The 55,983-nt window shown below is 63.9% G+C and carries 54 protein-coding genes and 1 tRNA gene (2 of these 55 running past the window's edge); 41 read left to right on the top strand and 14 right to left on the bottom strand.

Annotation, left to right across the window (positions count from 1 at the left end; translation table 11 throughout):
• The 4 genes in view from CDE01S_RS04890 to CDE01S_RS04875 are tightly spaced (at most 48 nt apart) and all read left to right on the top strand, a layout consistent with a single transcriptional unit that may run on beyond the window.
• A protein-coding gene (locus CDE01S_RS04890) for a malonyl-CoA decarboxylase (RefSeq protein WP_066704535.1) crosses the window boundary here: on the top strand, nt 1–1,187 show its 3' portion. 211 nt of this gene lie to the left of the window's left edge; the window shows 1,187 of its 1,398 coding nt (coding positions 212–1,398); its start codon lies beyond the left edge, outside the window; its stop codon occupies nt 1,185–1,187.
• A 48-nt stretch (nt 1,188–1,235) separates the two neighbouring features.
• Nucleotides 1,236–2,231, top strand: coding sequence for a Bug family tripartite tricarboxylate transporter substrate binding protein (locus CDE01S_RS04885; protein ID WP_066704534.1), 996 nt, complete (start codon nt 1,236–1,238; stop codon nt 2,229–2,231).
• A 48-nt stretch (nt 2,232–2,279) separates the two neighbouring features.
• Nucleotides 2,280–3,095 (top strand): enoyl-CoA hydratase/isomerase family protein, encoded by an 816-nt coding sequence (locus CDE01S_RS04880; RefSeq protein ID WP_066704533.1) that lies wholly within the window; start codon nt 2,280–2,282, stop codon nt 3,093–3,095.
• Between the two features lie 8 nt (nt 3,096–3,103).
• Entirely contained in the window at nt 3,104–4,636 is a 1,533-nt protein-coding gene (locus CDE01S_RS04875) for a malonate--CoA ligase (protein ID WP_066704567.1), read from the top strand.
• An 82-nt stretch (nt 4,637–4,718) separates the two neighbouring features.
• On the opposite strand, the gene CDE01S_RS04870 is transcribed toward CDE01S_RS04875, so the two are convergent.
• On the bottom strand, nt 4,719–5,162 hold the full coding sequence (locus tag CDE01S_RS04870; protein WP_066704528.1) for a universal stress protein: 444 nt from the start codon (nt 5,160–5,162) through the stop codon (nt 4,719–4,721).
• 112 nt (nt 5,163–5,274) lie between these two features.
• On the opposite strand from CDE01S_RS04870, the gene CDE01S_RS04865 reads away from it, so the two are divergent.
• The 9 genes from CDE01S_RS04865 (at nt 5,275) to CDE01S_RS04825 (ending at nt 13,096) form a co-directional block, all read left to right on the top strand.
• Nucleotides 5,275–7,611 carry a heavy metal translocating P-type ATPase gene (locus tag CDE01S_RS04865; RefSeq protein ID WP_066704526.1) on the top strand — a complete coding sequence of 779 codons (2,337 nt, stop codon included), beginning with the start codon at nt 5,275–5,277 and terminating at the stop codon, nt 7,609–7,611.
• Nucleotides 7,611–7,748, top strand: a complete 138-nt coding sequence (ccoS, locus tag CDE01S_RS04860; protein WP_066704523.1) for a cbb3-type cytochrome oxidase assembly protein CcoS — start codon at nt 7,611–7,613, stop codon at nt 7,746–7,748. Before CDE01S_RS04865 ends, ccoS begins: the two co-directional genes overlap by 1 nt.
• A gap of 79 nt (nt 7,749–7,827) precedes the next feature.
• On the top strand, nt 7,828–9,264 hold the full coding sequence (gene ccoN, locus CDE01S_RS04855) for a cytochrome-c oxidase, cbb3-type subunit I (RefSeq protein ID WP_066704521.1): 1,437 nt from the start codon (nt 7,828–7,830) through the stop codon (nt 9,262–9,264).
• A 16-nt stretch (nt 9,265–9,280) separates the two neighbouring features.
• Nucleotides 9,281–9,907: a cytochrome-c oxidase, cbb3-type subunit II gene (gene ccoO, locus CDE01S_RS04850; protein WP_066704520.1), complete on the top strand. Its 627-nt coding sequence runs from the start codon at nt 9,281–9,283 to the stop codon at nt 9,905–9,907.
• A gap of 16 nt (nt 9,908–9,923) precedes the next feature.
• Nucleotides 9,924–10,061, top strand: coding sequence for a CcoQ/FixQ family Cbb3-type cytochrome c oxidase assembly chaperone (locus CDE01S_RS04845; protein ID WP_066704518.1), 138 nt, complete (start codon nt 9,924–9,926; stop codon nt 10,059–10,061).
• 21 nt (nt 10,062–10,082) lie between these two features.
• On the top strand, nt 10,083–11,000 hold the full coding sequence (gene ccoP / locus CDE01S_RS04840; RefSeq protein ID WP_066704516.1) for a cytochrome-c oxidase, cbb3-type subunit III: 918 nt from the start codon (nt 10,083–10,085) through the stop codon (nt 10,998–11,000).
• Between the two features lie 23 nt (nt 11,001–11,023).
• Nucleotides 11,024–12,484, top strand: a complete 1,461-nt coding sequence (ccoG, locus tag CDE01S_RS04835) for a cytochrome c oxidase accessory protein CcoG (RefSeq protein WP_066704515.1) — start codon at nt 11,024–11,026, stop codon at nt 12,482–12,484.
• Nucleotides 12,485–12,493: 9 nt separating this feature from the next.
• On the top strand, nt 12,494–12,775 hold the full coding sequence (locus CDE01S_RS04830) for a FixH family protein (RefSeq protein WP_066704513.1): 282 nt from the start codon (nt 12,494–12,496) through the stop codon (nt 12,773–12,775).
• Between the two features lie 27 nt (nt 12,776–12,802).
• Entirely contained in the window at nt 12,803–13,096 is a 294-nt protein-coding gene (locus CDE01S_RS04825; protein WP_066704511.1) for a hypothetical protein, read from the top strand.
• A gap of 13 nt (nt 13,097–13,109) precedes the next feature.
• On the opposite strand, the gene fnr is transcribed toward CDE01S_RS04825, so the two are convergent.
• Nucleotides 13,110–13,829 (bottom strand): fumarate/nitrate reduction transcriptional regulator Fnr, encoded by a 720-nt coding sequence (gene fnr / locus CDE01S_RS04820; RefSeq protein ID WP_066704508.1) that lies wholly within the window; start codon nt 13,827–13,829, stop codon nt 13,110–13,112.
• 137 nt (nt 13,830–13,966) lie between these two features.
• Between fnr and hemN the strand changes: the two genes are divergently transcribed.
• Genes hemN through dusA form a run of 4 tightly spaced genes read left to right on the top strand, consistent with a single transcriptional unit; the run spans nt 13,967 to nt 18,247 of the window.
• Nucleotides 13,967–15,364 carry an oxygen-independent coproporphyrinogen III oxidase gene (gene hemN, locus CDE01S_RS04815; RefSeq protein ID WP_066704506.1) on the top strand — a complete coding sequence of 466 codons (1,398 nt, stop codon included), beginning with the start codon at nt 13,967–13,969 and terminating at the stop codon, nt 15,362–15,364.
• 33 nt (nt 15,365–15,397) lie between these two features.
• Nucleotides 15,398–16,084 carry a sulfite exporter TauE/SafE family protein gene (locus CDE01S_RS04810; protein WP_066704504.1) on the top strand — a complete coding sequence of 229 codons (687 nt, stop codon included), beginning with the start codon at nt 15,398–15,400 and terminating at the stop codon, nt 16,082–16,084.
• Between the two features lie 32 nt (nt 16,085–16,116).
• Complete coding sequence (locus tag CDE01S_RS04805; protein ID WP_066704502.1) at nt 16,117–17,217, top strand: GGDEF domain-containing protein; 1,101 nt, start codon at nt 16,117–16,119, stop codon at nt 17,215–17,217.
• 31 nt (nt 17,218–17,248) lie between these two features.
• Nucleotides 17,249–18,247, top strand: a complete 999-nt coding sequence (dusA, locus tag CDE01S_RS04800; RefSeq protein ID WP_066704501.1) for a tRNA dihydrouridine(20/20a) synthase DusA — start codon at nt 17,249–17,251, stop codon at nt 18,245–18,247.
• 133 nt (nt 18,248–18,380) lie between these two features.
• On the opposite strand, the gene CDE01S_RS04795 is transcribed toward dusA, so the two are convergent.
• Nucleotides 18,381–20,222 (bottom strand): AMP-dependent synthetase/ligase, encoded by a 1,842-nt coding sequence (locus CDE01S_RS04795; RefSeq protein ID WP_066704500.1) that lies wholly within the window; start codon nt 20,220–20,222, stop codon nt 18,381–18,383.
• Nucleotides 20,223–20,391: 169 nt separating this feature from the next.
• Nucleotides 20,392–21,039 carry a GntR family transcriptional regulator gene (locus CDE01S_RS04790; protein WP_066704499.1) on the bottom strand — a complete coding sequence of 216 codons (648 nt, stop codon included), beginning with the start codon at nt 21,037–21,039 and terminating at the stop codon, nt 20,392–20,394.
• Nucleotides 21,040–21,145: 106 nt separating this feature from the next.
• Here CDE01S_RS04790 and scpA point away from each other — a divergent pair, with 106 nt between their 5' ends.
• The 7 genes from scpA to CDE01S_RS04755 all read left to right on the top strand — a co-directional run bounded on the left by scpA (nt 21,146) and on the right by CDE01S_RS04755 (nt 30,514).
• Nucleotides 21,146–23,305 carry a methylmalonyl-CoA mutase gene (scpA, locus tag CDE01S_RS04785; protein WP_066704497.1) on the top strand — a complete coding sequence of 720 codons (2,160 nt, stop codon included), beginning with the start codon at nt 21,146–21,148 and terminating at the stop codon, nt 23,303–23,305.
• Nucleotide 23,306: 1 nt separating this feature from the next.
• A complete protein-coding gene (gene meaB / locus CDE01S_RS04780; protein ID WP_084382732.1) occupies nt 23,307–24,320 on the top strand; it encodes a methylmalonyl Co-A mutase-associated GTPase MeaB in 1,014 nt (337 codons plus the stop codon).
• Between the two features lie 58 nt (nt 24,321–24,378).
• Nucleotides 24,379–25,911, top strand: a complete 1,533-nt coding sequence (locus CDE01S_RS04775; protein ID WP_066704495.1) for an acyl-CoA carboxylase subunit beta — start codon at nt 24,379–24,381, stop codon at nt 25,909–25,911.
• A gap of 21 nt (nt 25,912–25,932) precedes the next feature.
• On the top strand, nt 25,933–26,223 hold the full coding sequence (locus tag CDE01S_RS04770) for a helix-hairpin-helix domain-containing protein (RefSeq protein WP_066704493.1): 291 nt from the start codon (nt 25,933–25,935) through the stop codon (nt 26,221–26,223).
• A 19-nt stretch (nt 26,224–26,242) separates the two neighbouring features.
• Nucleotides 26,243–28,291, top strand: coding sequence for an acetyl-CoA carboxylase biotin carboxylase subunit (locus CDE01S_RS04765; protein WP_066704492.1), 2,049 nt, complete (start codon nt 26,243–26,245; stop codon nt 28,289–28,291).
• Nucleotides 28,291–28,764 carry a VOC family protein gene (locus CDE01S_RS04760; protein ID WP_066704564.1) on the top strand — a complete coding sequence of 158 codons (474 nt, stop codon included), beginning with the start codon at nt 28,291–28,293 and terminating at the stop codon, nt 28,762–28,764. The genes CDE01S_RS04765 and CDE01S_RS04760 overlap by 1 nt, the downstream gene beginning before the upstream one ends.
• Before the next feature lie 262 nt (nt 28,765–29,026).
• Nucleotides 29,027–30,514, top strand: a complete 1,488-nt coding sequence (locus CDE01S_RS04755) for a methyl-accepting chemotaxis protein (RefSeq protein WP_066704491.1) — start codon at nt 29,027–29,029, stop codon at nt 30,512–30,514.
• Nucleotides 30,515–30,541: 27 nt separating this feature from the next.
• Here the strand turns inward: CDE01S_RS04755 and rsxB are convergent, their stop codons facing one another.
• Nucleotides 30,542–31,201 (bottom strand): electron transport complex subunit RsxB, encoded by a 660-nt coding sequence (gene rsxB, locus CDE01S_RS04750; RefSeq protein ID WP_066704490.1) that lies wholly within the window; start codon nt 31,199–31,201, stop codon nt 30,542–30,544.
• Nucleotides 31,202–31,224: 23 nt separating this feature from the next.
• Nucleotides 31,225–32,568, bottom strand: a complete 1,344-nt coding sequence (locus tag CDE01S_RS04745) for a polyhydroxyalkanoate depolymerase (protein WP_066704488.1) — start codon at nt 32,566–32,568, stop codon at nt 31,225–31,227.
• Nucleotides 32,569–32,794: 226 nt separating this feature from the next.
• Between CDE01S_RS04745 and ygiD the strand changes: the two genes are divergently transcribed.
• On the top strand, nt 32,795–33,652 hold the full coding sequence (gene ygiD, locus CDE01S_RS04740) for a 4,5-DOPA-extradiol-dioxygenase (protein WP_500778409.1): 858 nt from the start codon (nt 32,795–32,797) through the stop codon (nt 33,650–33,652).
• Here the strand turns inward: ygiD and CDE01S_RS04735 are convergent.
• Nucleotides 33,649–34,386: a sulfite exporter TauE/SafE family protein gene (locus CDE01S_RS04735; protein ID WP_066704484.1), complete on the bottom strand. Its 738-nt coding sequence runs from the start codon at nt 34,384–34,386 to the stop codon at nt 33,649–33,651. The genes ygiD and CDE01S_RS04735 overlap by 4 nt on opposite strands.
• 18 nt (nt 34,387–34,404) lie before the next feature.
• A complete protein-coding gene (locus CDE01S_RS04730; protein WP_066704482.1) occupies nt 34,405–35,640 on the bottom strand; it encodes a DEAD/DEAH box helicase in 1,236 nt (411 codons plus the stop codon).
• Between the two features lie 100 nt (nt 35,641–35,740).
• On the opposite strand from CDE01S_RS04730, the gene CDE01S_RS04725 reads away from it, so the two are divergent.
• The 4 genes from CDE01S_RS04725 (at nt 35,741) to CDE01S_RS04710 (ending at nt 38,049) form a co-directional block, all read left to right on the top strand.
• Nucleotides 35,741–36,061 carry a DUF6172 family protein gene (locus CDE01S_RS04725; RefSeq protein WP_066704480.1) on the top strand — a complete coding sequence of 107 codons (321 nt, stop codon included), beginning with the start codon at nt 35,741–35,743 and terminating at the stop codon, nt 36,059–36,061.
• A gap of 25 nt (nt 36,062–36,086) precedes the next feature.
• Nucleotides 36,087–36,455, top strand: a complete 369-nt coding sequence (locus CDE01S_RS04720) for a hypothetical protein (protein WP_066704478.1) — start codon at nt 36,087–36,089, stop codon at nt 36,453–36,455.
• A 112-nt stretch (nt 36,456–36,567) separates the two neighbouring features.
• On the top strand, nt 36,568–37,566 hold the full coding sequence (locus CDE01S_RS04715; RefSeq protein WP_066704476.1) for a CsgG/HfaB family protein: 999 nt from the start codon (nt 36,568–36,570) through the stop codon (nt 37,564–37,566).
• 129 nt (nt 37,567–37,695) lie between these two features.
• On the top strand, nt 37,696–38,049 hold the full coding sequence (locus CDE01S_RS04710) for a TM2 domain-containing protein (RefSeq protein ID WP_084382730.1): 354 nt from the start codon (nt 37,696–37,698) through the stop codon (nt 38,047–38,049).
• A gap of 77 nt (nt 38,050–38,126) precedes the next feature.
• Here CDE01S_RS04710 and ccoG (CDE01S_RS04705) read toward each other — a convergent pair whose 3' ends face one another.
• Nucleotides 38,127–39,581 (bottom strand): cytochrome c oxidase accessory protein CcoG, encoded by a 1,455-nt coding sequence (gene ccoG / locus CDE01S_RS04705; protein WP_066704561.1) that lies wholly within the window; start codon nt 39,579–39,581, stop codon nt 38,127–38,129.
• Nucleotides 39,582–39,850: 269 nt separating this feature from the next.
• Nucleotides 39,851–41,047, bottom strand: coding sequence for an amino acid aminotransferase (locus CDE01S_RS04700; protein WP_066704471.1), 1,197 nt, complete (start codon nt 41,045–41,047; stop codon nt 39,851–39,853).
• Nucleotides 41,048–41,177: 130 nt separating this feature from the next.
• On the opposite strand from CDE01S_RS04700, the gene uvrB reads away from it, so the two are divergent.
• From uvrB to CDE01S_RS04645, 11 genes are all read left to right on the top strand, one after another.
• Nucleotides 41,178–43,295 carry an excinuclease ABC subunit UvrB gene (gene uvrB / locus CDE01S_RS04695; protein WP_066704469.1) on the top strand — a complete coding sequence of 706 codons (2,118 nt, stop codon included), beginning with the start codon at nt 41,178–41,180 and terminating at the stop codon, nt 43,293–43,295.
• A gap of 224 nt (nt 43,296–43,519) precedes the next feature.
• The gene (iscR, locus tag CDE01S_RS04690) at nt 43,520–44,056 is read left to right on the top strand and encodes a Fe-S cluster assembly transcriptional regulator IscR (RefSeq protein ID WP_066704467.1); all 537 of its coding nucleotides are present in this window, start codon (nt 43,520–43,522) and stop codon (nt 44,054–44,056) included.
• Nucleotides 44,057–44,096: 40 nt separating this feature from the next.
• Nucleotides 44,097–45,317 (top strand): IscS subfamily cysteine desulfurase, encoded by a 1,221-nt coding sequence (locus tag CDE01S_RS04685; protein ID WP_066704465.1) that lies wholly within the window; start codon nt 44,097–44,099, stop codon nt 45,315–45,317.
• A gap of 23 nt (nt 45,318–45,340) precedes the next feature.
• Nucleotides 45,341–45,727 carry a Fe-S cluster assembly scaffold IscU gene (gene iscU / locus CDE01S_RS04680; protein ID WP_066704463.1) on the top strand — a complete coding sequence of 129 codons (387 nt, stop codon included), beginning with the start codon at nt 45,341–45,343 and terminating at the stop codon, nt 45,725–45,727.
• Between the two features lie 121 nt (nt 45,728–45,848).
• Nucleotides 45,849–46,172, top strand: coding sequence for an iron-sulfur cluster assembly protein IscA (gene iscA, locus CDE01S_RS04675; RefSeq protein ID WP_066704461.1), 324 nt, complete (start codon nt 45,849–45,851; stop codon nt 46,170–46,172).
• On the top strand, nt 46,169–46,702 hold the full coding sequence (gene hscB, locus CDE01S_RS04670) for a Fe-S protein assembly co-chaperone HscB (protein ID WP_066704458.1): 534 nt from the start codon (nt 46,169–46,171) through the stop codon (nt 46,700–46,702). The genes iscA and hscB overlap by 4 nt, the downstream gene beginning before the upstream one ends.
• Before the next feature lie 36 nt (nt 46,703–46,738).
• The gene (hscA, locus tag CDE01S_RS04665) at nt 46,739–48,598 is read left to right on the top strand and encodes a Fe-S protein assembly chaperone HscA (protein ID WP_066704456.1); all 1,860 of its coding nucleotides are present in this window, start codon (nt 46,739–46,741) and stop codon (nt 48,596–48,598) included.
• A gap of 22 nt (nt 48,599–48,620) precedes the next feature.
• Nucleotides 48,621–48,959, top strand: coding sequence for an ISC system 2Fe-2S type ferredoxin (gene fdx / locus CDE01S_RS04660; RefSeq protein ID WP_066704454.1), 339 nt, complete (start codon nt 48,621–48,623; stop codon nt 48,957–48,959).
• Nucleotides 48,960–49,059: 100 nt separating this feature from the next.
• A complete protein-coding gene (gene dnaQ, locus CDE01S_RS04655; RefSeq protein WP_066704560.1) occupies nt 49,060–49,761 on the top strand; it encodes a DNA polymerase III subunit epsilon in 702 nt (233 codons plus the stop codon).
• A 76-nt stretch (nt 49,762–49,837) separates the two neighbouring features.
• Nucleotides 49,838–49,912 (top strand) — tRNA-Val (locus CDE01S_RS04650).
• 63 nt (nt 49,913–49,975) lie between these two features.
• Nucleotides 49,976–51,091, top strand: coding sequence for an NAD(P)/FAD-dependent oxidoreductase (locus CDE01S_RS04645; protein WP_066704449.1), 1,116 nt, complete (start codon nt 49,976–49,978; stop codon nt 51,089–51,091).
• A gap of 27 nt (nt 51,092–51,118) precedes the next feature.
• Here the strand turns inward: CDE01S_RS04645 and CDE01S_RS04640 are convergent, their stop codons facing one another.
• Nucleotides 51,119–52,168: a quinone-dependent dihydroorotate dehydrogenase gene (locus CDE01S_RS04640; protein WP_066704447.1), complete on the bottom strand. Its 1,050-nt coding sequence runs from the start codon at nt 52,166–52,168 to the stop codon at nt 51,119–51,121.
• A gap of 61 nt (nt 52,169–52,229) precedes the next feature.
• Here CDE01S_RS04640 and rpiA point away from each other — a divergent pair, with 61 nt between their 5' ends.
• Nucleotides 52,230–52,904 carry a ribose-5-phosphate isomerase RpiA gene (gene rpiA / locus CDE01S_RS04635; RefSeq protein ID WP_066704445.1) on the top strand — a complete coding sequence of 225 codons (675 nt, stop codon included), beginning with the start codon at nt 52,230–52,232 and terminating at the stop codon, nt 52,902–52,904.
• Nucleotides 52,905–52,936: 32 nt separating this feature from the next.
• Here the strand turns inward: rpiA and CDE01S_RS04630 are convergent, their stop codons facing one another.
• The 3 genes from CDE01S_RS04630 to folD all read right to left on the bottom strand — a co-directional run.
• On the bottom strand, nt 52,937–53,596 hold the full coding sequence (locus CDE01S_RS04630) for a DUF4124 domain-containing protein (RefSeq protein WP_066704441.1): 660 nt from the start codon (nt 53,594–53,596) through the stop codon (nt 52,937–52,939).
• A 24-nt stretch (nt 53,597–53,620) separates the two neighbouring features.
• Nucleotides 53,621–55,651, bottom strand: coding sequence for a M3 family metallopeptidase (locus CDE01S_RS04625; RefSeq protein WP_066704558.1), 2,031 nt, complete (start codon nt 55,649–55,651; stop codon nt 53,621–53,623).
• A 69-nt stretch (nt 55,652–55,720) separates the two neighbouring features.
• On the bottom strand, nt 55,721–55,983 hold the end of the coding sequence (gene folD / locus CDE01S_RS04620) for a bifunctional methylenetetrahydrofolate dehydrogenase/methenyltetrahydrofolate cyclohydrolase FolD (protein ID WP_066704440.1). 601 nt of this gene lie beyond the right edge of the window; only the last 263 of its 864 coding nucleotides appear in the window; its start codon lies off the right edge, out of view — the gene reads right to left on this strand; its stop codon occupies nt 55,721–55,723.

Raw genomic sequence — 55,983 nt, 5'->3', positions numbered from 1 at the left:
CGGCCTGGTACGCCGCGGCAACACCCGAGCAGCGGCGCGACACCTGGTTGTTGATGAGCGAGCAGTTTGCCCCCGACGCCAAGAAGGTGGCGGCGGCGCGCGACCAGTACGACAGCGCCATCGGGACGCCCGAGGAAGGGCAGGCCGAAATCCGCTTGCGCAAGGCCCTGGTGTCGCCGCGCACGCGGCTGCTGCAGCGTTTTTCCGCCTTCCCCGAGGGCATGCGCTTTCTGCTCGACCTGCGTGCCGAGCTGCTGCCGCAACTCAAGGGCGAGAAGCGCCTGCTGGCGTTGGATGCCGAGCTGGAGAACCTGTTTTCCACCTGGTTCGATGTCGGCTTCCTGGAACTGCGGCGCATGAGCTGGGATTCGCCGGCCTCGCTGATCGAGAAGCTCATCAAGTACGAGGCGGTGCACGACATCCGCAGCTGGGCCGACCTGAAGAACCGGCTGGACAGCGACCGCCGCTGTTATGGCTTCTTCCACCCGCGCCTGCCGGACGAGCCGCTGATCTTTGTGGAGGTGGCCTTGCTGGGCGAAATGCCAGGCAGCATTGCGCCGCTGCTGGACGAAACCGCCGCAGCCTCCGATCTGAGCAAGGCGACGACGGCCATTTTCTATTCCATCAGCAACACCCAGACCGGTCTGCGTGGCGTGAGCTTCGGCGATTCGCTGATCAAGCGCGTGGTCGAAACCCTGCGCGCCGAATTTCCCAAGCTCAAGACCTTTGTCACGCTGTCGCCCATTCCAGGTTTCCGCGGTTGGCTGGGACGGCATGCCGGTGCCATGCTGGAGCGGATGGAGCGTCGCGCACGCACGGAGCTGCAGCGCTCGCTCGGCGGCGAGGCGTTGACGGCCGAGCTGTTCCTGGCCGCGGCAGACAACGCGCGCGAGCTGGAGGCCGGTTCGCCCCTGGGCCATCTGCTGTTGCAGTGCGCGGCGCACTACCTGGGCCAGGAGCTGCAGGAAGGCAAGCCGGTCGACCCGGTGGCGCGCTTTCACCTGGGCAATGGGGCGCGTGTGGAGCGGCTCAACTGGGCGGGTGACGGCTCGCCCAAGGGGTGGAAGCAGTCTTACGGCATCATGGTCAACTACCTGTATGACCTCAAGCGCCTGGACAAGCACCGCGTGCAACTGGGGCAGGGCAAAATACCTGTGTCAGGCGAGATCGCCAAGCTGGCGTTCTGAGCGCTGCACCATTTTGTTAGTTGGTTCACTAAAAAAGAGGAGACAGACATGACTACGATCGACCGCGTCATTTCCAGCCGCCGTGATGTGCTGCGCCTGGCGGCAGCCGGCCTGGCCGGGACGGCCCTGAGCGGACAGGCCCAATCGACCTGGCCGACCAAGCCGGTTACCCTGATCGTGCCGTTTCCGGCCGGCGGTGGCACTGATGCCTTTGCCCGCCCACTGGCGGCCCAGTTTGCCCGGGTGACCGGCAAGCAGCTGATCATCGACAACCGCGGTGGCGCCGGCGGCACCCTGGGTGCCAGCATCGCGGCCAAGGCACAGCCCGATGGCTACACCCTGTTCATGGGGGGCGCTCACCATGCCATCGCGCCGTCGATGTACCCCAAGCTGGACTACGACCTGGAAAAGGACTTTGTGCCCCTGGTGCTGGTGGCCAACGTGCCGCAGGTGCTGGTGGTCAACCCGAAGAAGATCACTGTCGACTTCAAGGCCTTCCTGACCATGCTGCGGCAGAACCCCGGCAAGATGAACTACGGCTCGGCCGGCAGCGGCAGCAGCCATCATCTGGCGGGCGAGCTGTTCAAGCAGCAGACCAAGACCTTCATCACCCACATTCCCTACCGGGGTGCCGGCCCGGCGCTGCAGGACCTGATTGCCGGCAACATCGACATGATGTTCGACGGCCTGGGCTCCTCGGCCTCGCACATCAAGGGTGGCCGCATCAAGGCGCTGATGGTGTCAGGCGGCAAGCGCAACCCGGCGTTCCCCGACGTGCCGTGTGCGGCCGAGCTGGGCTTGCCGGACTACACCGTGACCACCTGGTACGGCATCTGGGCGCCGAAGGGCACACCGGCCGATGTACAGGCCCGTGCGGTGGAGGACATCCGCAAGGCCGGCCTGACGGACGAAGCCAAGGCCGTCTGGGCCAACCAGGGCGCCGAGTTCGGCAACCTGACGCCGCAGCAGTTCGGCCAGTTCGTCAGCGCGGAAGTCAAGCGCTGGGCCAATGTGGTCAAGCTCTCGGGCGCCAAGCTGGATTGAGGCACACAGGAGCCCTGACGCGTGAGACCGGATGAGAAACGTGAAGCAATGAGTGGCCACATTCGATTCGAGCGGCAGGGCGCCCTTGCGCTGGTGACCTTGAGCCACCCGGGCAAGTTCAACGCCATGTCGCGTGCCATGTGGCGCGAACTGCGCCAGGTGTTCACGACGATCCAGGCCGAGCCGGCGGTGCGTTGTGTGTTGGTGCGCGGGGAGGGCGGGCATTTCTGCGCGGGCGGCGATATTTCCGAATACCCCGACTTTCGCTTCGACGAGGCCGGCCTGCGCGATTTCCATGACAACGATGTCTGGGGTGGCCTGCAGGCCATGCTGGACTGTGATGTGCCGATCGTGGCGCAGATCGAAGGCAATTGCATGGGGGCCGGCGTCGAGATCGCCTGCTGCTGCGACATCCGCATCGCCGATGCGGCCGCCAGATTCGGTGCACCGATCGCCCGCCTGGGTTTTCCCATGGCGCCGCGCGAGGCGGCGCTGGTGCTGCGTGAAGCGGGAGCCCTGACGGCGCGCGAGATGCTGCTGGAAGCAGCCGTGTCCGGCGCCGAGCTGATGCAGCAGCGTGGCTTTCTCAGTCGCGTGATGCCGGGCGGCCAATGCGCCAGCGAGGCCGCGGCCACCGCCGCGCGCATCACAGCACTGGCACCCCAGGCCGCGCGCCTGAACAAACAGACGCTTCGGGCATTGAATCGGCCTCTGGGCCTTGACGGTATTGCGCCAGCAGCTCCTGATTCGATAGCGGGTTTCCTTTCCCGTGCCTATGCCTACGCGGACAGCCCGGAGCATCGCGAAGGCATCAATGCCTTTCTGCAGAAGCGACCCAGCAATTTTTCAACCTCTGAGACTTGAGCAAAGCCATGTCACAAGCCAATGCCAATCTGTTTGCCGCCTTGCGTGCGGCCTTCCCGCACAACCTGGATGCGATCGCCATCGAGACCGACAACGGGCTGAACTACTCCTGGCGCGACCTGGAGCGGGCCACGGCCATGATGGCCAACCTGCTCAAGTCGCTCGACCTGCCCGAGGGCTCGCGCATCGCGGTGCAGGTCGAGAAGTCGGTCGAGGCGGTCATGCTCTACCTGGCCACGCTGCGCGCCGGTTATGTGTTCCTGCCCCTGAATACGGCCTACCAGAGTGCCGAGATCGAGTACTTCGTCGGCAACGCCGAACCGGCCGTGGTGGTGTGCAGCAGCAAGAACTTCGGCTGGGTCAGCAAGATCGCCTTCAAGGCCGGCACCCAGCATGTTTTCACGCTGGATGACAACCGGACCGGCTCGCTGCTGGAACGCGCCGCACATTGTTCCGAACACCACCAGGCGGTGCCGCGCCAGGCCGACGACCTGGCCGCCATCCTCTACACCAGCGGCACCACCGGCCGCAGCAAGGGGGCCATGCTGACGCACGGCAACCTGCTGAGCAATGCCCATGTGCTGAAGAAGTACTGGGGCTGGCAACCGGGTGATGTGCTGATGCACGTGCTGCCGATCTTCCATGTGCATGGCCTGTTCGTGGCGCTGCATGGCGCGCTGCTCAACGGCAGCAAGATGATCTGGATGGCCAAGTTCGACCCCAAGCGTGTGCTGGAGAAGCTGCCCGAGGCGACGGTCTTCATGGGCGTGCCTACGCTTTATGTGCGCCTGCTGGCCGAGCACGGCCTGAACCGCGAGAGCACGCGCAACATGCGCCTGTTCATTGCCGGTTCGGCACCGCTGCTGATCGAGACTTTTGTGGCCTGGCAGCAGCGCACCGGCCACACCATCCTGGAACGCTACGGCATGAGCGAAACCATCATGCTGACCTCCAACCCCTACAACCCGAAGGACGGCGAGCGCCGCGGCGGTACCGTCGGCCTTCCCTTGCCGGGTGTCAGCCTGCGGGTGCAGGACGATGCCGGCCAGCCGGTGCCGGTGGGCGAGATCGGCGGCATCCAGGTCAAAGGGCCCAATGTGTTCAAGGGCTACTGGCGCATGCCCGAAAAAACCAAGGAAGAGTTCACCGCCGACGGCTACTTCAAGACCGGCGACGTCGGCAAGATCGACGATCGTGGTTATGTGACCATCGTCGGTCGCAGCAAGGACCTGATCATCAGCGGCGGCTACAACGTCTACCCGGCCGAGATCGAGGGCTACATCAACGAATTGCCGGGCGTGGCCGAGAGCGCCGTGGTCGGCGTACCGCACCCTGACTTCGGCGAGGTGGGCGTGGCGGTGGTGGTGCGCCAGTCTGGCATGGCGCTCGACCCGGATCACATCATTGCCAAGCTCAAGTCGCAGCTGGCCAACTTCAAGATTCCGAAGCGCTGCTTCGTGGTCGACGAGTTGCCGCGCAACACCATGGGCAAGGTGCAGAAGAACCTGCTGCGCGAGCAGCACAAGCACCTGTTCTACTGAACGGGTTCGCGCTCGCAAGCACCATGAAAAAAGGCCCGCCCCGCGAGGGGAGGACCTTTGTCTTGCGCCAGGCGCAGGGAGCTTAACGCAGCACCAGCACCGGCACGTGCGAGTGCGTCAGCACCTGTTGTGTCTCGCTGCCCAGCAGCAGGCGCTTGATGCCCTTGCGGCCATGCGAAGCCATGACGATCAGGTCGCACTTGTGTTTCTTGGCGGCGGCGATGATGGCCTCGCTCACCAGATCCGACTTGGCCGTGACGGCCTTGACCTTGACGCCCTTGCCCAGAGCAGTCTTGCTCACGGCATCCACGATCGACTGGCCGTGCTCAGCCCATTGCTTTTCGACGCGGGCGATGTCGCTGGCCGGCAGGGCCAGACCACCTTCAAAATAGCTTTGCGGGTAACGCGGGATCACCTTCAGGGCGACCAGTTCGGCGCCGGTGAGCTGGGCCATGGCAATGGCGCTGCTGACCGCTTTTTTGGAGAGGGTGGAGCCATCGGTGGCGACGAGGATTCTTTGGTACATGAGGTGATCTCCGTGTTGTGCGAAACAGATTCTAGATTACTACGTTCACTTCTGTTATCGTCTTGATCCAAATCAAGACAGAGGCGGGTGCGCCCCGATACGCTTGAGCACTATGCAAACAGCAAGTCTTGCCACAACGTTCTTGCCGGAACGCAAAAGGGCAGAAGCTGCTGAGCCGCCCGTGGACTCAGCCCCGGCCAACCTTGGCCTGCTTGACGATCCGCAGGAGTGGTCGGCCTTCAGCCGGCCGGTTCAGGGCCAGGCCGATTGCTGGGAATCCCATCTGGTCATCGAAGGCATGCACTGTGCGGCCTGCGCGCTGACGGTCGAGGACGCCTTGCGCGGCGTTCCCGGCGTGGCCAGTGCCAGTGTCAGCGCCGGCAGCCACCGCGCCCGCGTGGTCTGGCAGGCCGATGCCGTGCAGCCTTCGGGCTGGATGCAGGCGGTGCTCAAGGCCGGTTACCGTGCCGTGCCGGCCAATGATGCCTTCGCCAACCAGCGTCGCCGCCAGGAAACCCGCAAGGCACTGTGGCGCTGGTCGGTGGCCGGCCTGTGCATGATGCAGGTGATGATGTACGCATGGCCGGCCTATGTGGCGCTGCCGGGTGATCTCTCTGCCGAGATGGAGCAGTTGCTGCGCTGGGCCTCCTGGGTGCTGACCTTGCCGGTCATGCTGTTTTCCTGTGGCCCCTTCTTTTCTGCTGCGCTGCGCGATGTGGCGCAACGTCGCATCAGCATGGACCTGCCTGTGGCGCTGGGCATGGGCATCACCTTTGTGGTCAGCACGGCGGGCACCTTTGATCCGCAGGGCATTTTCGGGAAAGAGGTGTACTTCGATTCCCTGACCATGTTCGTCTTCTTCCTGCTCACCGGCCGCTGGCTGGAGTTGCGCCTGCGCGACCGCACCGCCGGTGCCCTCGATGCCCTGATGAACCGCCTGCCTGACAGTGTCGAGCGTCAGCGCGCCGACGGAACGTTCGAGCGTGTCGCGGTGCGGCGGCTGAAGGCAGGTGATGTGGTGCGCATTCTGCCGGGCGAAGCGTTTCCCGCGGACGGCACCGTGCTGCAAGGTCAGACGCTGGCCGACGAGGCGCTGCTCACGGGGGAGTCGCGGCCGATTCCCCGTGGTGTAGGGGAGGCCGTGATTGCTGGCAGCCACAATCTGGCTGCCTCTGTGCTGGTGCGGGTGGACCGCACCGGGGCCGACACCCGTTTTGCCCAGATCGTGGCGCTGATGGAGCAGGCCGCCAGCAGCAAGCCGCAATTGGCGCAGCGGGTGGACCGCCTGGCCAAACCGTTCCTGGTGGGGGTTTTGCTGGCGGCTGCGGGTGCTGCGGCGTACTGGTGGGCACACGACCCCGGTCATGCGCTGATGGTGGCGGTGGCGGTGCTGGTGGTGACCTGTCCGTGTGCCTTGTCGCTGGCGACGCCGGCGGCCATGCTGGCAGCCGCCGGGAGGCTGGCGCGTCATGGCGTGCTGGTACGCCGGCTGGGTGGGCTGGAAGCGCTGGCGGAAGTCGACATGGTGGTGTTTGACAAGACCGGCACCCTGACGCGCGACGCCATGGTGCTGCAAGCCATCCGGACCCGTGCCGGCGTGAGTGATGAACAGGCGCTGGCCATGGCCATGGCGCTGGCGCAGCAGTCGCTGCACCCGGTGTCGCGCGCCCTGGCCGCCGCCGGGCAGGGCAGGGGGCTGGTGGCCTGGCGGTCAAGCGATGTGCGTGAACTGGCCGGCCAGGGGCTGGTCGGCCAACTGGTGCCGCCCGAGGCGACAGGGCCTGCGCAAGAGGTGCATTTGGGGGCGTCCCGCTTCTGCGGCGTTCACGAGGCTGTGCCGCAGGGGCCGCATGCTTGTCTGAGTGATGCGCAGGGCTGGCTGGCCACGTTTGAGCTGGGCGAGGACATCCGGCCCGATGCCCTCAGCACGGTGGCAGCCATGCAGGCGTCTGGGATTGAGGTGCAGATCCTGTCCGGCGATGGTGTGCAGGCGGTGGCTCGGGTGGCCTCGCAACTTGGCATCCAGCAGGCGCGCGGGGGCTGCACCCCGCAGGACAAGCTGGCCTTTCTTCGCAGTGCGCAGCAGAATGGCAAGCACGTGGCGGTCGTTGGGGATGGCCTGAACGACGGGCCGGTGCTGGCTGGCGCCCATGTGTCGTTTGCGGTTGGTCACGCCGTGCCGCTGGCCCGCGCGCAGGCTGATTTTGTGGTGCTGGGGGAGCAGTTGGCCAGTGTCGGGCAGTCGCTGCAGCTGGCGCGTCGCACCATGGGGGTGGTGAACCAGAATCTGTGGTGGGCGGTGGCCTACAACGCTGTCTGTGTGCCACTGGCGGTGGTTGGCTGGCTTCCCGCCTGGCTGGCCGGTCTCGGCATGGCGTCGAGTTCGCTGCTGGTGGTGCTCAATGCCCTGCGCCTGGCTGGTGGCTGGCGTCACACGAAGGTAACCTGATGGACATACTCTATTTACTGATTCCGCTCTCGGTCATCTTGGTGTTTTTCATCCTCGGCGGCCTGTGGTGGGCGATCGAGCGAGGCCAATTTGAGGACATCGAGGCCGAAGGCGAGCGGATTTTGCGGGATTCTTGAGCGCGGTTGATATGAGTCAAATGGATTCTGAGAACTTTGTTACAGACTTGATCGCGGACAACTAAGAAAAGAGGTGCACATGACATTTGCAAACACAAAAGCCACTGTCTACAACGACACCGTTGTACGACAGTTCGCCATCATGACGGTGGTATGGGGCGTGGTGGGCATGTTGGTTGGCGTGATCATCGCCGCCCAACTGACCTGGCCCGAACTCAATCTGGGCATTTCATGGCTGAGTTACGGTCGTCTGCGACCGTTGCACACCAATGCCGTGATCTTCGCCTTTGGCGGTTGCGGCTTGTTTGCCGCCGCCTACTACGTGGTGCAGCGAACCTGTCAGGTGCGCATCTTCAGCGACAAGCTGGCCGCCTTCACCTTCTGGGGCTGGCAACTGGTGATCCTGCTGGCCGCCATCTCTTTGCCGCTGGGCTACACCTCCGGCAAGGAGTACGCCGAGCTGGAGTGGCCGATCGACATCCTGATCACGCTGGTCTGGGTGGCGTTTGCCGTCGTGTTCTTCGGCACGGTGGGTACCCGCAAGGTCAAGCACATCTATGTGGCCAACTGGTTCTTCGGCGCCTTCATCATCGCCGTGGCTCTGCTGCACCTCGTCAACAGCGCAGCCATCCCGGCCGGTTTTCTCAAGTCCTACTCGGCCTACGCCGGTGTGCAGGATGCCATGGTGCAGTGGTGGTACGGCCACAACGCCGTGGGCTTCTTCCTGACCGCTGGTTTCCTGGGCATGATGTACTACTTCATTCCGAAGCAGGCAGAGCGTCCGGTGTACAGCTATCGCCTGTCCATCGTCCACTTCTGGGCCCTGATCTTCACCTACATGTGGGCGGGTCCGCACCACCTGCACTACACCGCACTGCCGGACTGGACCCAGTCGGTCGGCATGGTGTTCTCGCTGATCCTGCTGGCGCCCAGCTGGGGCGGCATGATCAACGGCATCATGACCCTGTCGGGCGCTTGGCACAAGCTGCGTGACGACCCGATCCTGCGCTTCCTGATCGTGTCGCTGTCCTTCTACGGCATGAGCACGTTCGAAGGCCCGATGATGTCGATCAAGACCGTCAATGCCCTGAGCCACTACACCGACTGGACCGTGGGCCACGTGCACTCCGGCGCCTTGGGCTGGGTGGGTCTGGTCACCATGGGCTCCATGTACTACCTGATCCCGCGCCTGTTCGGCCAGAAGCAGATGTACAGCGTCAAGGCGATTGAAGTCCACTTCTGGACTGCCACCATCGGCATCGTGATCTATATCGCTGCCATGTGGATTGCCGGCGTGATGCAGGGTCTGATGTGGCGCGCCATCAACGCGGACGGTACGCTGACCTACACCTTCGTCGAGTCGGTCAAGGCCACCTTCCCGTTCTATGTGCTGCGTCTGCTCGGTGGTCTGCTCTACCTGGGTGGCATGCTGGTCATGCTGTGGAACGTGATCAAGACGGCCACTGCCGGCCGCTCGGTCAACGTCACCATCCCGGCCGTTGCGTCTCACGCATAAGAAGAAGGAAACCATCATGGCAAACCACAACACGAGCGGCGGCATGTCGCACGAGAAAATCGAGACCAACAACTTCCTGATGATCGTTCTCATCTTGTTGGTGCTGTTGGTCGGCGGTCTGGTCGAGATCGTGCCGCTGTTCTTCCAGAAGTCCACCACCGAGCCGATCAAGGGCATCCAGCCCTACACGGCGCTGCAACTGGCCGGGCGTGACATCTACGTCCGCGAAGGCTGCTACAACTGCCATTCGCAGATGATCCGTCCGTTCCGTGCCGAGACGCTGCGCTACGGCCACTATTCAGTGGCAGGCGAGTCGGTCTACGACCACCCGTTCCAGTGGGGCAGCAAACGCACCGGTCCTGACCTGGCGCGTGTCGGTGGCCGCTACAGCGACGAGTGGCACCGCATCCACCTGAACAACCCGCGTGATCTGGTGCCCGAGTCCAACATGCCGGCCTATCCCTGGCTGCTCAAGGACACGGTTGATGCATCGGTCATGCCGGCGCACATGAAGGCGCTGCGCACGGTCGGCGTGCCCTACACCGACGAGCAGATCGCCAAGGCCGTGGAAGAGGTCAAGGGCAAGACGGAAGTCGAAGCGCTGATCGCCTATCTGCAGGTTCTGGGTACGGCACTCAAGTAAGACGGGAGATCACATCATGGATGTCAATACCCTTCGTTCCATTGCCACCGTGGCCAGCTTCATCACCTTCATCGGCATCGTGCTGTGGGCGTGGTCCAAGCGCAATGCCGCTGATTTCGAACAGGCCGCCATGCTGCCTTTCGAACAGGAATAACGAGCCGTCAAAGGAAGAAAAATGAGCGACTTTACAAGCAACTTCTGGTCGGTCTACGTTACCGTGATCACTGTCGTGGGCATTGCCGCCTGTCTGCTGCTGCTGTGGTTCAGCGGCAAAGCCAAGGCAATGACTTCGAACGACAACACGACCGGCCACATCTGGGACGGTGATCTGCGCGAGATGAACAACCCCCTGCCGCGCTGGTGGGTGTGGCTGTTCGTCATCACGATCGTCTTCAGCGCGGTCTACCTGGCCATGTACCCCGGTCTGGGGACCAGTGCAGGCAAGCTGGGTTGGACGTCTCTGGGTCAGCACAAGGCCGAGATGGAGAAGGGGGAAAAGGATGTTGCCCCCCTGTATGCCAAGTTTGCCGGCATGACCCCTGAAGACATGTCCAAGGACCCTCAGGCCATGGGCATCGGTGAGCGCGTGTTCATGAACAACTGCGCGCAGTGCCACGGCTCGGATGCGCGCGGCAGCAAGGGCTTCCCCAACCTGACCGATGGCGACTGGCTGCATGGCGGTACACCGGACAAGATCAAGGAAACCATCACCAAAGGCCGTATCGGCAACATGCCGCCCATGGCGGCTGCCGTGGGCACGCCGGATGACGTGAAGAACGTGGCGCACTACGTTCTGAGCCTGTCGGGCAGCCCGCATGACTCCCTGCGTGCTTCGCTGGGCAAGGCCAAGTTTGGCGCCTGCGCCGCCTGCCACGGCATGGATGGCAAGGGCAACCAGGCTCTGGGCGCCCCCAACCTGACCGATGACATCTGGTTGCATGGTTATGGCGAGAATGCCATTGTTGCCATGATCAACAACGGCAAGGTCAATCAGATGCCGGCCCAGGAAGGCAAGCTGAGCGAAAGCCAGATCCAGGTTCTGACCTCGTATGTCTGGAGTCTGTCGAACGGCGCTAAAGTGGCGGCCAAGTAAGCAGTAAGCCGACCGGAGTTGTTTTGAACCATCCCGACAGCACAGACAAAAAGATCATTCCCATCGTCTCGCAGGAGGTGACGTCATCCGATGCGGACGATGCGGAGATGGTTTCTTTGTACCAGGCGCACAAGAAGGTCTATCCCCGCAGCGTTTCCGGCCTGTTCGCACGCTGGCGCTGGGGGATGGTGTTCCTGACGCAGCTGGTGTTCTACGGTTTGCCATGGTTGGAGTGGGGACAGCGCCAGGCGGTGCTGTTCGATCTCGAAGCGCGGCGGTTCTACATCTTCGGTCTGGTCCTGTACCCGCAGGACTTCATTTATTTGACGGGTCTGCTGGTCATCTCGGCGCTGTCGCTTTTCCTTTTTACTGCGGTAGCGGGCCGTCAATGGTGCGGCTACGCCTGCCCGCAGACGGTTTACACCGAAATCTTCCTCTGGATCGAGCGCAAGATCGAAGGTGACCGCAGCGCACGGATGCGGCTCGACAGCGCGCCGATGTCCGTCAGGAAGCTCTCCCTCAAGGGTGCCAAGCAACTCGCCTGGATTTCAGTGGCGCTGTGGACCGGCTTCACGTTTGTTGGCTATTTCACGCCCATCCACGAGTTGGGTCGGTCCTTCCTGCAGGCCACGCTGGGGCCGTGGGAAATCTTCTGGGTTTTCTTCTATGGTTTTGCCACCTACGGTTTCGCCGGCTACATGCGCGAGCAGGTGTGCAAGTACATGTGTCCCTACGCTCGTTTCCAGAGCGCCATGTTCGACAAGGACACGCTGATCGTCTCCTACGACGAGCGGCGTGGCGAGCCGCGCGGTGCCCGCTCGCGCAAGGCCGATCCCCAGGCGCTGGGCCTGGGTTCCTGTATTGATTGCACCCTGTGTGTGCAGGTGTGCCCCACCGGGATCGACATCCGCAAAGGGCTCCAGTACGAATGCATCAGTTGCGCGGCTTGCATCGATGTCTGTGACGACGTCATGGACAAGATGAACTATCCGCGCGGCCTCATCAAGTACACGACGCAGAACTCGGTGCAACTGGGCTGGACGCGTGCCCAGACTTTGCGCCATGTGCTGCGGCCACGCGTGCTGATCTACACCAGCATCCTGCTGGCCGTCAGCCTGGCCATGTTGATCAGCCTGGCAACACGCACGCCGCTGAAGGTGGACGTGGTGCGTGATCGCGGCGTGATGGCGCGCATCGTTTCCGGCGGCATGATCGAGAACGTGTACCGCCTGCAGGTCATGAACGCGACCGAGACGGCACAGCAGTACAAGATCACGGTCTCGGGCTTGCCCGGCCTGCAGCTGGCCGCCGACCAGGACCCGCTGGTGGCCGTCAACCCGACCGAGGCACGCTGGGTGGTGATCCGTGCCCAATTGCCTTATGAGGCAGCGGCCCCTGGGTCGCACCCCATCCATTTCGAGATTGCCGCGCAGGATGCGCCGGCGCACGTGAGTGAGAAATCCGTGTTCCTGGTGCCACGTTAAGGAGTACGTATGAGCAAGAGCGCCCATGTGGTGGCCCAACCCTGGTGGAAGTTCGGTCACGTCTGGATGGTGCTGGCCGGCCCCGCGGTCGTGGTGGTCGCCGGTTTCGTGACCCTGTACCTGGCTGTGCGCACACCCGACCCTGTGGTCAGCGAGGATTACTACCGGCAGGGAATCGAGATCAATAAAACCCTGGAGGCTGCTCCCAGCAGCCTGGCGCCGGCCATCCAGGCGCGCAACCATGCCGCCACCGGCGTGGCACCCGCTGCCAAGCCATCGCCCCAGCCCTGATTACACTCAGGCTATCAGGAGACAAGCATGAACATGCAGAAAATGATGTGGATAGCCTGGCCTGCCTTTCTGGTGGCGGGTGTGCTGGAGATGCTGGTGTTTGCCATGGTCGATCCGCAGGATCTGCACTGGTTCGGTCAGCCGGTGACCCTGTCACGCCAAGGCGTCTACACGCTGGCGTTTTTTGTGTTCTGGGTGATGACCATGCTGTCCAGCGGACTCACCGCGCTGCTGGCCATGTCGCCCTTTGAGGTCAATCAATGCCCGCTGCCCGCCACGGAGCGCCCGGAGGGCTGCCCCAAGCAGGAGGGATGCTGTTAAGGTCGCTGCGACCTCAGTGGCATTCCTGGTGGTTGACGATCTGGGACAGGGCATCGGTGTTAAGAATGCGCACATGGCGCTGCTTGACTTCGACGATGCCATCTTCCACAAACTTTGAAAAAGTCCGACTCACGGTCTCCAGCTTGAGACCCAGGTAGCTGCCGATCTCCTCGCGCGTCATGCGCAGGACCAGTTCGGACTGCGAGAAACCGCGGGCGTGCAGGCGTTGCACCAGATTCAGCAGGAAGGCCGCCAGACGTTCCTCGGCACGCATGCTGCCCAACAGCAGCATGACACCGTGCTCGCGCACGATTTCGCGGCTCATGATCTTGTGGACATGGCGCTGCAGGCCGTTGATCTCGCGCGACAGGTCCTCGATGCGGTCAAAGGGCATGACGCAGACCTCGGCATCCTCCAGCGCCACCGCATCACAGGTATGGTGGTCATTCACGATGCCGTCCAGACCGATGATCTCGCCCGCCATCTGGAAGCCGGTCACCTGGTCGCGCCCATCCTCGGAGGCGACGCAGGTCTTGAAGAAGCCGGTGCGGATGGCGTAGAGCGAACTGAACTTCTCCCCATTGCGGAACAGCGAGGTACCACGCTTGATTTTCCGGCGGTTGGCAACCACGTTGTCCAGGCGGTCAATCTCTTCGGGGGTCAGCCCCATGGGCATGCACAGTTCGCGCAGGTTGCAGTTCGAGCAGGCAACTTTGATCGTTTGCGGATTCATAGACTGTATTTTGACATCAGCCATCGCAGCATCTCCTGGTTTCCCCGGGCTCAGGCCCATACCTTACCAGTATTTGATGCACATCAAGAAGGGATTTGCGCTTTCCGGGCACATTGAGCATCAGTCGAGGATCCCCCATGAATGCCGAAACCGTTGAGCCCGTATCCCCCGAGTTGCTGCGCCGTTATGACGTGGCCGGGCCGCGCTATACCTCCTATCCAACGGCAGACCGCTTTGTCGAGGCTTTCACGGCGAACGATTACGTGCAGGCCCTGCAGCAGCGTCGTTCGGGTGCGGCCGCCTTGGTGCTGCCGCTGTCGTTGTATGTGCACATTCCTTTTTGCGAATCCCTGTGCTACTACTGCGCCTGCAACAAGATCATCACCAAGCACCATGACCGCGCGGCTGAGTACCTGTGCTACCTGAGTCGCGAGGTGGATCTGCACACCGCCCAGCTGGGCGTCGGGCAGACGGTGTCGCAGCTGCACTTGGGTGGTGGCACACCGACCTTTCTCAGCGATGCCGAGCTGCGTGAACTCATGGCGATGTTGCGACGCAACTTCACGCTGACGCCCGGCGGTGAGTACTCGATTGAAGTTGACCCGCGGACCATCGACGCCAGCCGGCTCGATACGCTGGCCGAACTCGGTTTCAACCGGTTGAGCTTCGGTGTGCAGGACTTTGACCCCGCCGTGCAGAAGGCGGTGCACCGGGTGCAGCCGGCCGAGCAGGTGTTTGCCTTGGTTGATGCGGCGCGCGCCCGCGGTTTCGAGTCGATCAACGTTGATCTGATCTACGGTTTGCCGCAGCAGACGCCCGAGTCGTTTGCGCGCACGCTCAAGCAGGTCACCGAGTTGCGGCCGGACCGTATCGCGCTGTATGCCTATGCGCACTTGCCGGAGCGCTTCAAGCCGCAGCGGCGTATTGCCAGTGCCGAGTTGCCCGGTGCGGCGGCCAAGCTGTCCATGCTGTCGAATTCGCTGGCCACCTTCATGGGGGCCGGCTACGTCTATGTGGGCATGGACCATTTCGCCCTGCCCAACGATGCCTTGGCGATCGCCAAGCGGCAGGGGCGCCTGCACCGCAATTTCCAGGGCTACAGCACCCAGCCGGATTGTGACCTGATCGCCCTGGGTGTGTCGTCCATCGGCCGGATCGGCGCGACCTACAGCCAGAACGCCAAGACGCTGGAAGAGTATTACGACGCCATCGACCATGGCCGCTTTGCCGTGGTGCGCGGGCTGGCCTTGTCGCGCGATGACCTGGTGCGCCGCGCCGTCATCATGGCCCTGATGTGTCAGGGGGAGGTGCTGTTCGAGTCCATCGAGTTGGCCTACCTGATCGATTTCCGCAGCTACTTTGCTGCCGAGATGGCAACGCTGCAGAGCCTGGTGGAGCAGGGGCTGGTGACGGTGGACGACAGCGGCGTCCAGGTCACGGCCAACGGCTGGTTCTTCGTGCGGGCCGTGGCCATGGTGTTCGACCGCTATCTGCAGGCCGACCGCAACCGCGCGCGCTTCTCCAAGATCATCTGAGCATCCACCTGGAGTTGCTCTAGACTCGGGCACATGCAGACATCACTTGCCGTCACGGCCCTGCTCATGGGGCTGGCGGGCGGTCCCCACTGTATCGCCATGTGTGGCGCCGCCTGTGCCGGCATCGGCCAGGCCGCCGGCGCCCACAAGAATGCGGCCATGTGGACGTTCCAGTTCGGGCGCATCATCGGTTATGCCATCCTGGGCGGTCTGGCCGCCGCTTCCATCCAGGGCCTGGGCTGGCTCACCATCCAGTCCTCGGCCCTGCGTCCGGTCTGGAGCCTGTTCCACGTGGCTGCCCTGTTGCTGGGGCTTTTGCTGCTGTGGAAGGCGCAGCAGCCGATCTGGCTGGAGAGCGCCGGGCGCAGGCTGTGGGCCGGGGCCCGGGCACTGGCCGCCGGGCGGGGCCATGGCGCGCCGCTGGTGATCGGCATGTTGTGGGCCTTGCTGCCCTGCGGCCTGCTGTACTCGGCCCTGCTGGTGGCGGCCATGACCAGCCATCCGCTGGAGGGGGCCGCCGTGATGGCCTTGTTTGCCCTGGGCACCAGCGTTTCGATGATGGCCGGCCCGTGGCTGTGGCTGCGTCTGAGTGGTCAACCCGGTGCCGGGGATTGGGGTGTTCGGCTGGCAGGGCTGGCGCTGGCAGCCAGTTCGGCCTGGGCCTTGTGGATGGGGCTGGTGCACAACACGGCACCCTGGTGCGTGACCCCCAGTGTCTGAGGGAAAAGGGGCGGGCGCTATCATCGCGCTTTATGGCGAGTTCACCTTGCGGTATCCCTGCGCAGCTTCCGGCTGATGAAGAGACGCGGCTGCAGGCCCTTGAGTCCTTCCGGATTCTGGACAGCCTGCCCGAGCAGTCCTACGACGACATTGTCACGCTGGCCGCGCACATCTGCGGTGTTCCGGTGGCATTGATCAGCCTGATTGACAGCGAGCGCCAGTGGTTCAAGGCCAAGGTGGGTCTGGAGGTGCCGCAGACGCCGCGCGAGCTGGCCTTCTGCGCCCACGCCATCCTCAACCCGGCCGCCATCATGGAGGTGCCGGATGCGACGCAGGATCCGCGTTTTGCCCACAACCCGCTGGTGACGGGCGAGCCCGGCATCCGCTTTTATGCCGGGGCGCCGCTGGTCACATCGTCCGGCAGTGCGTTGGGCACGCTGTGCATCATCGACAAGGTACCGCGCCGCCTGACACCCGCCATGGCCACGGCCCTGCAGGCGCTGGCGCGGCAAGTCGTCCGTTTGCTGGAGTTGCGTCGGGCTCTGGCCGAGCTGGAAGCGCTGGCGCAAGCGCAGCAGGAGCGCCAGCAGCAACTGGAGGCCACCCAGAATCGGCTGGACCAGGTGATTCTTGAGTTGGCCCAGCAAACCATGACCGATGCGCTGACCGGGCTCAAGAACCGGCGCGCCTTTGACCAGATCCTGCGGGAGGATTCGGCGCGCATGGCACGCACGAATTCCTCGCTGGCCTTGATCCTGCTCGACATTGACGGCTTCAAGGCATTCAATGACGAATTCGGCCACGTTCGCGGCGACGAGGCCTTGCAGCAGCTCGCCCGCGTGCTGCAGTCGCAGGCCCGGCCTTACGACCGGGTCGCCCGTTACGGCGGGGAAGAGTTCGCCATCGTCCTGCCGGACACCCGCATGGCCGAGGCGCTGGGCGTGGCCGAGCGCATCCGCCAGGAAGTGCAGGATGCCGTTTGGCCGCACCGGCCCGTCACGGTCAGTCTGGGGGTTGCGGCAGCAAGCACCAGCCAGGACAGCCTTACCCTGGTGGCGCGTGCCGACAAGGCGCTCTACGAGGCCAAGGCAACGGGGCGCAATCGCGTGGTGCGTGCTGACGAAACCCCCTGAACAGTCGTACCTGGGCTGGGATAATCCGCGCATGCCTTTGAAGAAGCCTGTTGCCCCTGAGCGCTGGCGCATGTCGGTTGCCCCCATGCTGGACTGGACCGACCGCCATTGCCGCTACTTCCACCGCCTGCTGACCTGCCAGAGCCTGCTGTACACCGAGATGGTCACCACCGGTGCGCTGCTGCATGGCGACGTGGCGCGTCACCTGCGCTTCAATGCGGAAGAGCACCCCGTGGCGCTGCAGCTGGGCGGGAGCGAGCCGGCCGACTTGGCCCGTTGTGCCGCGCTGGGCGAGGAGTGGGGCTATGACGAGATCAACCTGAACTGCGGCTGCCCGAGCGAGCGCGTGCAGCGCGGTGCCTTCGGCGCCTGCCTGATGGCCGAGCCGCAGCTGGTGGCCGATTGCGTCAAGGCCATGGTGGATGTGGTCTCGGTGCCGGTGACGGTGAAGCACCGCATCGGCATCGACAAGACCGAGAGTTACGACTTTGTGCGCGACTTCGTGGGGGCGGTGGCCGAGGCTGGCTGTCACGTGTTCATCGTCCACGCCCGCAATGCCTGGCTCAAGGGGCTGTCGCCGAAGGAAAACCGCGAGGTGCCGCCGCTGCGCTACGAGCTGGTGCACCGGCTCAAGCGCGAGTTCCCGCAGCTGACCATCGTCGTCAACGGCGGCATCAGCACGGGAGCGCAGGTGGCAACCCAACTGGCGCAGCTCGACGGCGTGATGGTCGGGCGCGAGGCCTATCACAACCCCTGGTGGCTGGCCGAATGGGATGCCGCGTATTACGGCGCCGCACCGTCGGGCCTGACGCGCGAAGCGGTGGAGGCGCAGATGGTGGACTACATGGTGCGCGAGGCGGCCGAGCATGGCACGTCCTGGTATGCCATTGCCCGCCACATGCTGGGCCTGCGTCATGGACTGCCGGGCGCACGGCGCTGGCGGCAGGTCTGGAGCGACCACAAACTCAAGACCCTGCCGCCGCACGAGGTTCTGGCGCTGGCGCATGAGGCGGTGCCGAAGGCGGCCTGATCGCCGGGTTCCAAGGGAAATCGGGCTGATGCCCTTGCCAATATTTCGCCAGCAGCTATAAAAATAATAGCGATTGGCGCTGGCGCATCGGCTGTTTCTGCCGGAAGACCCCGCTGGCCAGCGCCTCGGCCGCTCAGCGAGCGGCCGGCTTCTGGTACATCAGCTCGATCTGCTCACCGAAGTGGCCCATCAGGTTGTTGCGCTTGAGCTTGAGCGTCGGGGTCATGAAGGTGTTGTCGATGGTCCAGGGCTCCAGCGACAGTGCCACGGCGCGCGGCACGGCATAACGCGCAAAACTCGACGTCACATGCTCGATGCGTGCCAATGCGGCCTTCAGTGCGTCCGGGTGGCTCAGGCTGGCGGTGTCATCCGGGTCGAGGCCTAGTTCTTCGGCCAGGCGGCGCCATTCGTCGCGCTGCACCACGGCCACGCAGGCGATGAAGGGGCGCTGCTCACCGACCACGAATACCTGCTCGAACAGCGGGTCTGAGGTGATGGCCAGTTCCAGGTCGCCCGGCGGAACCTTTTCGCCGGTGGAGGTCACGATGATTTCCTTGATGCGCCCCAGGATGCGGATGCGGCCATCGCGGATCTCGGCCTGGTCGCCCGAGGCCAGCCAGCCGTCAACCGACAGGATGCGGTCGGTGTCTTCGGGGCGTTTCCAGTAGCCCTTCATCACGGACGGCCCGCTCACGAGCAGTTCGCGGTTGGCGCCGATCCGGACGGCAACCCCGGGCAGCGCCCGCCCCACCGTGACCGGGTCGTTGTCGCTCAGGGCATTCACGGCCACCACCGGTGAGGTCTCGGTCATGCCGTAGCCTTGCAGTAGCGGCAGGCCCAGGCCGAGGAAACAGCGGGCGATCGTCGGCGACAGGGGCGCGCCGCCGCTGACGGCCACGCGCACGCGGCCGCCGAACTGCGCCAGCAGGGGCTGCGCCACCAGGCGCTGCAACAGCGACCAGGGCAGCAAGCGCCAGAGGCCGGCGGCCCGTTCATCTTCCGGCCGCGGGGGCAGCAAGCCCTGGCCAGCCCGGAAGCGGCGCCAGCCCACGGCCTGTGCCGCCTCGAACAGACGCATCTTGAAGGGCGAGGCGGAGACCTTTTCCAGCAGCTTGGCATACACCCGCTCGTAGATGCGGGGGACCGAGATCAGCACCGTCGGGCGCACGATCTTCAGGTCTTCCGCCAGCAGCGCCACCGAGCGTGCGTACGCCACGCAACTGCCCGCCGCGATCGGCAGGTAGTAACCGGCCGTGCGCTCGAAGGTGTGCGACAGCGGCAGGAAGGACAGGAAAACGTCGTCTTCGGTGGGCGTGACGCGCGGCAGCACGGCTTTCACGTTGGCCACCACGTTGCGGTGCGACAGCATGACGCCCTTGGGTTTGCCGGTGGTGCCGGAGGTGTAGACGATGGCCGCCAGGTCCTCGGGGCCGGGTGGCGTGGCCAGGCTGACATCGGCCTGGCCGCGAGCCAGCCAATCGGCCAAAGTGACCACCGACAGGCTGCTGGTGGTGGCGGGCAGGGGGTGGTCCACATCGGTCACCACCACGGTGCGCAGCGCCGGCAGCGGGGTGCCCACGTCGCGGATCTTCTCCCATTGCTCGGCGGACGTCACCATGAGCAGCGAGGCTTCGCAATCGGCCAGGATGTAGGCAATGCTGCCGGGGTTGTCGATGGCATGCAGCGGCACCGGCACGGCGCCCTGGGCCAGGGTGGCCTGGTCGATGCTCATGGCATTCAGGCCGTTGGGCAGCAGGATGGCCACACGGGCGCCGACCGGCAGCTGGCTGGCCGCCAGGGCGCGTTGCCATTGTTTCACCCGTTCCAGGGTGGCGGCCCAGCTCAGGCTGAGCCAGCGGCCGCTGGCGGCATCGAATTCACGGAAGGCTTCGCGCTGGGGGCTGGTGGCGGCGCGGAATGCGAGCAATTGGGGCAACGTGTCGACGCGGCCGAGATCGGGAGTGACGGAATGCATGCAATCAACAATTCAGGACGGGATGCGTCGGCTGGGCGGGCCTGGCCGGCGCGATTCGGGGCTGCAGGCGGCCGGGAGGCTGCCAAGCCTAGGGTAAACCCTCGAATCATACGCTGACTGGCAGGGCTGTCCGGGCCGCCTGTGCGACAGCCGGCCGCCCGGGGACAGCTCAGGTGGCGGCTTCCAGGCCGTTGCGGAAGTGCGCCTGCATGGCCTGGGTGGCGGCTGCGACGTCGTGGGCCAGCAGCGCCGCCACGATGGCGCGGTGCTCGGCCAGTGATTCTTCGATGCGGCCGGACTTGAACAGGGAGTGGTGGCGGTTGAGTTTCATGACCTTGCGCAGGTCAGCCACCATCTGGTCGCGCCAGCGGTTGTCGGCGATCTCCAGCAGGCGCATGTGAAAGCGTTCGTTGATCTCGAAAAAGCGCTCCCGGTCCTGTTTGGCCGGCTGGGCTGCGGCCTCCAGCTCGTCATGCAGGGTCTGCAATTCGCGCAGCTGGGCGTCCGTCGCCCGGCTTGCCACCACGCCGGCGGCATCCGACTCCAGCAGGGAGAGCAGGTGGTAGACGTCGGCCAGGTCTTTTTCATTGACCTCGGTGACGTAGGCGCCACGGCGCACCTTCATCGTCACCAGGCCTTCGGCCGCCAGCACCTTGAGGGCCTCGCGCAGGGGCGTTCGGCTGATGCCGTAGTCCTCGGCAATCTTCAGTTCATCAATCCAGCTGCCGGGTTCCAGCTCGCGTTTGAAGATGCGCTGGCGCAGGAGCTCGGCCACTTCTTCATAAAGTGCGCGGGGGGAAAGCGATACGGCAGACATGGCGGTGATTGTAAGCTGTGCAGAATATTTTGCATCAATAATTATGAATGATGTAAACTCCACGCAACGCAACACTGGGTGCCTTGTTGTGCCCCGCCGCCACGCCATGAGCCAGAAAAACCCCGAATTCCAGAGTGCCAGCCTCGAGGCTTGGCACAAAGCTGCCGTCAAGTCCGCCCCCGGCGGCGACGTGAACGCCCTGAACTGGGTCACGCCCGACGGCATCAGCGTCAAGCCGCTGTACACCGCCGCCGACACCCAGAACCTGCCATACGCCGACACGCTGCCGGGCTTCGAGCCCTATCTGCGCGGCCCGCAGGCCACCATGTACGCCGTGCGCCCCTGGACCATCCGCCAGTACGCCGGCTTCTCCACCGCTGAAGAGTCGAACGCTTTCTATCGCAAGGCGCTGGCCGCCGGCGGCCAGGGCGTGAGCGTGGCCTTTGACCTCGCCACCCACCGCGGTTACGACTCCGACCACCCGCGCGTGACCGGCGACGTCGGCAAGGCCGGCGTGGCGATCGACTCGGTGGAGGACATGAAGATCCTGTTCAACGAGATCCCGCTCGACAAGGTCAGCGTTTCCATGACCATGAACGGTGCTGTGCTGCCGGTGCTGGCGGGTTACGTGGTGGCAGCGGAAGAGCAGGGCGTGAGCCAGGACAAGTTGTCCGGAACGATTCAGAACGACATTCTGAAAGAGTTCATGGTCCGCAACACCTACATCTACCCGCCCGAGCCGAGCATGCGCATCATCGGCGACATCATCGAGTACACGAGCAAGAACATGCCCAAGTTCAACTCGATCTCGATCTCGGGTTACCACATGCAGGAAGCCGGGGCCAACCAGGCGCTGGAGATGGCCTTTACCCTGGCCGACGGCAAGGAGTATGTGAAGACCGCCATTGCCAAGGGCATGGACGTGGACGATTTCGCCGGCCGCCTGTCCTTCTTCTGGGCGGTGGGCATGAATTTCTACTTGGAAATCGCCAAGATGCGCGCCGCCCGCCTGCTGTGGTGCCGCATCATGAAGGGCTTCAACGCCAAGAACCCGAAGAGCCTGATGCTGCGCACGCACAGCCAGACCAGCGGCTGGAGCCTGACCGAGCAGGACCCCTACAACAACGTGGTGCGCACCACCATCGAGGCCATGGCAGCCGTCTTTGGCGGCACGCAGAGCCTGCACACCAACAGCTTCGACGAAGCCATCGCGCTGCCGACCGAGTTCAGTGCCCGCATCGCGCGCAACACCCAGCTCATCATCCAGGAAGAGACCCACATCACCAACGTGATCGATCCCTGGGCCGGCAGCTACATGATGGAGAAGCTGACGCAGGACATGGCTGACGCGGCCTGGGCGATCATCGAAGAGGTCGAGGCCATGGGTGGCATGACCAAGGCCGTGGACAGCGGTTGGGCCAAGCTCAAGATCGAAGCCGCCGCGGCCGAGAAGCAGGCGCGCATCGACTCGGGCAAGGACGTGATCGTCGGCGTCAACAAGTACAAGCTGAAAAAGGAAGACCCGATCGAGATTCTCGAGGTCGACAATGTCAAGGTGCGCGAGGGCCAGATCACGCGCCTGAAGGCTATCAAGGCCAGCCGCGACAGCAAGGCGGTGCAGGCCGCGCTCGACGCACTGACCGCGGCGGCCGAACAGGGCAACGGCAACCTGCTGGACCTGTCGATCCAGGCCATCCGCCTGCGTGCCACGGTGGGCGAGGTGTCGGATGCGCTGGAAAAAGTTTTTGGGCGCCATCGCGCCGATACGCAAAAGGTGACCGGTGTGTATGCAGCAGCCTATGACTCAGCCGAAGGCTGGGAATCCCTCAAGAAAGAAATTGCCGACTTCGCCGACAGCCACGGCCGCCGTCCGCGCGTGATGATTTCCAAGCTCGGCCAGGACGGCCATGACCGCGGCGCCAAGGTGGTGGCCACGGCCTTTGCCGACCTCGGCTTCGACGTCGACATGGGGCCGCTGTTCCAGACCCCCGAGGAGTGCGCCCGCCAGGCGATCGAGAACGACGTGCACGCGGTGGGCGTCTCCACCCTGGCGGCCGGCCACAAGACGCTGGTGCCGGCCATCATCAATGAACTGAAAAAGCAGGGCGCGGACGACATCATCGTCTTCGTCGGTGGCGTTATTCCGCGCCAGGATTACGACTTCCTGTACGAAGCCGGCGTCAAGGGCGTTTACGGCCCGGGCACGCCGATTCCGGCCAGCGCCAAGGACGTGCTGGAACAGATCAAAGCCGCCCACAAGGCCTGACGTGGCGCCTCTGCCTCTCCTGGACGGCATCCTGCAGGGCAGCCCCGCCCAGCAGCGCCGCGCCATGGCCAAGGCCATCACGCTGCTGGAGTCGACCCGGGCCGACCATCGCGCGCAGGCCGACGAGCTGCTGACGGCCTTGCTGCCGCACACCGGCAACTCGTTCCGTCTGGGCATCAGCGGTGTGCCCGGCGTGGGCAAGTCCACCTTCATCGAAGCGCTCGGTCTGTACCTGATCAGCCAGGGCCATCGCGTGGCGGTGCTGGCGGTCGATCCGTCGAGCAGCGTGTCGGGTGGCTCCATCCTGGGCGACAAGACCCGCATGGAAAAGCTTTCGGTGCACGAGCAGGCCTACATCCGCCCCAGCCCGAGCAGCGGCACGCTGGGCGGCGTGGCCGAGAAGACGCGCGAGGCCATGCTGGTGTGCGAGGCGGCTGGTTACGACATCGTGATCGTCGAAACCGTGGGCGTGGGCCAGAGCGAGACGGCGGTAGCCAGCATGACCGACATGTTCGTGCTGCTGCAGCTGCCCAACGCCGGCGATGACCTGCAGGCCATCAAGAAAGGCGTGATGGAGCTGGCCGATCTGGTGGCCATCAACAAGGCCGACATCGACCCGGCTGCCGCCACACGTGCCCAGGCACAGATCACCTCGTCGCTGCGGCTGCTGGGCCTGCACGGCAACCCCGAACATGCGCACCACGACGACAAGCTTTGGCATCCGAAGGTGGTGCAGCTTAGTGCCCTGCTGGGGCAGGGCGTGGACCACTTTTGGGCAGCCGTCACCGAATTCCGCTCTCTGCAGACCGCCAATGGCAAGCTGGCCTCTCGGCGCCAGGCCCAGGCCCAGGCCTGGATGTGGGAGCGCATCGAGGCCGGCCTCAAGCAGGCTTTCCGTGCCCACCCGCAGGTGCGTCAGCTCCTGCCCCAACTCCATGCCGACGTGGCGGCCGGCCGGCTGGCTGCCTCCACCGCTGCAAGAAATCTGCTTCAGGCCTATGAAAAACGGGCGTGAGCAGCTATCAAATCAGTAGTAAACATCTTCATATATCAGCACCGACAGAGGACGAACCATGCACGACATCCTTGAACAACTGGAAAAGAAGCGCGCCGCCGCGCGCCTGGGCGGCGGCGAGAAACGCATCGCCGCGCAGCACGCCAAGGGCAAGCTCACCGCACGCGAGCGGCTGGAAGTGCTGCTCGACGAAGGCACCTTCGAAGAGTGGGACATGTTCGTCGAGCACCGCTGCGTCGACTTCGGCATGCAGGACAACAAGATCCCGGGTGACGGTGTCGTCACCGGCTACGGCATGATCAACGGCCGGCTGGTGTTCGTCTTCAGCCAGGACTTCACCGTCTTCGGCGGCGCTCTCTCTGAAGCCCACGCCGAGAAGATCTGCAAGATCATGGACCAGGCCATGAAGGTCGGCGCGCCGGTGATCGGCCTGAATGACTCGGGTGGCGCGCGCATCCAGGAGGGTGTGGCCTCGCTGGGTGGTTATGCCGACGTGTTCCAGAAGAATGTGCTGGCCTCCGGCGTCATTCCGCAGATCAGCATGATCATGGGCCCGTCGGCCGGTGGCGCGGTGTACAGCCCGGCCATGACCGACTTCATCTTCATGGTCAAGGATAGCTCCTACATGTTCGTCACCGGCCCCGAAGTGGTGAAAACAGTGACGCACGAAGAAGTGACCGCCGAGGAGCTGGGCGGTGCCGTCACCCACACCACCAAAAGCGGCGTGGCCGACCTTGCGTTCGAGAACGATGTGGAAGCGTTGCTGATGCTGCGCCGCCTCTACAACTACCTGCCGCTGAACAACCGCGAGAAGGCGCCGGTGCGCAAGAGCGGCGACCCGAGCGACCGCATGGAGCTGAGCCTGGACACGCTGGTGCCGGACAACCCGAACAAGCCTTACGACATGAAAGAGCTGATCGTCAAGACGGTTGATGACGGCGACTTCTTCGAGATCCAGCCCGAGTACGCCAAGAACATTCTGATCGGCTTTGCCCGCATGGACGGCCAGACGGTGGGCATCGTGGCCAACCAGCCGTTGGTGCTGGCCGGCTGCCTGGACATCAAGAGCTCCATCAAGGCGGCGCGCTTCGTGCGCTTCTGCGACGCCTTCAATATCCCGGTCGTGACCTTTGTCGACGTGCCCGGTTTCATGCCTGGCACGTCTCAGGAGTACGGCGGCATCATCAAGCACGGTGCCAAGCTGCTCTACGCTTATGCCGAGTGCACCGTGCCGAAGATCACGGTCATCACGCGCAAGGCCTACGGCGGCGCCTACGACGTGATGGCCTCCAAGCACCTGCGTGGCGACGTCAACTTCGCTTGGCCCAATGCCGAGATTGCCGTGATGGGCGCCAAGGGCGCAGTGGAGATCATCTTCCGCGAAGACAAGGGCGACCCGGCCAAGCTGGCCGCCAAGGAGGCCGAGTACAAGGCGCGTTTCGCCAACCCGTTTGTGGCCGGTGCGCGTGGTTTCATCGACGACGTGATCCTGCCGCACGAGACGCGCAAGCGCATCTGCCGCTCGCTGGTGATGCTGAAGGACAAGAAGCTGGACAACCCGTGGCGCAAGCACGGCAACATCCCGCTCTGAAGCCGCTTTACGAGTCCTGCCATGCCCAAAGCAAGCCGCGCCGAGCAAGCCCGTGTGCTGACCGACATCCCGAACATCGGGAAGTCGATGGCGGCCGATCTGCGCGGCCTGGGCATAACAACGCCGCAACAAGTGCGTGAGATGGACCCACAGGAAACCTTCGAGCAACTGCGCGGCCCCATGGGCCGGCGCCATGACCCGTGCGTGCTGGATGCCTTTCTGGCTGCACACGAATTTATGAACGGCGGGCCCAGCCAGCCGTGGTGGAACTTCACGGCCCGGCGCAAGGCGCTGCTGGCCCAACAACCTTGAGAGAGAACAGGACGTCATCATGTTCAAGAAAATCCTGATTGCGAATCGCGGCGAGATCGCCTGCCGAGTCATCGCCACCGCCAAGAAGATGGGCATCGCCACCGTGGCGGTGTATTCCGAGGCCGACCGCGACGCGCGCCATGTGCTGCTGGCCGACGAGGCCGTGCTGCTGGGCCCGGCGCCGAGCCGCGAGTCCTACCTGGTGGCCGACAAGATCATTGCCGCCGCCAAGCAGACCGGTGCCGAGGCCATCCACCCCGGCTACGGCTTCTTGAGCGAGAACGAGGCTTTTGCCAAGCGGTGCGAGGACGAGGGCATTGCCTTCATCGGCCCCAGGCATTTCTCCATTGCCGCCATGGGCGACAAGATCGCCTCCAAGAAGTTGGCCAACGAGGCCAAGGTCAACACCATCCCCGGCTACAACGACGCCATCAGCGGCCCCGAGCAGGCGGTGGAGATTGCCAAGGGCATTGGCTACCCCGTGATGATCAAGGCTTCGGCCGGCGGCGGTGGCAAGGGCTTGCGTGTGGCCTTCAACGACAAGGAAGCCTTTGAAGGCTTTGCCAGCTGCCAGAACGAAGCCCGCAACAGCTTCGGCGACGACCGCATCTTCATCGAGAAGTTCGTGCAGGAGCCGCGCCACATCGAGATCCAGATCCTGGGCGACAGCCACGGCAACGTGATCTACCTGAACGAGCGCGAGTGCTCGATCCAGCGCCGCCACCAGAAGGTGATCGAGGAGGCGCCGTCGCCCTTCATCAGCGAGGCGACGCGCAAGGCCATGGGCGAGCAGGCCGTGGCCCTGGCCAAGGCCGTGAAGTACCAGAGCGCGGGCACGGTGGAGTTCGTGGTCGGCAAGGACCAGGACTTCTACTTCCTGGAGATGAACACCCGCCTGCAGGTGGAGCACCCGGTGACGGAATGCATCACCGGTCTGGACCTGGTGGAGCTGATGATCCGTGTGGCCGCCGGCGAGAAGCTGCCGCTGACGCAGGCCGATGTGAAGCGCAACGGCTGGGCCATCGAGTGCCGCATCAACGCCGAAGACCCGTTCCGCAATTTCCTGCCCTCCACCGGCCGCCTGGTGCGTTTCGCACCGCCGACGCAGAGCATGTGGCAGTCCGATACCGAGCACCTGTTCGGCGTGCGCGTGGACACCGGCGTGCAGGACGGTGGCGAGATCCCGATGTACTACGACTCGATGATCGCCAAGCTCATCGTGCACGGGAAGGACCGCAATGACGCGATTGCCAAGATGCGCGAGGCACTCAATGGCTTTGTCATCCGCGGCATCAGCTCCAATATCCCGTTCCAGGCTGCGCTGCTGGCGCACCCGAAATTCGTGGCCGGCGACTTCAACACCGGCTTCATTGCCGAGCACTACAGCAAGGGTTTTGCCGCGGAAGACGTGCCGCACGAAGACCCGAATTTCCTGGTGGCGCTGGCAGCCTTCGTGCGCCGCAAGTCGCGTGAGCGTGCCACGACGATCTCCGGCCAGCTGCCGGGTTATGCCGTGAATGCCGGCAAGGACTATGTGGTGATCACACTGGCAGCCGACGGCAAGAACACCTACACCCCGGTGCATGTGGACGAGTTTGTGGGCGAAACCGGCTCGGCACGTGTCAAGATCGGCGCGGACAGCTATGAAATTCGTAGCAACTCGCGCCTGAACGACATCTGCATCACCGGCACGGTGAATGGCCAGGCCTTCACCGCGCAGGTGGAGCGCGGCATGCAGAAGAACCCGCTGGCCTTGCGGCTGCAGCACAACGGCACCCGCATCGAGGCGCTGGTGATCTCGCCCCGCATGGCTGAGCTGCATCAGTTGATGCCGTTCAAGGCGCCGCCGGACCTGAGTCGTTTCGTGCTCTCGCCCATGCCCGGTCTGCTGGTGGATGTGGCCGTGCAGCCGGGCCAGAAGGTGCTGGCAGGCGAGCGCGTGGCCGTGATCGAGGCCATGAAGATGGAGAACGTGCTGTTCGCCGCCGCCGACGGCGTGGTGGGCAAGGTGCTGGCGGCCAAGGGTGACAGCCTGGTGGTGGACCAGCCGATCGTGGAGTTTCAATGATGACACGTCCTTTCAAGGTGCTGGGCATCCAGCAGATCGCCATCGGCGGGCCTGACAAGACCCGCCTGCAGAAACTCTGGGTCGACATGCTGGGGCTGGAAATCACCGGCACCTTCAAGAGCGAACGCGAGAACGTGGACGAGGACATCTGTGCCATGGGGAGTGGCCCGTTCAAGGTCGAGGTCGATCTGATGCAACCGCTCGACCCCGAGAAGAAGCCGGCCGTGCACACCACGCCGCTCAACCACGTGGGCCTGTGGATCGACGACCTGCCCAAGGCCGTCGAATGGCTCACGGCCCGCGGCGTGCGTTTTGCACCCGGCGGCATCCGCAAGGGTGCGGCGGGTTTTGACATCTGCTTTTTGCACCCCAAGGCCAGCGAGGAGTTTCCGATCGCCGGCGAGGGCGTGCTGATCGAGCTGGTCCAAGCGCCGCCCGAAGTGGTGCGTGCCTTCAGCGCCCTGGCGGCCTGATTTTCTTGCTCTGTCAGGCCGGGTTAACCCTGTTTCAGGGGCCCGGCCTCGTCATTCCTTATGCTGAATCTTGCCTAGGTGGCGTCCGCGAACTCGGACGAACGCTGACGATGGACTTACGGGCTTTCTTCTGGCTCAACTACTAGATTCAAACCGTTTCCGAGTCATATACTGGCCCCAAAAAACGGGACATATCCTGCGTTTCTGAGCGCGCGTTGAGGCGCAGGATATGCGATTAAAAGCATAAGAGAGAGACAAATCCATGAGCTTTTTCAAGCGTCTGTTTGGGCCCGGCGCGTGGTTGATGCGCCGGTTGCAGATGTCAGCCAAGCTGACAGTTCTGATGGTTCTGATGGTGGCGACCGTTGCGGCCGAGTATTTCATCGGTGTCGAGGCGGGGGTCGCCGGTCTCTTGGTCCTGCTGTACCTGATGGTGGCCTTCCAGGTCAGCTTCATGGCCGATCTGCGGCAGGTCATGCAGTTGATGGACAAGACCACCGCCGGTGATCTGCGCACGCAGGTCCGGGTGCGTGGCAGCGATGAAGTCGCCAAGATCAGTCTGTCCATGACAGCGATGGTCGGCAGCCTGTCGGCCATGGTGGCCAGCGTCCGCAGCAACTCGGCGCTGGTGGCCAACGCCGGCCAGAGCATGGCGACCGGCAACCGCGAACTCTCCGACCGTACCGAGCAGCAGGCGGCCAACCTGGAGCAGACGGCTGCCAGCGTGGAGGAACTCTCCAGCACCGTGCAGGACAACGCCCAGACAACACAGCAGGCCAACACCCAGGCGGCGCGTGTGCGCGACGTGGCCGATCGCGGGGCCCAGGCCATGGCCGAGGCTGTGAAGTCGGTGGAGGCGGTGCAGGGCACGGCGCAGCGCATGAACGAGATCATCGGCGTCATCGATGGCCTGGCTTTCCAGACCAACATCCTGGCGCTCAATGCGGCGGTGGAAGCGGCGCGCGCCGGCGAGGCCGGCCGCGGTTTTGCCGTGGTGGCCAGCGAGGTGCGCTCGCTGGCGCAGCGCTCGGCCGAGTCGGCCAAGGAGATCCGGCTGCTCATCGGCGCCTCCAGCGAACAGGTCACCACCAGCGTGGGCCAGATCCGCACCGCCGGCACCCACATTGCCGACATCGTCTCCGGCATTCGCGACGTGGCCGACAACATGTCCCACATCTCCACCTCCAGCGCCGAGCAGAGTTCCTCGCTGACCGAGATCACGCAGGCGGTGCGTCAGCTCGACGAGATCACGCAACGCAACGCGCAGATGGTGGAGCGGGCCGTGACGCAGGCCGTCAACCTGGAGAACCGGGCTTCCACACTGGCTCAGGCGGTCTCTGCCTTCCGCTTGCAGCAGGGCACGGCCGATGAGGCGCTGGCCCTGGTGCAGCGAGCCGTGCAGTTCCGTCAGCAGACTGGGCGCGACAGTTTCCTGCGCGGGCTGACCGATCCGCAGCAAGGCTTCCACGACCGCGACATGTATGTCTTTGCGCTCGACCGCAATGGCGCTTATGTGGCCTTCGGCGGCAACCCGGCCAAGGTCGGCACGCGGGTGCAGGACATTCCGGGCATTGATGGCCAGAGCCTGCTCAATGCCATCGTGGCGCAGGCCAGCCACGAACCGGGCTGGGTGGAGTACGACATCACCAACCCGGCCACCGGCACGCTGCAGACCAAGATGTCCTACGTGCAGCAGGTGGACGACGTGTTCATCGGCTGCGGCGTCTACAAGAACCTGGTGGCGAGTTAAGGCGCGGTATCGGGCAAGCGGGCGGCCCTAGGCGCCGCCTTCGCGCCGCGCCCGGGCGCGCGCCAGCGCTGCCTCGATCACGGCGCGCTTCTTGTCCAGCACGGCCGGGTCGGTGTGCAGCGAATGGGCACCCAGGTCGGCCAGCTTCATCTTCGCTTTTTCTTCAAGCTTTTGATCGTGCTCGGCCTTGTCCCGCTTGCGCCAGAAGCTATGAAATTCATAGCGCTTGCGGGCGGTGGCCGCTTGCGCCGGTGACCAGGCGGCCCAACCGGTGCGCTCACCGCTGACGTTTTCCAGCCGGATGCAGTCCACCGGGCAGACCGGAATGCACAACTCGCAGCCGGTGCAGTGCGGTTCGATCACGGTGTGCATCAGCTTGTTGCTGCCGAGGATGGCGTCGGTCGGGCAGGCCTTGATGCACAGCGTGCAGCCGATGCACCAGTCTTCGTCGATCACCGCCACGGTGAGCGGGCCTTCCAGGCCGAAGTCGGGATTCAGTGGGGCTTCAGGCTGGCCCGTGAGCCGTGCCAGCCGCGCGATGCCCTCGGCACCACCGGGCGGGCACTGGTTGATGGGCGCCTTGCCGGCTGCTATGGCCTGCGCGTAACCGGCGCAGTCCGGGTAGCCGCAGCGGGTGCATTGGGTCTGGGGCAGGGCGTCGAGAATCTGGTCGGCAGTTGCAGACATGGGGCCGATTATCCGGCCGATGCTCACGCCGCTTTGGCAGCAGCCTTGCGCACCGCCGGTTTTTTGGCGCTGGTCCTGGACGCCGGGCCGGAGGCTGCGAGCGGTTTGTTGTGTTCCAGGATGAAGGCCTTCACCGCCGGGTAGACGATCTCGCGCCAGCGCCGGCCCGAGAAGATGCCGTAGTGGCCGGCCCCCTTGGCCTCCAGATGCCTTTGCAGCTGCTTCGGCACCCCTTGGCAGATGGTGTGCACCGCCTCGGTCTGGCCCGAGCCGGAGATGTCGTCCAGCTCGCCTTCGACCGACAGCAGCGCTGTGGTCTTGATGTCCTGCGGCTTCACGCGCTCCAGCTGGCCCTGCGCGTTCTTCACGTCCCAGGTGCCCTGCACCAGGCTGAAGTCCTGGAACACGGTCTTGATGGTCTCCAGGTAGTAGTCGGCATCCATGTCGAGCACGGCGTTGTACTCGTCGTAGAACTGGCGGTGCGCTTCGGCGCTGGCGTCGTCGCCCTTGATGAGGTGCTGGAAGTAGTCGTAGTGGCTCTTGGCGTGGTGGTCCGGGTTCATGGCGACGAAACCGGCATGCTGCATGAAGCCGGGGTAAACGCGCCGGCCGGCACCGGGGAAGTTGCTCGGCACGCGGTAGATCACGTTGTGCTCGAACCAGCTGTGGCTCTTGTTCATGGCCAGGTTGTTCACCGCCGTGGGCGACTTGCGGGCATCGATCGGGCCGCCCATCATGGTCATGGTCAACGGTGTCTTCTCGCCGCGGCTGGCCATCAGCGAGACGGCAGCCAGCACCGGTACCGTGGGCTGGCACACGCTCATCACGTGGCAGTTGCCATAGGCTTGTTGCAGGTAGCGGATGAAGTCCTGCACGTAGTTCACGTAGTCGTCCAGGTGGAACTCACCCTCGGACAGCGGCACCAGGCGCGCGTTTTTCCAGTCGGTGATGTAGACCTTGTGGTCTTTCAGCATGGTGCGCACGGTGTCGCGCAGCAGCGTGGCGTAATGGCCCGACAGCGGCGCCACGATCAGCACCACCGGCTGGCCCTTGAGCTTGGTCAGCGTGGCCGGATCGTCCGAAAAACGCTTGAAGCGGCGCAGTTCGCAGAAGGGTTTGCTCATTTCCACGCGCTCGTGGATCGCGACGTTCACGCCGTCCACCCCCACGGTGCGGATGCCGAACTCCGGCTTTTCGTAGTCTTTGCCCAGGCGGTGCATCAGGTCGTAGCCGGCCGCAACACGCTGGGCAAAGGGCAGCTGGCCCCAGGGCAGCAGCGGGTTGTTGAAGGCCTTGGCCGCGGTTTGTGCCAGATCGGAGAAAGGCTCCATCAGCGTGCGCTGGGATTCATAGAGCTGGTAAAGCATGGCGGACTCGCTTCCAAAAGGATTTGCTGCAGTGCAATATATCAGCAGTGACCGAAGTCCGCTTGCGTAATTTCACGGATGTTTACCCCCCATAAAAACCCTTAGCTGGCGCGGAACTTCAGCGTCCGGCGCAGACTCCTTCCGGCAAAGAAAGTCAAAATACATGCAGCGCCGTACTTTTATGGCTGCCCTGAGCGGCAGCGCCAGCACCTTGATCGGAACCCAGATGACCGCCTTTGCCGGGGCCGCCAGCCTCTCCCAGCTCCAGAATCTCCAGCCCAGCCCGCGCATGCCGGTGCTGTTTGTCGGCCACGGCAGCCCGCTGAACGTGATCGAGGACAACGAATTCCGGCCGCAATGGGAAGCCCTGGGGCGCGAGTTCGGCAAAAAATGGCCCAAGCCCCAGCTCATCCTCTGTATCTCGGCACACTGGATCACGCGCGGCTGGTGGCTGACGGGCATGGCCCAGCCCAAAACCATCCACGACTTTGGCGGTTTCCCGCAAGCCCTGTTCGACCAGCAATATCCGGCCCCCGGCGCACCGGCTGTGGCGCAAGCCCTGGCGGTCAGCCTGCAGCAGCCCCATACCCACGCCCCGCTGGGGCTGGATGAACACGAGTGGGGCTTTGACCATGGCAGCTGGGCGGTGCTCAAACCCATGTTCCCCCAGGCCGACATTCCGGTCATCCAGCTCAGCATGGACTATGGCCGCCCGCCGGCCGAGCACTATGCGCTGGGCCAGCAACTCAAGAGCCTGCGCGAGCGCGGTGTGCTGATCGTGGGTAGCGGCAACATCGTGCACAACCTGCGCACCATGCAGCGCAGCGCGTCGAACGACCAAGCTTACGACTGGGCCATCGAGTTCGACAGCACCATTGGCGAGCAGATTGCGCAGGGCAAGCTGGATGAGCTGCAGAACTTCCAGCAGCTCGGCCAGGTGGCGCAGATGGCGCACCCGACCTATGACCACTACCTGCCGCTGCTCTACGCCGCCGGTGCGGCAGACGCGAAAGAGGCACCGCAGTTCTTCAACGCCAAGTTCCAGGGGGCATCGATCTCGATGCGCTCGGTGATCTGGGATTAAATCAACGAGCGCAACAGCAGGCTGCTGCCGGTGAGCAGCAGCACGCTGTGCAACAGCAGCAGGAAACGCCGGCGGTCCAGCCGCAGGCTGATGTGGTGGCCAACAAAGAGGCCCAGGCCCACCGCCGGCAGCAGGGCCAGTACCAGCCACAGCAACTGCGGGTCGAGCAGGCGCCCGGCCAGCAGGAACAGGGCCACCCGCACCACCGAACTGAACATCAGCACTGCTGTTTGCGTGGCGCGGATCTGTTGCGGCTCGTCCAGCCGGCGCAGCAGGTAGACCGAGTAGACCCAGCCACCGGCACCGAACAGCGCGCTGAACACGCCACCCACGCTACCGTACCACCAGGCCCAGCGCGGCGAGATCGGCGAGGGCGCGGCTTTCGGCCGCAAGCCGTTGAGCGCGTACAGCACCACGAAGGCGCCCAGCAGTGGCATCAGCAGCTTGACCGGCAGCGTGAACAGCAGCCAGGCCCCCAGGGCACTGCCGGCAAACAGCGCCGGCACCAGCCGGACCAGTTCACGCCGTGCCACGTGCTGGCTCAGACGCCAGCCGTTGGACCAGGAGGCAATCATGTCTGTCAGCGCCAAGGTGGGCACCACGGTGGAAACGGGCAGCAGGTGCGCCAGCAGTGGCGCACTCACCAGCGTGGAGCCAAAGCCCACCAGGCCGAAGACCACGTAGGCGATGGTGATGATAGGCTCAGCCACCAGCAAGGTGAGGAAATCAGGCATGCGAGTGAAGGAAAGTGGTCATGGGTTCCGGGCCGCAGCGGCACGCAGCTTGTCTTTTTTGCTTGGGCGTTTGCCCTTGACGCCGCCGGTGGTGGTGGCCTCAATCGGCGCGGTGTCTACCGGCTCGAAGCCCGCCACCTGTTCACGCGCCAGCTTGAAACCCTGGCGCTTCTCGATCAGGCGGAAATGCGCTTCGGTGGTCGCGCTGACGAAGCTCACAGCCAAGCCGCTCTCGCCGGCCCGGCCGGTGCGGCCGATGCGGTGGGTGTAGTCGGCGGTCGAACGCGGCAGGTCGTAGTTCACCACCACCGGCAGCTGTGCAATGTCGATGCCGCGTGCGGCCACGTCGGTGGCCACCATCACGCTGATGCGTGAGGTCTTGAAATCGGCCAGCACCTGGGTGCGTTTGCCCTGGCTCAGTTCGCCGTGGAAAGGTTCGGCATCGATGCCGGCCTTGCGCAGCTTGTCGGCCACGATTTCGGCCGCGTGTTTGGTGGCCACAAACACCAGCACCCGGGTCCAGCCATGCTGGGTGATCAGCTGGCGCAGCAACTGGGTCCGTTTGCCGGCATCGACGGCAATGGCGCGCTGCGCGATGTCGGGCTCATTTTGCGTTTCGGGCAGCACGTCAACGCGCACCGGCTCGCGCAACAGCGTTTGCGCCAGTGCCTGCACATCGGGCGGGAAGGTGGCGGAGAAAAACAGGTTCTGCCGCTGGGCCGGCAGCAGCGCGAGGATGCGCGCCAGCTCCTCGGCAAAGCCCAGGTCCAGCAGGCGGTCGGCTTCGTCCAGTACCAGTGTGCTGACGCTGCCCAGCGAGAGCGCGTTGTGGGCTATCAGGTCCAGCAGGCGGCCGGGTGTCGCCACCACGATGTCGGTGCCGCCGCGCAAGCCCATCATCTGCGGGTTGATGGAAACGCCGCCAAACACCACCGTCACTTTGACGGGGTCGGCCAAGTGCTGCGCCAGGCTGCGGAATTCCTCGCCCACCTGGGCTGCCAGCTCACGCGTGGGTACCAGCACCAGCGTGCGCACGCGGCGCGGTTTGTCCTTGGGGGCCTGTTCCAGCTGCTGCAACAGTGGCAGCGCAAAGGCGGCCGTCTTGCCCGAGCCGGTCTGCGCCGAGCCCAGCACATCGCGCCCCTGCAGCACGGCCGGAATGGCGACACTCTGGATGGCGGTGGGGGTCGTGTAGGCCCGGGCGTTGACGGCGCGCAGCAGGGCAGGGGACAAGCCCAGGGAAGAAAATGGCATGAACGGATGCTCGTTAGGGGCGCCCAGTTTAAGCGCTCCCGAGCCGCTGCCTCCGTAGGCGACGATAATCGAGCCCCCGCGAAATTTCCAAAGGCCCATCGTGCGCAAAACCTACCAGCTCAACATCGAGGGCAAAAACCGCGACCGCCTGCTTGACGCCGTCAAGCACGACATCCGCAAATACGCCAAACGTCAGCGCCGCACGGCCCTGCCCGAAGGCGTGGACTTCTGGGACTTCGATTGCAAGTTCGGTCTCAGCGCCGAGACGGCTGCCCCGGTCCATTTCGGCAACCTGATCGAGCAGATTGATGTCGCCGCCAAAGAGGGCGCAGGCGCCCTCTACGTCGAGGTCTTGCCCAAGCACGGTCATCGCAAAGCCAGGCCCGCTCTGGCTGCTGGTGAAGAACAGGCTCAAGCCTGAACCTGGGCGCCAGCACGGCACAGCCATGAGCCTGCATTACCTGGACTTCGACTACAGCGAAGACGAGCAGGGCATCGGGACCTTCGATGCCATGGCCTCGACGGCACCCCAGCACGTCGCCGCTGTGCGCGCCGAGATCGCGCGGGTGCTGGATTGGGCTTACACAGCCTTCCCTGACGTGCGCGCGCCGCTGGACGAAGGCGGTGAGTGGGACTACAACCTGGAAGGGCAGCAGGAATGGACCGCCCATGAGTCCCTCCAGTACGACGACGTGACGGGCAAGTTCAGCAGCCAGCTCGCCGCGGCGGGCGCGCCGCGCCATACGGTGACCTTGTCACTCAGCGGCCGTGAGCAGTTCTGTCAAGCGTTTAGGGCGCACTTTGATATGGACTGAGAAGGCACCTCAGACAACTGCTTGAGCGGCACGTTTGTCTCCTGAAGACCACTAAGATTTATTTCGTATAGTTGCAGTTGCGATTAATTAAATTTATTCACGGAGGATTTGGATGCGTTTAATAGAAAAGCTGCTTTTGCTGCTGGCTAGCATGGCATTTGTTGCGTTGGCTAACGCGCAAACTATGGGTAAAGGAGGCAGCGAGATTACAGGGGGTGCAAGCGCAGAAGGTGGCGGTGCGAATGCTACTAAATCGTTAGAGCGTTGTTCCAGAAAGCTCGGCACCTTGGCTGTTGTCGAACCGCAAGATTACATGATGAAGGCGTTATCTCAGTACTCGTTGCCGTCGCCGACCCAGATGATTCGCATCATTGTTCAGCAATCTGGATGCTTTGCAGTTGTCGAGCGAGGGATTGGTATGCAGAACCTGATGCAGGAGCGCGCCCTACAAGAAGGCGGACAGTTGCGCACCAATCAGAATATCGGCAAAGGCCAGATGGTTACTGCCGACTATGTAATGACCCCGGACATCATGTTCAAAAACAATAATGCGGGAGGTGTCGGTGGTTTCCTCGGCGGATTGCTTGGCCCAGTTGGCGCCGTCGTTGGCGGAGCTATCAAATTCAAGTCTTCACAGGTTACGCTCACCATGGCGGATACGCGCAGCAGCTTGCAGGTTGCGGCTGCGACAGGCTCATCCGAGGCGACTGATTTCGGTCTTGGCGGTGCGCTTGGTATGGCTGGTGGCAGTCTCGGTCTCGGCGCATATGAAAACACAGCGGAGGGCAAGGTTGTTGCAATGGCGTTTTTGGATGCATACAACCAGCTCGTCACGACAGTTAGAAATAACCCTGAGTTGGCTCGCGACAATGCGTCTCTTGGCGTCGCTGCAGCCGGCCGCAATTCGACTGCCAATTCAGTTCGAGGCGGGGATGTAGGGCGAGCCAAAATTGGTGGCATTTCGGTCTTCAGATCGTATGAGCGTAAAGCTGTCGTCTATAAGTTGACCAAGGATGAAGAGGTCGTCATTCTTGGCGAGAAAGATGGGCTTTTGGAGGTGCAGGCCGAGAAGGGTGCTGGCTGGGTCGATGCGCGGATGATCTCTCGTTAATTTGCGCGGCGTCGGGATATTCAACTTAAGCTTCCCTCATGGTTCTCCATTCGGAGGTGAATGCACCCGACCCCATTGCGGAATGATTCATAGATTCGTCCAAAAAGATTTGTTTTTCAGGGAGTAAAGATGACAAATGCGGTTCAAAAGGCGGCCGACGAAAAATTCTGCTCGGAGTGTGGTGCGATCATTAAAGCTAAAGCGGAGATATGCCCCAAGTGTGGAGTCCGCCAGTTGCCAACCCCTAGTAGCTTTTCTGCAACCGCTCCTAATGGTAAGAGTAAGCTAGCTGCAGCCTTGTTTGCGATCTTTTTAGGGGGGCTGGGGATACACAAGTTCTATCTTGGGCGTGTAGTTTGGGGTATTGCGTACTTGCTGTTCTGTTGGACTTTCATCCCCGCGATCATTGGATTTATTGAAGGCATTCTTCTCCTTGTCATGAGTGAGACTGAGTTCAACCGGAAATTCGGGGCTGTTGAGTAGCACTTCTAACCCAACAAAAAAGCCGCCAGATGATGGCGGCTTTTTTGTCACCGGCAGTGCGCGGTTTTTGCCTGCTTTCAGCGTGGCACGAAAAAGGTCGACTTCACGTGCGTGGTCTTTGTCTCGCCCGACTGAATTGTCTGGATGTCGAAGACGATCGGGTGGGCTTGCCCGCGGTAGGCGTCAGCCGCCTCGGGCGGGAGCTCCAGCCGCACAGGCATGGAGCCGATACCGAGCGCATCGACGTTCAGCAGCGCGGGCGTGACGATGCTCAGCCCCGGCAGGCCGGACACGCTGATGCTGAATTGCTCGGCCTGTTCGGCACCGTTGGTGATCTGCATGCGGTAGACGTTTTCGACGACGCCCCTGCCGACGACGCGCGCCAGGGCGCCGCGGTCCTTGATGACATCGACCACGAAGCCGTTGCGCAGCGACAGGCTGATCACAAACGCCAGACTCATCGCCAGCAGGATGGCGCCGTAGATCAGGACGCGCGGCCGCCAGACGCGGCGCAGGATCTGTTTGGGCGACCAGGTGTTGACGATGCCGTTGCCGGAGGAGTACCGGATCAGCCCGGTGTCATAACCCATCTTGCTCATGACGTCGTCGCAGACATCGATGCAGGCGGCGCAGCCGATGCATTCGTTTTGCAGGCCGTTGCGGATGTCGATGCCGGTTGGGCAGACCTGTACGCACAGGGTGCAGTCGATGCAGTCGCCCAGGCCCAGCGATTTCGGATCGGCCTTGCGAGAACGTGAGCCGCGCGCCTCGCCGCGCCCGGCGTCGTAGGCGATGACAAGAGAGTCCATGTCGATCAGGGCGCTCTGGAAGCGGGCGTAGGGGCACATGTACTTGCACACCTGCTCGCGCAGGTAGCCGGCATTGCCGTAGGTGGCGAAACCATAGAAGAAGACCCAGAACCATTCCCACGGCGAGAAGGACAGGCTCATGGCCTCGCCCAGCAAGGTGCGGATCGGCGTGAAGTAGCCGACAAAGGTGAACCCCGTGATCAGGCCGATGGTGATCCAGGCCAGTTGTTTGGCGGACTTTCGTGCCAGTTTCTCCAGTCCCCAGGGGGCGGCATCCAGCCGCATGCGGGCGGTGCGGTCGCCTTCCAGCCGGCGTTCCACCCACAGGAAAATCTCGGTGTAGACGGTCTGGGGGCAGGCGTAACCGCACCACAGGCGGCCAGCCACGGCCGTGAAGAAGAACAGCGCCATGGCGGAGATGACCAGCAGTGCCGCGAGGTAGATGAAATCCTGCGGGTGCAGCACCAGACCGAGCACATAGAAGCGGCGCTCGGTCAGATCAAACAGCACCGCCTGCCGGCCGTTCCACTGCAGCCAGGGCAGAGCGTAGAACACCGCCTGCGTCAGCCACACCATCCCCCAGCGCCAGCGGGCATACCAGCCGCTGACCGCGCGCGGGTAGATCTTGATCTGTTTTTCGTACAGCGACACCATGGTTTCTTGATCCGCCTCAGCTGCCTGCTTGCGGATCGGGATGACGAGGGACGGTGGCGGCTGATTCATGGTGTTGATGTGGCCGGTGTGCTGGCCGGCAGGCATGGGCGGAAAAATTGCAGCACGCGAGGGGCGACATGCCGGCCTCAGCCAGCACCGATTCCCATGGCGTTCTTGACGGATGTCATTATAAGATCCATGAAAAATAGATCTTAAATCCGGCCCTTGAGCCAGCATGGGAAAGAGCGCCAGCTCCTCGGGTGCGAACAGGCACCCGTTTGGTCGCGCCCATGAAAAAGCCGCCCGAAGGCGGCTTGTGAAGTGCGGGCAGAACCGGCTTACATCACCTTGGCAATCGCCTGGCAGACGTAGTCGATGTTCTTGCTGTTGAGCGCGGCCACGCACATGCGGCCGGTGTCGGTACCGTAGACGCCGAACTCGCTGCGCAGGCGCACCATCTGGTCCTTGGACAGGCCCGAGTAGCTGAACATGCCGATCTGCTGAGTGATGAAACTCATGTCTTGCTTCACGCCGGCGGCCTTCAGGCCGTCGACCAACTTCTGGCGCATGGCCTTGATGCGCACGCGCATCTCGCCCAGTTCCTTCTCCCACAGGGCGCGCAGCTCGGGGTTGTTCAACACGGCCGCCACCACGGCGCCGCCGTGGGTGGGCGGGTTGCTGTAGTTGGTGCGGATCACGATCTTGAGCTGGCTCAGCACGCGGTCGGCCTCTTCCTTGCTGGCGCACAGCACGGACAAGGCCCCGACGCGCTCGCCATACAGGCTGAAGCTCTTGGAGAACGAGGTGGAGACGAAAAAGTCCAGGCCGGCGGCGACGAACTTGCCGATCACGGCGCCGTCTTCCGCAATGCCGTTGCCGAAGCCCTGGTAGGCCATGTCGAGGAAGGACACCAGATTCTTGGCCTTGATGGCGGCGATCACCTGGTCCCACTGGGCGGCGGTGATGTCATAACCGGTCGGGTTGTGGCAGCAGGCGTGCAGCAGCACGATGGTGCTCGGGGCGGCGGCGTTGATGTCGGCCAGCATGCCGTCAAAGTCCACGCCGCGCTTGGCCGCGTCGTAGTAGCGGTAGGTCTCCACCGTGAAACCGGCGTTGGTAAACAGGGCGCGGTGGTTTTCCCAGCTCGGGTCGGAGATCAGCACCTTGGCTGTGGGGTTGAGCTTCTTCAGGAAATCGGCGCCGATCTTCAGGCCGCCGGTGCCGCCGATGCCCTGCACGGTGGCGACACGGCCGCTTTTCACCGGCTCGGACTCGGCGCCGAACACCAGCCCCTTGACTGCGGCGTCATAGGCCGCAATGCCGTCGATCGGCAGGTAGCCGCGGGCGGTGGGCTTGTCCATCATGGCCTTCTCGGCGGCCTGGACGCACTGCAGCAGCGGCAGCTTGCCGTTGTCGTCGAAATAGACACCCACGCCGAGGTTGACCTTGTTGGGGTTGGTGTCGGCGTTGAACTGCTCGTTCAGACCCAGGATGGGGTCGCGGGGAGCCATTTCGACGGCGGAAAACATGGACATGACGGTTCCTTGGATAAGTAGTGAAGTGGTCGATACATCCCGTCCTTCCGGCAGGGGGCTGCGCGCCGCGCCGGAATGACGTATTCTTGTCAGTTGCCCTGAATTTTACGGGCTTAGCAATCAGGTTTCCATGCAAGACGTTTCAGCAGTCCCCGTGCCCGAGGCCGACAGCGCTCCCGCCGCCATTCCTGAGGGTCACTTTGTCAGCTTCCCCGGCTCGCCCTTCGAGCTTTACCAGCCTTATCCGCCGGCGGGTGACCAGCCCGAGGCGATCGGCAAGCTGGTCGAGGGCGTGAACGACGGCGAGGTGTTCCAGACCCTGCTGGGCGTGACCGGCTCGGGCAAGACCTACACCATGGCCAACGTGATCGCCCGCCTGGGCCGGCCGGCCATCGTGTTTGCCCCCAACAAGACGCTGGCAGCGCAGCTCTACAGCGAGTTCCGCGAGTTTTTTCCCAAGAATGCGGTGGAGTATTTCGTCAGCTATTACGACTACTACCAGCCCGAGGCCTACGTGCCGCAGCGCGACCTGTTCATCGAGAAGGACAGCGCCATCAACGAGCACATCGAGCAGATGCGCCTCTCCTGCACCAAGAGCCTGCTGGAGCGACGCGACGTGGTGATCGTGGCGACCGTTTCGGCGATCTACGGTATCGGCAAGCCTGAGGCCTACCACCAGATGGTGATGACGCTGCGCGCCGGCGACCACATGGGGCAGCGTGACATCATTGCCCAGCTGGTGCGCATGCAGTACCAGCGCAACGATACTGAGTTCTCGCGCGGCAAGTTCCGCGTGCGCGGCGACACCATTGACGTGTTCCCGGCCGAGCACTCCGAGCTGGCCTTGCGCATCGAGTTGTTTGACGACGAGATCGAGAGCCTGCAGCTGTTCGACCCGCTGACCGGCCGCATCCGCCAGAAGGTGCCGCGTTTCACGGTCTACCCCAGCAGCCATTACGTGACGCCGCGCGAGCAGGTGCTGGCGGCGGTGGAGACCATCAAGGTGGAGCTGGCCGAGCGCCTGAAGGAATTTGTGGCCATGGGCAAGCTGGTGGAGGCGCAGCGCCTGGAGCAGCGCACCCGTTTTGATCTGGAAATGCTGTCCGAGGTGGGCCACTGCAAGGGTATTGAGAACTACACCCGCCACCTGAGCGGCGCCGCCCCCGGCGAGCCGCCGCCGACGCTGACCGACTACCTGCCGAAAGACGCGCTGATGTTCCTGGACGAGAGCCACGTGCTGATCGGCCAGTTCGGCGGCATGTACAACGGCGACCGCGCGCGCAAGACCACGCTGGTGGAATACGGCTTCCGGCTGCCGAGCGCGCTGGACAACCGGCCGCTGAAATTCGAGGAGTTCGAGACCAAGATGCGCCAGGCGGTTTTTGTCTCGGCCACGCCCGGCAACTGGGAGAACGAGCACGCCGGCGCGGTGGTGGAGCAGGTGGTGCGCCCGACCGGCCTGGTGGACCCCGAGGTGGAGGTGCGCCCGGCCACCCACCAGGTGGACGACGTGCTGCAGGAAATCCGCATCCGGGTGGAAAAACACGAGCGCGTGCTCATCACCACCCTGACCAAGCGCATGGCCGAGCAGCTGACCGACTACCTGACCGACAACGGCGTCAAGGTGCGTTACCTGCACAGCGACGTGGACACGGTGGAGCGGGTGGAGATCCTGCGCGACCTGCGCCTGGGCACCTTTGATGTGCTGGTGGGCATCAACCTGTTGCGCGAGGGCCTGGACATTCCCGAGGTGTCGCTGGTGGCGATCCTGGACGCCGACAAGGAAGGTTTCCTGCGCTCCGAGCGCTCGCTGATCCAGACCATTGGCCGTGCCGCCCGCAACCTGCATGGCAAGGCCATTCTTTATGCCGACCGGGTCACGGACTCCATGGCCCGCGCCATTGGCGAGACCGAGCGCCGCCGCCACAAGCAGATCGAGCACAACCTGGCGCATGGCATCACGCCACGCGCCATCGTCAAGCAGGTGCGCGACCTGATCGACGGCGTCTACAGCGAAAAAGCGGGGCGCGAAGCCGAGCGGCTGGAGCAGGAGGCCCTGCAGCGCGCCAAGGTGGAGGAGATGAGCGAAAAGGACATGGCGCGCGAGGTCAAGCGGCTGGAAAAGCAGATGCTGGAGCATGCGCGCAACCTGGAGTTCGAACAGGCCGCCCGCACGCGCGACCAGCTCAACCTGCTCAAGGCGCGTGCCTTTGGTGCCGCCGTGCCCGACCACCCGGCCGGGCTGTAGCCCATTTCATAGCCCGTGCCTGGCCATCCCTGACGGCATGGGCGGGCCTTATCCGAGCAGAGCACGGGGTTTTTTGCTATACTTGACACAAATAGTCAAGAAAGCCCGGCAAGCCGGTTGGCACACAGTGCCGCAGGCGGCCCGCCGGGCAGGGTGGGAAAGCCCCTCGGCGCCGGCAGGCTCCGGGGAAATACCGATAGCCAAACCCGGAACAGGAGTTTGCGATGCGCCTCACAACCAAAGGCCGCTTTGCGGTCACCGCGATGATTGACCTGGCCCTGCGCCAGAGCAACGGCCCCGTGACGCTGGCTGCCATCAGCCAGCGCCAGCAAATATCGCTGTCCTATCTGGAACAGTTGTTCGGCAAGCTGCGCCGGCATGAACTGGTGGAATCCACCCGTGGCCCCGGTGGCGGCTACACGCTCGCCCGCAAGGCGGCCGACATCACCGTGGCCGACATCATCCTGTCGGTGGACGAGCCGATCGATGCCACCCAGTGCGGCGGCAAGGAAAACTGCCTGGGCGACGCCGGTCGCTGCATGACGCACGAACTGTGGGCCTCGCTCAATGTGCGCATGGTCGAGTTTCTCGATTCCGTCACGCTGCAAAAGCTGGTCGACGACCAGCTGGCCAAAGGCATCACCATCGAAGACAAGCCCACCGTCAAGCGCGCCATCTCTGCCATGCCGGTGGTCAAGCCGGTGCGGGTGAATGCGCCCAACTCGGTGTTCGCGCTGGGCAATGCCTTCTCCAAATCCTGATTTACAAGCCATTTTTTACCGAGTTTCGTAGCGAGCCTGTATGGACATGACCCCTCATTTCCCGATTTACCTGGACTACGGTGCCACCACACCCTGCGATCCGCGTGTGGTCGATGCCATGATTCCCTGGTTGCGCGAGCACTTCGGCAACCCGGCTTCGCGCAGCCACGCCTGGGGCTGGGAGGCCGAAGAGGCCGTTGAGACGGCGCGCGGTTACGTCGCCGACCTGATCGGTGCCGACCCGCGCGAGATCGTCTGGACCTCCGGTGCCACCGAGTCCAACAACCTGGCCTTGAAGGGCGCCGCCCACTTCTACAAGGGCAAGGGCAAGCACCTGATCACGGTGAAGACCGAGCACAAGGCCGTGCTCGACACCATGCGCGAGCTGGAGCGCCAAGGCTTCGAGGTGACGTACCTCGACGTGCAGGAAGACGGCCTGCTTGACCTCGACCAGCTCAAGGCCGCCATCCGTCCGGACACCATTCTGATCAGCGTGATGTTCGTGAACAACGAGATCGGCGTCATCCAGGACATCCCGGCCATCGGCGCCTTGTGCCGCGAGAAGGGCATCATCTTCCACGTGGATGCGGCGCAGGCCACCGGCAAGGTGGAGATCGATCTCAACACGCTGCCGGTCGACCTGATGAGCCTGGCCTCGCACAAGACCTACGGCCCCAAGGGCATCGGCGCCTTGTATGTGCGCCGCAAGCCGCGTGTGCGCATCGAGGCGCAGATGCACGGCGGCGGCCACGAGCGCGGCATGCGCTCCGGCACGCTGCCCACGCACCAGTGCGTCGGCATGGGCGAGGCCTTCCGTATTGCCAAGCTGGAAATGGCACAGGACAACGCCAAGGCGCGCGCGCTGCATGACCGCCTGCTCAATGGCCTGAAAGATGTCGAGCAGACCTTCCTCAACGGCCACGCCGAGAAGCGCGTGCCGCAGAACCTGAACATGAGCTTCAATTTCGTCGAGGGCGAGTCGCTCATCATGGGCATCAAGGGGCTGGCAGTGTCGTCCGGCTCGGCTTGTACTTCGGCTTCACTGGAGCCCAGCTATGTGCTGCGCGCCCTGGGCCGCAGCGACGAGCTGGCGCACAGCAGCCTGCGCATGACCATCGGCCGCTTCACGACCGAGGAAGAGATCGATTACGCGATTTCCACCATCAAGCTCAACGTGGCCAAGCTGCGTGAGTTGAGCCCGCTCTGGGAAATGTTCCAGGACGGCGTGGATCTGAGCACCATCCAGTGGGCTGCTCATTAACTGAAGATTGAAGAGGTAAGACCATGGCTTATTCTGAAAAAGTCGTTGACCACTATGAAAACCCGCGCAACGTCGGCTCCTTCGACAAGGGCGACGACACGGTGGGCACCGGTATGGTGGGCGCTCCTGCCTGCGGTGACGTGATGAAGCTGCAGATCAAGGTGAACGCGCAGACCGGCGTGATCGAAGACGCACGTTTCAAGACCTACGGTTGCGGCTCGGCCATCGCGTCGAGCTCGCTGGTGACCGAGTGGGTCAAGGGCAAGACGCTGGACGAGGCGGCTGCGCTGAAGAACAGCCAGATCGCCGAAGAACTGGCACTGCCGCCGGTCAAGATCCACTGCTCCATCCTGGCCGAAGATGCGATCAAGGCTGCTGTGGACGATTACCGCAAGAAACACATGAACTAAGTTCCCCCCCGAGGCGCCTTCGGCGCCTCCCCCTCAAGGGGGCGCCGCCAGCGGCCCGGCAAAGCCGGTTCCGCGGCGGCCCCGGATTGAAGGGGCTGGGGGATGGGAATGAAAGACTGAAATGGCAGTTACTCTTACTGAAGCCGCAGCCCGGCATGTCACCCGCTACCTGAGCAAGCGCGGCAAGGGCGTGGGTGTGCGCCTGGGCGTCAAGACCACCGGTTGTTCCGGCCTGGCCTACAAGCTGGAGTACGTGGACGAGGTGGCGCCGGAGGACATCGTGTTCGAAGGACACGGCGTCAAGGTGCTGATCGACCCCAAGAGCCTGTCCTACATCGACGGCACCGAGCTGGATTACGTGCGCGAAGGGCTGAACGAAGGTTTCCGCTTCAACAACCCGAATGAACGCGACCGCTGCGGCTGCGGCGAGTCGTTCCGGGTGTGAATCTCCAATCCAACGATTTCGAGCTGTTCGGTCTGGCGCAACAGTTTGCGCAAGACCGTTCGGTGCTGGACGCACGCTGGAAAGAACTGCAGCGCGAAGCTCACCCCGACAAGTTTGCCGCCCAGGGCGCAGCGGCCCAGCGCGTGGCCATGCAGTGGTCGGTGCGCATCAACGAGGCCTACCAGCGCCTGAAAGACCCGCTCAAGCGGGCCGCCTACCTGTGTGAGTTGAATGGTGTGCCGGTGAATGCCGAAAACAACACCGCCATGCCAGCCGAATTCCTGATGCAGCAGATGGAATGGCGCGAGGCGCTGGACGACGTCGGCAGCAGCGAGGACCTGGATGCGCTGAGCGATCAGATTGCGCACAGCCGGCGCGAAGCGCTCCAGCGCTGCGAGCAGCTGCTCGATGTGGCACACGATTACCCGGCCGCCGTAGCGCAGGTGCGGGCGCTGATGTTCATCGAACGTTTTGGCCGCGACATCGAAGCCCGTTACGACCAGATGGATACCGCGGCCCGGCGACAATAAGGCTCTGAACACGGCCTTGATCCGAATAGAACAACGATGGCACTGCTGCAAATTTCCGAACCCGGTCAATCTCCCGATCCGCACCAGCGGCGCATCGCCGTGGGCATTGACCTCGGCACCACCCACTCGCTGGTGGCCGCTGTGCGCAGCGGCGTGGCCGAATGCCTGCCTGATGCGCAAGGCCGGGTGATCCTGCCCTCCGTGGTGCGCTACCTTGCCAATGGCGGGCGTCAGATCGGCTTCGACGCCTTGGCCGCGCTGGCCGAAGACCCGGAAAACACCATTGCCTCCGTCAAGCGCTTCATGGGGCGCGGCGTGCAGGACGTGGCCGGGCGCGAAAAGCTGCCCTACAAGCTGGTGGACCACCCCGGCATGCTGGGCCTGCAGACCGTGGTGGGGGAGAAGTCGCCGGTGGAGGTGAGCGCCGAGATCCTGGCCACGTTGCGCTTTCGCGCCGAGGACACGTTCAACGACGACCTCTATGGCGCCGTCATCACCGTGCCGGCCTACTTCGACGATGCACAGCGCCAGGCCACCAAAGACGCCGCGCAACTGGCCGGCCTCAACGTGCTGCGCCTGATCAACGAGCCCACCGCCGCGGCCATTGCCTACGGTCTGGACAACGCCAGCGAAGGCATCTACGCGGTGTACGACCTGGGCGGCGGCACCTTTGACATTTCCATCCTGCGCCTGGCCAAAGGCGTGTTCGAAGTTATTGCCACCGGTGGCGACTCGGCCCTGGGCGGTGACGACTACGACGCCGCACTGGCAGCCTGGGCACTGCAGCAGGCCGGCCTGAGCAGCGTGACCGCGGCCGACAAGGCGGCCATCAAGGTGGCAGCACGGGCTTGCAAGGAAGCACTGTCTGCTACTGATTCTGTAGCATTTCGCGCCCAATTGACGGCAGCGGAAGTCAATTTGACGGTAACACGCACGCAGTTCGAAGAAGTCACTGCAGCGCTGACGGTGCGCACCATGAGCGCGGTGCGCAAGGCCTTGCGCGACGCCAAGCTGAGCGTTGACGACGTGCAGGGCGTGGTGATGGTGGGCGGCTCGACCCGCATGCCGGTGATCCGCCGCACGGTGGGCGAGTTTTTCGGTCACGAGCCGCTGACCAACCTGAACCCGGACGAGGTGGTGGCGCTGGGCGCCGCCATCCAGGCCAACCAGCTGGCCGGCAACAATGCTGCCGGCGATCTGCTGCTGCTGGACGTGATTCCGCTCTCGCTCGGCATCGAGACCATGGGCGGCCTGGTCGAGCGCATCGTGCCGCGCAACCAGACCATCCCGACTGCGATGGCGCAGGACTTCACCACCTACAAGGATGGCCAGACCGCACTGGCGGTGCACGTGGTACAGGGCGAGCGCGATCTGGTGGCCGATTGCCGCAGCCTGGCGCGTTTCGAGCTGCGCGGCATCCCGCCGATGGCAGCCGGTGCCGCACGCATCCGCGTCACCTTCACGGTCGATGCCGACGGCCTGCTGCAGGTCAGTGCGCGTGAGCAGGTCAGCGGCGTGGAAGCGCGCATCGACGTCAAGCCGTCCTACGGCCTGGGCGACGAGCAGATTGCCAAGATGCTGCAGGAGAGCTTCACCACCGCGGAGTCCGACATGCGTGCCCGCGCATTGGTGGAGGCGCGTGTCGAGGCCGACCGCATGTTGCTGGCCACGCGCAGTGCGCTGGCGGCCGATGGCGATCTGCTGTCGGCCGAGGAGCGTGCAGCCATTGACGGCCTGATGGCCGCATTGGAAGTCTCACGCACCCAGGAAGACGACGCGGCGGCCATCGATGCCGCCACCGAGGCGCTGGCCAAGGGCACGGAAACCTTTGCCGCCCTGCGCATGAACCGCGGCATCCAGAAGGCCCTGGCGGGCAAGAACATCGAGACGGTCTGAGTCCACGAACGCCGAACACACCATGCCCATCATCAAGATCCTTCCCCATCCCGAGTACTGCCCGCAAGGCGCTGAAATCAAGGCACCGGCCGGCACCTCGATCTGCGAGGCGCTGCTGGACAACCACATCGAGATCGAACATGCCTGCGACATGAGTTGCGCCTGCACCACCTGTCACGTCATCGTGCGGGAGGGGTACAACTCGCTCAACGAACCCGACGAAAACGAGGAAGACCTGCTCGACCGTGCCTGGGGTCTGGAGCCCCAGTCGCGCCTGAGCTGCCAAGCCATCCTGGCGCAACAGGACGTGGTGGTGGAGATACCGAAATATTCCATCAACCACGCCAAAGAGAATCACTGACCGACCACTGGTTTCATTGCTTTCTGACAGCCCCGCGAGGGGCTGTTTTCATTTCGGCGAACCTGCTGCGTCAGGGGGCGGGGCGGCTATGATTGCCGCCATGCGCCAGATCGTTCTTGACACTGAAACCACGGGCCTGTCCGCCGAAGGCGGCGACCGCATCATTGAAATCGGCTGTGTGGAGCTGCTCAACCGCAAGCTCACCGGCAACAACCTGCACTTCTACCTCAACCCTGAGCGCGACAGCCACGAAGACGCGCTGCGGGTGCACGGCATCAGCAACGAATTCCTGCGCGACAAGCCCAAGTTCGCCGAGGTGCCGGAGGAAATCCTGGCCTACCTGCAGGATGCCGAGATCATCATCCACAACGCGGCCTTCGACGTCGGTTTCCTGAACAAGGAACTGGAGCTCATCGGCAAGCCGGCCTTCGGTGAATTCGTGGCCAGCGTGACCGACACGCTGGTGATGGCCAAGGAGATGTTCCCGGGCAAGCGCAATTCGCTCGACGCACTGTGCGACCGCCTGGGCGTCGACAACTCGGGCCGCACGCTGCACGGCGCCTTGCTCGACGCCGAGCTTCTGGCCGATGTCTACATCAACCTCACACGCGGGCAGGACGCGCTGCTGATCGACGTGGCCGATGCCGAAGACGGCAGTGGCAGCTTCGAGCGCGTGGACCTGAGCCGCTTTGAATTGCCGGTGCTGGCCGCCAACGAGCAGGAGCTGGCGGCCCACGACGACCTGTTGGCCCAGCTCGACAAGGCCAGCGGCGGCAAGACCGTGTGGCGCAACGCAGCCTGATGCCGGACAGTGGAAAAATCTGTGGCATAATGCTGGTTTTCCCGGAGACGCAAGCGGATCTGGGAAAACGGATTCAGGGCGATTAGCTCAGCGGTAGAGCACTGCATTCACACTGCAGGGGTCACATGTTCGATCCATGTATCGCCCACCAAACGAAAATAAAGGACCCGGCAGAAATGCCTGGTCCTTTTTTCTTGCCTGAACGGAGTGGCGTGTGGAACAAGTCGATAGCGTGGTGATCGGGGCCGGTGTGGTGGGGCTGGCCGTGGCGCGGGCCCTGGCACTGGCCGGACGCGAGGTGATTGTGGTGGAAGCGCAGACCACCATTGGACAGGGCGTGAGTTCGCGCAACAGCGAGGTGATCCACGCCGGCCTGTACTACACGCCTGGCTCGCTCAAGGCCAAACTGTGCGTGCGCGGCAAGGAGCTGCTCTACGCCTTGTGCGCCAGCCATGGCGTGGACCACCGCCACTGCGGCAAGCTGGTCGTGGCCACCACTGAATCTGAAGCAGCGGCCTTGCGTGCCCTGCAGGACAAGGCGGTGGCCAACGGCGTGCCGGTGCAATGGTTGGACGCGGCGCAAGCCCAGGCCCTGGAGCCTGCACTGGCGTGCACGGCTGCGTTGCTGTCGCCCACCACCGGCATAGTGGACAGCCATGGCCTTATGCTGGCGCTGCAGGGCGATCTGGAGAAGTCGGGCGGCATGGTGGCGCTGGGCTCGGCGGTTGAATCGGCCGTGTTGGGGCAGGGCGGTGCGCCCCATGTGCTGCGGATGGCCGACGGCAGCGAGATCGCAGCAAGCATCGTCGTCAATTCGGCGTCGCTGCACGCGTGCGCGCTGGCGCGCCGCTTCGAAGGGCTGAACGCGCACCATGTCCCGCAGGAGAGCTACGCCAAGGGCAGCTACTACGCCTTGGCCGGCCGCTCACCGTTCTCGCGCCTGATCTATCCGGCACCGGCCGACGCTTGGCTGGGTGTGCACCTCACGCTGGACCTGGGCGGCCAAGCCAAGTTCGGTCCCGACCTGGAATGGCTGGACACGAAGCAGCCCGAGACCATCGACTACACCGTGGATCCGCGCCGTGCCGACGGCTTCTATGCCGAGGTGCGACGTTATTGGCCCGCGCTGCCCGATGGCGCGCTGCAGCCCAGCTACAGCGGGGTGCGGCCCAAGATCTACGGGCCTGGCGAGAAGGCGCCGGATTTCCGCATCGATGGCCCGGCCCAGCACGGCGTGCCGGGCTTGGTCAACCTGTTTGGCATTGAGTCGCCGGGTCTGACCAGCAGCATGGCCATCGGCGAGCATGTCGCCGATTTGCTATCGAAATAGTAGCTGCTTGCGCTTTTCCGATAAGGTCTAGCGCTTGTTTTTGATGGCAAGTGCAGCTTGCTTCACCAATTCAGGCCCTTGGTAGATCAGGCCGGTGTAGATCTGTACCAGGTCGGCGCCGGCCTCGATCTTGCTCAGCGCATCAGCCGCACTGAGAATGCCACCGACACCGATGATGGGGTAGTCACGACCGAGTGCGGCACGCAGCTGGTGGATGACGCGGTTGCTGGCTTCCAGCACCGGCGCGCCCGACAGGCCGCCGGCCTCCGCGGCATGTTCCAGCCCTTGCACGGCCTCGCGGCTGAGGGTGGTGTTGGTGGCGATGACGCCGTCCATGCCGTGGCGCAGCAGGGTGGCGGCGATCACATTGACCTGTTCCTCGTCCAAGTCCGGGGCGATTTTCACGAAAACCGTTACGCGCTTGCCGTGTTGCTGCGCCAGTTGTTCGCGCTTGGCAGCGATTGCGCCAAGCAGCCCATCGAGCGCCTCGTCGCTCTGCAGTGCGCGCAGGTTCTTGGTGTTGGGGCTGGAAATGTTGATGGTGACGTAGTCGGCGTGCGGGTAGACGCAGGCCAGGCCGATCAGGTAGTCGTCGGTGGCGCGTTCGATTGGGGTGGCAGCATTCTTGCCGATGTTCAGGCCCAGCAACATCGGCGTGCCGTTTTTCTGGCGGAAGGTGGCGCGCCGGACATTGGCGATGAAGGCGTCCAGCCCATCGTTGTTGAAGCCCATGCGGTTGATCAGCGCATTGGCGGCCGGCAGACGGAACATGCGCGGTTTGGGGTTGCCCGGCTGCGGCAGTGGCGTGACGGTGCCCACCTCAACGAAACCGAAACCCATGGCGCCCAGGCCGTCGATGCAGCGCGCGTTCTTGTCCAGTCCGGCGGCCATGCCGACGCGGTTGGGGAAGTGCAGGCCGGCCAAGGTCACCGGGTCTTCTACCCGGGGCTGGCTGTAGGCGCAGGCCAGCAGGGTGTTCTGGGTGCGGGCCAGCATGTCAATGGTGAAGTCGTGCGCGGCTTCGGGGTCCATGCGGAACAGCGCGGCGCGGGAGAGGGCGTAGGGGATCAGAGACATTGGATAATTCCTGCAATTCACCCGATTTTCCCAGATCAACCCACCCACTCCTTTTTCAGACATGCTTACCCAAGACGAACTCAAGACCCTGGTTGGCCAGGCGGCCCTGCAATACGTGGTTCCCGGCGAGATCGTCGGCGTCGGCACCGGCTCCACGGTCAACAAGTTCATCGATGCGCTGGCCTCGATGAAGGACCAGATCAAGGGCGCGGTCTCCAGCTCGGTGGCCAGCACCGAGCGCCTGCTGGCGTTGGGCATTGAGGTGTTTGATGCCAACGCGGTGGGCGAGCTCTCGGTCTATATCGACGGCGCCGACGAGATCGATGGCCGTGGCTACATGATCAAGGGCGGTGGTGCGGCGCTAACGCGCGAGAAGATCGTGGCGGCACAGTCGCGCCGTTTCATCTGCATCGCTGATGAGTCCAAGCTGGTCCAGACCTTGGGCAAGTTCCCTTTGCCGGTGGAAGTGATCCCGATGGCGACGCAGCGCCTGGTGCGCCAGTTCGCGGCACTCGGTGGTACCGCCAAGGTGCGCATGCAGGGCGGCGAACCACTGCTGACCGACAACGACCAGCACATCCTCGATGTGACAGGCCTGCAGATCAGCGATCCGCTGGCGTTCGAATCCGAAGTGAACCAATGGCCGGGTGTGGTGACGGTGGGCGTGTTCGCGCATCAGCGTGCGCAGGTCTGCCTGCTGGGCACGGCCAGTGGTGTCAAAACACTGAACTTTTAAGGACTCGGCCTAAGTACTGGGCCGGTGACGGCTCAGAAGGTGATGCCGGCGGGATTGTCCGGGCTGACTGTTGGCGTGCGTGGCGATGCGGCCTCGGGCACGGTTGGAGCCACAGGGGTTTTGCCGTTGGCGGCAGCCGGGACGGGCGGTGGCGGCGGTACCAGCGGTGTTGGCGCCGGGTTGCGGTAATTGGCGGGCAGCTGCGAGCTCTTAGGGTAGCCCGCGGCATCGAGGTACTGGACCCAGTCGGCCTGCATGAACCCCTTGAGGCGCTGGCCACCAATGGTCAGGATGGGAATGGACGCGTCGCCACTGAACTTCTGCAGGGCATCGGCGTCCTGCGGCGTGGTGACGGTGCGCTCGGTGAAGGGAATGCCGCGGTTGGTGAGCAGTGCTCGGCCGCTGTCGCATGGGGCGCAGTTCTCGCCGCTGTAGAGCGTGACCGGATAGCGGCGCGCCAGTTGACGCAGCTCATAGGGCAGCTCACTGGCTGCCTGGGTTTCGCTGCGGCCATCGGCATTGAGCGCGGTGGCCCTGTCGCTGGCCGCCGGCGGCTTGTCGGAGAAGGTGACGCGGCCATCCGGTCCGACGATGCGGTAGATGCCTTGCGCCTGAACCAGAGAAGCGGTCAGGGCCAGCAAAAGACTGGCGGCCGCAAGGGTTGCCGGGTGCTGGTGGATTGACCGTTTCATGGTGTTGGGTTTCCCTTCGATGGATCAGGCCATGCCCTGGTGCCGCAGCAGGGCGTCGAGGCTGGGTTCGCGGCCGCGGAAGGCCTTGAACGACTCGATGGCCGGTCGGCTGCCGCCGGCCTCCAGGATGGCTTGGCGGTATTGTCGCCCGGTTTGCACACTGGGCAAGCCGTCCTTACCAACTGTTTCCTCGAAGGCCGCATAGGCGTCGGCGCTCAGCACCTCGGCCCATTTGTAGCTGTAGTAGCCTGCGGCATAACCGCCGGCGAAGATGTGACTGAAGGTGTGCGCGGTGCGGCTCCAGGCCGGTGGCTGCAGCACGGCGACTTCGGCGCGCACCAGGTCGAGCAGGGGCATGAAGTCCTGCGCCGGGTCGTGTTCGGTGTGCAGCAGCATGTCGAACAGGGCGAACTCGATCTGACGCAGGGTTTGCATGCCACTCTGGAAGTTCTTGGCGGCGATCATCTTGTCGTACAAGGTGCGCGGCAGCGGCTCGCCAGTGTCGACATGGGATGTCATGTGCTTGAGCACATCCCATTCCCAGCAGAAGTTCTCCATGAACTGGCTCGGCAGCTCCACCGCGTCCCACTCCACGCCGCTGATGCCCGAGACATCGCGTTCATTCACCTGCGTGAGCATGTGGTGCAGGCCGTGGCCGAACTCATGGAACAGGGTGATGACGTCGTCGTGCGTCAGCAGGGCCGGCTTGCCGTCAACACCGTCGGCGAAGTTGCAGACCAAGTGCGCCACCGGCGTTTGCAGGCGGCCGGTGTCGGGGCGCAGCCAGCGTGCACGCACGTCGTCCATCCAGGCACCGCCGCGTTTGCCGTTGCGGGCCGGCTGGTCGAGGTAGAACTGGCCCACCAGTTCATTGCCACGTTCGATGCGGTAGAACTCGACCGACGGGTGCCAAACCGGGGCGGTATCACGCCGGATGGACACTTCGAACAAGGTTTCGACGATCTTGAACAGGCCGGCCAGCACGCGCGGCGCGGTGAAGTACTGCTTGACCTCCTGCTCGCTGAAGGCGTAGCGTGCTTCCTTGAGCCGCTCGCTGACATAGGGCCAATCCCAGGGCTGCGGGTCGTTGATGCCCAGTTGGTCGCGGGCGAAAGTACGCAGGTCAGCCAGATCCTGTTCGGCATAGGGCCGGGCCTTCTGCGCCAGGTCGCGCAGGAAGCTGATGACCTGCTGTGGCGACTCGGCCATCTTCGGCACCACCGACACTTCGCCGAAGTTCACGTAGCCCAGCAGTTGGGCTTCTTCCTGGCGCAGCGCCAGGATCTCGCGGATCAGGGCGCTGTTGTCGAACTTGGATCCTTCACCCTCGGCCTGGTCGGAGGCGCGCGTGACGTAGGCGCGATACAGCGTGTGGCGCAGCGCGCTGCTTTTGGCGAACTGCATCACCGGCAGGTAGCTCGGCATCTTGAGCGTGAGCTTGTAGCCGTCCTTGTCCTCTTTCTGGGCGGCGGCGCGCGCGGTCTGCTTCACATCTTCGGGAAGGCCGTCGAGTTCGGCCTCGGTCGCGTAGTAGGCGAAGGCATCGGTGGCATCCAGCGCGTTCTCGCTGAACTTCTGGGTCAACTCGGCCTGGCGCTCCTGGATCTGTGCGTAGCGCTCCTTGGCCGCTCCCTGCAGTTCGGCACCACCCAGCACGAAGTTACGCAGCGCGTTCTTGTGCGCCTGGCGCTGTTCGTTGTTGAGCGTGGACGGATCGATCGCCTTGTACTTGGCGTACAGGCGCTCGTCGGAGCCCAGGCGGGTCCAGAACTCGGTGACGCGGGGCAGGGCGGCGTTGTAGGCGGCGCGTAGCTCGGGCGTGTCGGCCACGCTGTTGAGGTGGCTCACGGCACCCCAGGCCCGGCCGAACTTCTCGGTGGTGACGTCAAGCACTTTGGCGATCGCCGTCCAGTCGGCCGGGAAGTCCGGTGCGGTGACGGTCTCCAGCGCAGCGTCGGACTCCTGCAGCAGGGCGTCGATGGCGGGGGCCACATGCTCAGGCTGGATCTGGTCGAACAGCGGGAGGTCGGAGAAGTCGAGGAGGGGATTGCTCATGTGCAGCATGTTACGGCCGGCCCTTGATGATTCAAGGCCTCCGGCCATGGGTTTTTTCAATGACGGCGATCAGGCCGCGGCCACGCGCTCGGCCGCTTCCATCGTGTTGACCAGCAGCATGGTGATGGTCATGGGGCCGACGCCACCGGGCACCGGGGTGATCCAGCCGGCCACCTGCTTGACGCCTTCGAAGTCCACGTCGCCGCACAGCTTGCCTTCGTCGTTGCGGTTCATGCCGACGTCGATCACCACCGCGCCAGGCTTGACCATGTCGGCCGTCAGCACGTTGCGCTTGCCGACCGCAGCCACGATCACGTCGGCCTGCAGCGTCA

This window comes from Curvibacter delicatus NBRC 14919 (genome assembly GCF_001592265.1).
Taxonomy (GTDB): domain Bacteria; phylum Pseudomonadota; class Gammaproteobacteria; order Burkholderiales; family Burkholderiaceae_C; genus Hylemonella; species Hylemonella delicata.
Note: the sequence above shows the minus strand (reverse complement) of the source record. Positions and strands in the feature narration are given on the sequence as shown.

Bases quoted from the DNA above. Each gene is read 5' to 3' on its own strand.
- CDE01S_RS04885 (WP_066704534.1), top strand. From the start codon at position 1,236: ATGACTACGATCGACCGCGTCATTTCCAGCCGCCGTGATGTGCTGCGC.
- CDE01S_RS04880 (WP_066704533.1), top strand. From the start codon at position 2,280: ATGAGTGGCCACATTCGATTCGAGCGGCAGGGCGCCCTTGCGCTGGTG.
- CDE01S_RS04875 (WP_066704567.1), top strand. From the start codon at position 3,104: ATGTCACAAGCCAATGCCAATCTGTTTGCCGCCTTGCGTGCGGCCTTC.
- CDE01S_RS04870 (WP_066704528.1), bottom strand. From the start codon at position 5,162: ATGTACCAAAGAATCCTCGTCGCCACCGATGGCTCCACCCTCTCCAAA.
- CDE01S_RS04865 (WP_066704526.1), top strand. From the start codon at position 5,275: ATGCAAACAGCAAGTCTTGCCACAACGTTCTTGCCGGAACGCAAAAGG.
- ccoS (WP_066704523.1), top strand. From the start codon at position 7,611: ATGGACATACTCTATTTACTGATTCCGCTCTCGGTCATCTTGGTGTTT.
- ccoN (WP_066704521.1), top strand. From the start codon at position 7,828: ATGACATTTGCAAACACAAAAGCCACTGTCTACAACGACACCGTTGTA.
- ccoO (WP_066704520.1), top strand. From the start codon at position 9,281: ATGGCAAACCACAACACGAGCGGCGGCATGTCGCACGAGAAAATCGAG.
- CDE01S_RS04845 (WP_066704518.1), top strand. From the start codon at position 9,924: ATGGATGTCAATACCCTTCGTTCCATTGCCACCGTGGCCAGCTTCATC.
- ccoP (WP_066704516.1), top strand. From the start codon at position 10,083: ATGAGCGACTTTACAAGCAACTTCTGGTCGGTCTACGTTACCGTGATC.
- CDE01S_RS04830 (WP_066704513.1), top strand. From the start codon at position 12,494: ATGAGCAAGAGCGCCCATGTGGTGGCCCAACCCTGGTGGAAGTTCGGT.
- CDE01S_RS04825 (WP_066704511.1), top strand. From the start codon at position 12,803: ATGAACATGCAGAAAATGATGTGGATAGCCTGGCCTGCCTTTCTGGTG.
- fnr (WP_066704508.1), bottom strand. From the start codon at position 13,829: ATGAATCCGCAAACGATCAAAGTTGCCTGCTCGAACTGCAACCTGCGC.
- hemN (WP_066704506.1), top strand. From the start codon at position 13,967: ATGAATGCCGAAACCGTTGAGCCCGTATCCCCCGAGTTGCTGCGCCGT.
- CDE01S_RS04810 (WP_066704504.1), top strand. From the start codon at position 15,398: ATGCAGACATCACTTGCCGTCACGGCCCTGCTCATGGGGCTGGCGGGC.
- CDE01S_RS04805 (WP_066704502.1), top strand. From the start codon at position 16,117: ATGGCGAGTTCACCTTGCGGTATCCCTGCGCAGCTTCCGGCTGATGAA.
- dusA (WP_066704501.1), top strand. From the start codon at position 17,249: ATGCCTTTGAAGAAGCCTGTTGCCCCTGAGCGCTGGCGCATGTCGGTT.
- CDE01S_RS04795 (WP_066704500.1), bottom strand. From the start codon at position 20,222: ATGCATTCCGTCACTCCCGATCTCGGCCGCGTCGACACGTTGCCCCAA.
- CDE01S_RS04790 (WP_066704499.1), bottom strand. From the start codon at position 21,039: ATGTCTGCCGTATCGCTTTCCCCCCGCGCACTTTATGAAGAAGTGGCC.
- scpA (WP_066704497.1), top strand. From the start codon at position 21,146: ATGAGCCAGAAAAACCCCGAATTCCAGAGTGCCAGCCTCGAGGCTTGG.
- CDE01S_RS04775 (WP_066704495.1), top strand. From the start codon at position 24,379: ATGCACGACATCCTTGAACAACTGGAAAAGAAGCGCGCCGCCGCGCGC.
- CDE01S_RS04770 (WP_066704493.1), top strand. From the start codon at position 25,933: ATGCCCAAAGCAAGCCGCGCCGAGCAAGCCCGTGTGCTGACCGACATC.
- CDE01S_RS04765 (WP_066704492.1), top strand. From the start codon at position 26,243: ATGTTCAAGAAAATCCTGATTGCGAATCGCGGCGAGATCGCCTGCCGA.
- CDE01S_RS04760 (WP_066704564.1), top strand. From the start codon at position 28,291: ATGACACGTCCTTTCAAGGTGCTGGGCATCCAGCAGATCGCCATCGGC.
- CDE01S_RS04755 (WP_066704491.1), top strand. From the start codon at position 29,027: ATGAGCTTTTTCAAGCGTCTGTTTGGGCCCGGCGCGTGGTTGATGCGC.
- rsxB (WP_066704490.1), bottom strand. From the start codon at position 31,201: ATGTCTGCAACTGCCGACCAGATTCTCGACGCCCTGCCCCAGACCCAA.
- CDE01S_RS04745 (WP_066704488.1), bottom strand. From the start codon at position 32,568: ATGCTTTACCAGCTCTATGAATCCCAGCGCACGCTGATGGAGCCTTTC.
- ygiD (WP_500778409.1), top strand. From the start codon at position 32,795: ATGACCGCCTTTGCCGGGGCCGCCAGCCTCTCCCAGCTCCAGAATCTC.
- CDE01S_RS04735 (WP_066704484.1), bottom strand. From the start codon at position 34,386: ATGCCTGATTTCCTCACCTTGCTGGTGGCTGAGCCTATCATCACCATC.
- CDE01S_RS04730 (WP_066704482.1), bottom strand. From the start codon at position 35,640: ATGCCATTTTCTTCCCTGGGCTTGTCCCCTGCCCTGCTGCGCGCCGTC.
- CDE01S_RS04720 (WP_066704478.1), top strand. From the start codon at position 36,087: ATGAGCCTGCATTACCTGGACTTCGACTACAGCGAAGACGAGCAGGGC.
- CDE01S_RS04715 (WP_066704476.1), top strand. From the start codon at position 36,568: ATGCGTTTAATAGAAAAGCTGCTTTTGCTGCTGGCTAGCATGGCATTT.
- CDE01S_RS04710 (WP_084382730.1), top strand. From the start codon at position 37,696: ATGACAAATGCGGTTCAAAAGGCGGCCGACGAAAAATTCTGCTCGGAG.
- ccoG (WP_066704561.1), bottom strand. From the start codon at position 39,581: ATGAATCAGCCGCCACCGTCCCTCGTCATCCCGATCCGCAAGCAGGCA.
- CDE01S_RS04700 (WP_066704471.1), bottom strand. From the start codon at position 41,047: ATGTCCATGTTTTCCGCCGTCGAAATGGCTCCCCGCGACCCCATCCTG.
- uvrB (WP_066704469.1), top strand. From the start codon at position 41,178: ATGCAAGACGTTTCAGCAGTCCCCGTGCCCGAGGCCGACAGCGCTCCC.
- iscR (WP_066704467.1), top strand. From the start codon at position 43,520: ATGCGCCTCACAACCAAAGGCCGCTTTGCGGTCACCGCGATGATTGAC.
- CDE01S_RS04685 (WP_066704465.1), top strand. From the start codon at position 44,097: ATGGACATGACCCCTCATTTCCCGATTTACCTGGACTACGGTGCCACC.
- iscU (WP_066704463.1), top strand. From the start codon at position 45,341: ATGGCTTATTCTGAAAAAGTCGTTGACCACTATGAAAACCCGCGCAAC.
- iscA (WP_066704461.1), top strand. From the start codon at position 45,849: ATGGCAGTTACTCTTACTGAAGCCGCAGCCCGGCATGTCACCCGCTAC.
- hscA (WP_066704456.1), top strand. From the start codon at position 46,739: ATGGCACTGCTGCAAATTTCCGAACCCGGTCAATCTCCCGATCCGCAC.
- fdx (WP_066704454.1), top strand. From the start codon at position 48,621: ATGCCCATCATCAAGATCCTTCCCCATCCCGAGTACTGCCCGCAAGGC.
- dnaQ (WP_066704560.1), top strand. From the start codon at position 49,060: ATGCGCCAGATCGTTCTTGACACTGAAACCACGGGCCTGTCCGCCGAA.
- CDE01S_RS04640 (WP_066704447.1), bottom strand. From the start codon at position 52,168: ATGTCTCTGATCCCCTACGCCCTCTCCCGCGCCGCGCTGTTCCGCATG.
- rpiA (WP_066704445.1), top strand. From the start codon at position 52,230: ATGCTTACCCAAGACGAACTCAAGACCCTGGTTGGCCAGGCGGCCCTG.
- CDE01S_RS04630 (WP_066704441.1), bottom strand. From the start codon at position 53,596: ATGAAACGGTCAATCCACCAGCACCCGGCAACCCTTGCGGCCGCCAGT.
- CDE01S_RS04625 (WP_066704558.1), bottom strand. From the start codon at position 55,651: ATGAGCAATCCCCTCCTCGACTTCTCCGACCTCCCGCTGTTCGACCAG.